This is a genomic window from Phycisphaerales bacterium (assembly GCA_040217175.1).
In the GTDB taxonomy this organism is placed as follows: Bacteria; Planctomycetota; Phycisphaerae; order Phycisphaerales; family UBA1924; genus JAHCJI01.
Window position 1 is genome coordinate 287,139 of record JAVJNT010000001.1, and the last position, 57,020, is coordinate 344,158.

At 68.6% G+C, this 57,020-nt stretch carries 50 protein-coding genes and 1 tRNA gene (2 of these 51 cut by a window edge); 23 read left to right on the top strand and 28 right to left on the bottom strand.

Annotation, left to right across the window (positions count from 1 at the left end):
- The 6 genes from RIA68_01225 to RIA68_01250 form a co-directional block, all read right to left on the bottom strand.
- Window positions 1–118: the beginning of a phosphoglycerate kinase gene (locus tag RIA68_01225; protein ID MEQ8316052.1), read on the bottom strand. 1,088 nt of this gene lie to the left of the window's left edge; 118 of the gene's 1,206 nt are visible here — the first part of the coding sequence; the start codon lies at window positions 116–118; its stop codon lies off the left edge, out of view.
- A gap of 19 nt (window positions 119–137) precedes the next feature.
- A complete protein-coding gene (atpH, locus tag RIA68_01230) occupies window positions 138–785 on the bottom strand; it encodes an ATP synthase F1 subunit delta (GenBank protein ID MEQ8316053.1) in 648 nt (215 codons plus the stop codon).
- Window positions 786–828: 43 nt separating this feature from the next.
- Window positions 829–1,449, bottom strand: a complete 621-nt coding sequence (gene atpF, locus RIA68_01235; protein MEQ8316054.1) for a F0F1 ATP synthase subunit B — start codon at window positions 1,447–1,449, stop codon at window positions 829–831.
- 52 nt (window positions 1,450–1,501) lie between these two features.
- Complete coding sequence (locus RIA68_01240; GenBank protein ID MEQ8316055.1) at window positions 1,502–1,831, bottom strand: hypothetical protein; 330 nt, start codon at window positions 1,829–1,831, stop codon at window positions 1,502–1,504.
- 81 nt (window positions 1,832–1,912) lie between these two features.
- A complete protein-coding gene (gene atpB, locus RIA68_01245) occupies window positions 1,913–2,953 on the bottom strand; it encodes a F0F1 ATP synthase subunit A (protein ID MEQ8316056.1) in 1,041 nt (346 codons plus the stop codon).
- The gene (locus RIA68_01250; protein MEQ8316057.1) at window positions 2,929–3,447 is read right to left on the bottom strand and encodes a hypothetical protein; all 519 of its coding nucleotides are present in this window, start codon (window positions 3,445–3,447) and stop codon (window positions 2,929–2,931) included. The genes atpB and RIA68_01250 overlap by 25 nt, the downstream gene beginning before the upstream one ends.
- Before the next feature lie 193 nt (window positions 3,448–3,640).
- On the opposite strand from RIA68_01250, the gene RIA68_01255 reads away from it, so the two are divergent.
- Both RIA68_01255 and RIA68_01260 read left to right on the top strand, forming a co-directional pair.
- A complete protein-coding gene (locus tag RIA68_01255; protein ID MEQ8316058.1) occupies window positions 3,641–4,594 on the top strand; it encodes a MoxR family ATPase in 954 nt (317 codons plus the stop codon).
- A 45-nt stretch (window positions 4,595–4,639) separates the two neighbouring features.
- On the top strand, window positions 4,640–6,004 hold the full coding sequence (locus tag RIA68_01260) for a GC-type dockerin domain-anchored protein (protein ID MEQ8316059.1): 1,365 nt from the start codon (window positions 4,640–4,642) through the stop codon (window positions 6,002–6,004).
- Between the two features lie 2 nt (window positions 6,005–6,006).
- Here RIA68_01260 and RIA68_01265 read toward each other — a convergent pair whose 3' ends face one another.
- The 5 genes from RIA68_01265 to ruvA all read right to left on the bottom strand — a co-directional run bounded on the left by RIA68_01265 (window position 6,007) and on the right by ruvA (window position 11,976).
- Window positions 6,007–8,583: a peptidase MA family metallohydrolase gene (locus tag RIA68_01265; protein MEQ8316060.1), complete on the bottom strand. Its 2,577-nt coding sequence runs from the start codon at window positions 8,581–8,583 to the stop codon at window positions 6,007–6,009.
- Between the two features lie 102 nt (window positions 8,584–8,685).
- Entirely contained in the window at window positions 8,686–9,669 is a 984-nt protein-coding gene (locus tag RIA68_01270) for a hypothetical protein (protein MEQ8316061.1), read from the bottom strand.
- Entirely contained in the window at window positions 9,638–10,174 is a 537-nt protein-coding gene (ruvX, locus tag RIA68_01275) for a Holliday junction resolvase RuvX (protein MEQ8316062.1), read from the bottom strand. Before ruvX ends, RIA68_01270 begins: the two co-directional genes overlap by 32 nt.
- Window positions 10,174–11,319 (bottom strand): mannose-1-phosphate guanylyltransferase, encoded by a 1,146-nt coding sequence (locus RIA68_01280; protein MEQ8316063.1) that lies wholly within the window; start codon window positions 11,317–11,319, stop codon window positions 10,174–10,176. Before RIA68_01280 ends, ruvX begins: the two co-directional genes overlap by 1 nt.
- Before the next feature lie 33 nt (window positions 11,320–11,352).
- Window positions 11,353–11,976: a Holliday junction branch migration protein RuvA gene (ruvA, locus tag RIA68_01285; GenBank protein MEQ8316064.1), complete on the bottom strand. Its 624-nt coding sequence runs from the start codon at window positions 11,974–11,976 to the stop codon at window positions 11,353–11,355.
- Here ruvA and RIA68_01290 point away from each other — a divergent pair.
- Both RIA68_01290 and RIA68_01295 read left to right on the top strand, forming a co-directional pair.
- A complete protein-coding gene (locus RIA68_01290; GenBank protein MEQ8316065.1) occupies window positions 11,975–12,352 on the top strand; it encodes a hypothetical protein in 378 nt (125 codons plus the stop codon). The two genes, ruvA and RIA68_01290, sit on opposite strands and share 2 nt — an antisense overlap.
- Window positions 12,353–12,445: 93 nt before the next feature.
- On the top strand, window positions 12,446–13,198 hold the full coding sequence (locus RIA68_01295) for a hypothetical protein (protein MEQ8316066.1): 753 nt from the start codon (window positions 12,446–12,448) through the stop codon (window positions 13,196–13,198).
- A gap of 23 nt (window positions 13,199–13,221) precedes the next feature.
- Here the strand turns inward: RIA68_01295 and hutU are convergent, their stop codons facing one another.
- Complete coding sequence (gene hutU / locus RIA68_01300; GenBank protein ID MEQ8316067.1) at window positions 13,222–14,943, bottom strand: urocanate hydratase; 1,722 nt, start codon at window positions 14,941–14,943, stop codon at window positions 13,222–13,224.
- A gap of 6 nt (window positions 14,944–14,949) precedes the next feature.
- A complete protein-coding gene (locus RIA68_01305; GenBank protein ID MEQ8316068.1) occupies window positions 14,950–16,473 on the bottom strand; it encodes a histidine ammonia-lyase in 1,524 nt (507 codons plus the stop codon).
- Between the two features lie 100 nt (window positions 16,474–16,573).
- Here RIA68_01305 and RIA68_01310 point away from each other — a divergent pair, with 100 nt between their 5' ends.
- On the top strand, window positions 16,574–19,387 hold the full coding sequence (locus RIA68_01310; GenBank protein MEQ8316069.1) for a DUF2339 domain-containing protein: 2,814 nt from the start codon (window positions 16,574–16,576) through the stop codon (window positions 19,385–19,387).
- A gap of 4 nt (window positions 19,388–19,391) precedes the next feature.
- Window positions 19,392–20,165: an alpha/beta hydrolase gene (locus tag RIA68_01315; GenBank protein MEQ8316070.1), complete on the top strand. Its 774-nt coding sequence runs from the start codon at window positions 19,392–19,394 to the stop codon at window positions 20,163–20,165.
- Between the two features lie 226 nt (window positions 20,166–20,391).
- Here RIA68_01315 and RIA68_01320 read toward each other — a convergent pair whose 3' ends face one another.
- Complete coding sequence (locus tag RIA68_01320; protein ID MEQ8316071.1) at window positions 20,392–22,608, bottom strand: LamG-like jellyroll fold domain-containing protein; 2,217 nt, start codon at window positions 22,606–22,608, stop codon at window positions 20,392–20,394.
- Between the two features lie 98 nt (window positions 22,609–22,706).
- A complete protein-coding gene (locus tag RIA68_01325) occupies window positions 22,707–23,315 on the bottom strand; it encodes a hypothetical protein (GenBank protein ID MEQ8316072.1) in 609 nt (202 codons plus the stop codon).
- 178 nt (window positions 23,316–23,493) lie between these two features.
- Here RIA68_01325 and RIA68_01330 point away from each other — a divergent pair, with 178 nt between their 5' ends.
- A complete protein-coding gene (locus RIA68_01330; protein ID MEQ8316073.1) occupies window positions 23,494–24,099 on the top strand; it encodes a DUF2238 domain-containing protein in 606 nt (201 codons plus the stop codon).
- Between the two features lie 19 nt (window positions 24,100–24,118).
- Here RIA68_01330 and RIA68_01335 read toward each other — a convergent pair whose 3' ends face one another.
- The 6 genes from RIA68_01335 to rdgB all read right to left on the bottom strand — a co-directional run bounded on the left by RIA68_01335 (window position 24,119) and on the right by rdgB (window position 27,977).
- Entirely contained in the window at window positions 24,119–24,529 is a 411-nt protein-coding gene (locus RIA68_01335) for a hypothetical protein (GenBank protein MEQ8316074.1), read from the bottom strand.
- 57 nt (window positions 24,530–24,586) lie between these two features.
- Complete coding sequence (locus RIA68_01340; GenBank protein MEQ8316075.1) at window positions 24,587–25,405, bottom strand: ankyrin repeat domain-containing protein; 819 nt, start codon at window positions 25,403–25,405, stop codon at window positions 24,587–24,589.
- 140 nt (window positions 25,406–25,545) lie between these two features.
- Window positions 25,546–25,631, bottom strand: a tRNA-Leu gene (locus tag RIA68_01345).
- Window positions 25,632–25,679: 48 nt separating this feature from the next.
- The gene (locus RIA68_01350; GenBank protein MEQ8316076.1) at window positions 25,680–26,384 is read right to left on the bottom strand and encodes a dienelactone hydrolase family protein; all 705 of its coding nucleotides are present in this window, start codon (window positions 26,382–26,384) and stop codon (window positions 25,680–25,682) included.
- A 3-nt stretch (window positions 26,385–26,387) separates the two neighbouring features.
- Window positions 26,388–27,329, bottom strand: coding sequence for a VOC family protein (locus RIA68_01355; GenBank protein MEQ8316077.1), 942 nt, complete (start codon window positions 27,327–27,329; stop codon window positions 26,388–26,390).
- A gap of 3 nt (window positions 27,330–27,332) precedes the next feature.
- Window positions 27,333–27,977, bottom strand: coding sequence for an RdgB/HAM1 family non-canonical purine NTP pyrophosphatase (gene rdgB, locus RIA68_01360; GenBank protein MEQ8316078.1), 645 nt, complete (start codon window positions 27,975–27,977; stop codon window positions 27,333–27,335).
- 122 nt (window positions 27,978–28,099) lie between these two features.
- Between rdgB and RIA68_01365 the strand changes: the two genes are divergently transcribed.
- The 7 genes from RIA68_01365 to RIA68_01395 all read left to right on the top strand — a co-directional run bounded on the left by RIA68_01365 (window position 28,100) and on the right by RIA68_01395 (window position 39,511).
- Window positions 28,100–28,651: an ECF-type sigma factor gene (locus tag RIA68_01365; protein ID MEQ8316079.1), complete on the top strand. Its 552-nt coding sequence runs from the start codon at window positions 28,100–28,102 to the stop codon at window positions 28,649–28,651.
- The gene (locus tag RIA68_01370; GenBank protein ID MEQ8316080.1) at window positions 28,648–31,242 is read left to right on the top strand and encodes a serine/threonine-protein kinase; all 2,595 of its coding nucleotides are present in this window, start codon (window positions 28,648–28,650) and stop codon (window positions 31,240–31,242) included. The genes RIA68_01365 and RIA68_01370 overlap by 4 nt, the downstream gene beginning before the upstream one ends.
- Window positions 31,243–31,383: 141 nt before the next feature.
- Window positions 31,384–32,979 carry a GC-type dockerin domain-anchored protein gene (locus RIA68_01375; protein MEQ8316081.1) on the top strand — a complete coding sequence of 532 codons (1,596 nt, stop codon included), beginning with the start codon at window positions 31,384–31,386 and terminating at the stop codon, window positions 32,977–32,979.
- A 239-nt stretch (window positions 32,980–33,218) separates the two neighbouring features.
- A complete protein-coding gene (locus tag RIA68_01380) occupies window positions 33,219–34,436 on the top strand; it encodes a hypothetical protein (GenBank protein MEQ8316082.1) in 1,218 nt (405 codons plus the stop codon).
- A 153-nt stretch (window positions 34,437–34,589) separates the two neighbouring features.
- On the top strand, window positions 34,590–36,962 hold the full coding sequence (locus tag RIA68_01385; protein ID MEQ8316083.1) for a VIT and VWA domain-containing protein: 2,373 nt from the start codon (window positions 34,590–34,592) through the stop codon (window positions 36,960–36,962).
- A complete protein-coding gene (locus RIA68_01390; protein MEQ8316084.1) occupies window positions 36,962–37,696 on the top strand; it encodes a response regulator transcription factor in 735 nt (244 codons plus the stop codon). The genes RIA68_01385 and RIA68_01390 overlap by 1 nt, the downstream gene beginning before the upstream one ends.
- Window positions 37,697–39,511: a HAMP domain-containing sensor histidine kinase gene (locus RIA68_01395; GenBank protein ID MEQ8316085.1), complete on the top strand. Its 1,815-nt coding sequence runs from the start codon at window positions 37,697–37,699 to the stop codon at window positions 39,509–39,511.
- Here RIA68_01395 and RIA68_01400 read toward each other — a convergent pair.
- Window positions 39,508–41,136, bottom strand: coding sequence for a hypothetical protein (locus RIA68_01400; GenBank protein ID MEQ8316086.1), 1,629 nt, complete (start codon window positions 41,134–41,136; stop codon window positions 39,508–39,510). The genes RIA68_01395 and RIA68_01400 overlap by 4 nt on opposite strands.
- 187 nt (window positions 41,137–41,323) lie before the next feature.
- Between RIA68_01400 and RIA68_01405 the strand changes: the two genes are divergently transcribed.
- Window positions 41,324–42,238, top strand: a complete 915-nt coding sequence (locus RIA68_01405; protein ID MEQ8316087.1) for a GC-type dockerin domain-anchored protein — start codon at window positions 41,324–41,326, stop codon at window positions 42,236–42,238.
- 15 nt (window positions 42,239–42,253) lie between these two features.
- Here RIA68_01405 and RIA68_01410 read toward each other — a convergent pair whose 3' ends face one another.
- Window positions 42,254–42,976, bottom strand: a complete 723-nt coding sequence (locus RIA68_01410) for a hypothetical protein (protein MEQ8316088.1) — start codon at window positions 42,974–42,976, stop codon at window positions 42,254–42,256.
- Between the two features lie 34 nt (window positions 42,977–43,010).
- Between RIA68_01410 and RIA68_01415 the strand changes: the two genes are divergently transcribed.
- A complete protein-coding gene (locus RIA68_01415; protein ID MEQ8316089.1) occupies window positions 43,011–44,930 on the top strand; it encodes an ankyrin repeat domain-containing protein in 1,920 nt (639 codons plus the stop codon).
- 11 nt (window positions 44,931–44,941) lie between these two features.
- Here RIA68_01415 and RIA68_01420 read toward each other — a convergent pair whose 3' ends face one another.
- Genes RIA68_01420 through RIA68_01430 form a run of 3 tightly spaced genes read right to left on the bottom strand, consistent with a single transcriptional unit; the run spans window position 44,942 to window position 50,189 of the window.
- Window positions 44,942–46,903 carry a sulfotransferase gene (locus tag RIA68_01420; protein ID MEQ8316090.1) on the bottom strand — a complete coding sequence of 654 codons (1,962 nt, stop codon included), beginning with the start codon at window positions 46,901–46,903 and terminating at the stop codon, window positions 44,942–44,944.
- On the bottom strand, window positions 46,900–48,339 hold the full coding sequence (locus tag RIA68_01425) for an ABC transporter ATP-binding protein (protein ID MEQ8316091.1): 1,440 nt from the start codon (window positions 48,337–48,339) through the stop codon (window positions 46,900–46,902). Before RIA68_01425 ends, RIA68_01420 begins: the two co-directional genes overlap by 4 nt.
- Window positions 48,336–50,189: a glycosyltransferase family 4 protein gene (locus RIA68_01430; GenBank protein MEQ8316092.1), complete on the bottom strand. Its 1,854-nt coding sequence runs from the start codon at window positions 50,187–50,189 to the stop codon at window positions 48,336–48,338. Before RIA68_01430 ends, RIA68_01425 begins: the two co-directional genes overlap by 4 nt.
- A gap of 63 nt (window positions 50,190–50,252) precedes the next feature.
- Between RIA68_01430 and RIA68_01435 the strand changes: the two genes are divergently transcribed.
- The 3 genes from RIA68_01435 (at window position 50,253) to RIA68_01445 (ending at window position 51,842) form a co-directional block, all read left to right on the top strand.
- Entirely contained in the window at window positions 50,253–50,948 is a 696-nt protein-coding gene (locus RIA68_01435) for a hypothetical protein (protein MEQ8316093.1), read from the top strand.
- 61 nt (window positions 50,949–51,009) lie between these two features.
- Window positions 51,010–51,420: an alkyl hydroperoxide reductase gene (locus tag RIA68_01440; protein MEQ8316094.1), complete on the top strand. Its 411-nt coding sequence runs from the start codon at window positions 51,010–51,012 to the stop codon at window positions 51,418–51,420.
- Window positions 51,417–51,842, top strand: coding sequence for a hypothetical protein (locus RIA68_01445; protein ID MEQ8316095.1), 426 nt, complete (start codon window positions 51,417–51,419; stop codon window positions 51,840–51,842). The genes RIA68_01440 and RIA68_01445 overlap by 4 nt, the downstream gene beginning before the upstream one ends.
- 321 nt (window positions 51,843–52,163) lie before the next feature.
- On the opposite strand, the gene RIA68_01450 is transcribed toward RIA68_01445, so the two are convergent.
- Together RIA68_01450 and tilS are read right to left on the bottom strand one after the other, a co-directional pair.
- Window positions 52,164–53,408: a Xaa-Pro peptidase family protein gene (locus tag RIA68_01450; GenBank protein MEQ8316096.1), complete on the bottom strand. Its 1,245-nt coding sequence runs from the start codon at window positions 53,406–53,408 to the stop codon at window positions 52,164–52,166.
- 33 nt (window positions 53,409–53,441) lie between these two features.
- On the bottom strand, window positions 53,442–54,443 hold the full coding sequence (gene tilS, locus RIA68_01455; protein ID MEQ8316097.1) for a tRNA lysidine(34) synthetase TilS: 1,002 nt from the start codon (window positions 54,441–54,443) through the stop codon (window positions 53,442–53,444).
- Between the two features lie 64 nt (window positions 54,444–54,507).
- Between tilS and RIA68_01460 the strand changes: the two genes are divergently transcribed.
- From RIA68_01460 to RIA68_01475, 4 genes are all read left to right on the top strand, one after another.
- Window positions 54,508–55,143 carry a hypothetical protein gene (locus RIA68_01460; protein ID MEQ8316098.1) on the top strand — a complete coding sequence of 212 codons (636 nt, stop codon included), beginning with the start codon at window positions 54,508–54,510 and terminating at the stop codon, window positions 55,141–55,143.
- A gap of 103 nt (window positions 55,144–55,246) precedes the next feature.
- Window positions 55,247–55,837, top strand: a complete 591-nt coding sequence (locus tag RIA68_01465) for a PEP-CTERM sorting domain-containing protein (protein MEQ8316099.1) — start codon at window positions 55,247–55,249, stop codon at window positions 55,835–55,837.
- Between the two features lie 21 nt (window positions 55,838–55,858).
- Window positions 55,859–56,476: a hypothetical protein gene (locus RIA68_01470; GenBank protein ID MEQ8316100.1), complete on the top strand. Its 618-nt coding sequence runs from the start codon at window positions 55,859–55,861 to the stop codon at window positions 56,474–56,476.
- A 9-nt stretch (window positions 56,477–56,485) separates the two neighbouring features.
- Window positions 56,486–57,020, top strand: the 5' portion of a protein-coding gene (locus RIA68_01475) for a hypothetical protein (protein ID MEQ8316101.1). Its footprint extends 53 nt past the window's final position; 535 of the gene's 588 nt are visible here — the first part of the coding sequence; its start codon is at window positions 56,486–56,488; its stop codon lies off the right edge, out of view.

The window sequence follows — 57,020 nt, forward strand, 5'->3', positions numbered from 1 at the left end:
CCGAGCGGATGCGGCGGTCGTCAGCGATCGCCCCGCCATCCATCGGTACGTTGAAGTCCACGCGGACAAGGGCCCGCATGTTGTCGACGGGGGTCTGGGCGATGGTCCGCGTTGGCATGGAAGAAACTCTCGTCGGGTCAGGCGTCGGGGACGTCCGAATCGGGAGCTGCGGCGGCTTGGGCGTCGATCATCTCGCCCACGCGGGCGCGGATGCGAGCGGCGCCGTCGTGGCCGAGTTGGTCGCGGAGCCGGCGCATCCGGGCAGCGATGGAGCCGTCGATGAGCCGGTCGCCGTACCGCAGCTTGAGTCCACCGATCATGGCGGGGTCGCTGCGGTGGTGGGCGATGACGTCCTTGCCCAGGGCCGAGGCGAGCCGCTCTCGGATGGCGTCCAGGTCGGCCGAACTGATGGGCCCGGCGGTATGGACGTCGACCTCGAGCTGGCCGAAGGCATCTTGCGCCTTGTCGTGGAAGGCCTGGACCATGCCGGGCAGGTGCCCGAGGCGGTCCTTGTCATTGAGCACGAGCAGGAAGGTGAGCGTGCGGCTGGAGACCTTGCCCTCGAAGATCTTCTTGAGCGACTCGGCCCGCTCGTCGGTACCCAACACGCGCGAAGCGAGAAACTCATTGAAGGACGGGTTCGTGCGCGCCATGTCGAGGATGGCCTCGAGCTCGTCGAGGGTCTCCTTCAACGCGGCGTCTCTGCCCGCCTGCTGGCACACCTCGAAGAGGCTGGTCGCGTAGATATCCGACAGGGCGTCGGGCGGGCTTTCGAGCAGGGGCATGCCGTGATTCTCCCGGAAGGGACTCCGCTGACGGAGATCGTGGTTAGTTGTCCGAAGCCTGGCGGCTGGACTCGAACTCGCTGAGCGCTTGCTCGACGAGTCGCGCCTGGTCCTGCTCGCTCACCTCTCGCTCGAGGATCTTGGTGGCCATGAGCGTGGCGAGGCGGGCGGCCTCGGCATAGAGCTCGTTGACCGCCACCCGGCGGGCCGCGTCGATGTCCTTCTGCGCCTTCTCGCGCATGCGGGACAGCTCGGCATCGGCCTTCGAGCGCAGCTCGGCGGTGAATTCCGCCTGGCGAGCCTTGGTCTCGGCGAGGATGCGCTGGGCCTCGCCGCGGGCCTCGGTGAGCTGGCTCTCGTAGCGCTCCTTCATCGCATCGGCCTCGGCCAACGCGCGCTTGGAGGCTTCGAGACCCTCGAGGATCTTGCGATCCCGCTCTTCGAGGCCCTTGACGATGGGCGGCCAGGCGAACTTCCAGAGCAGGAAGAACACGATGCCGAAGACCAGGAAGGTCGACACCATCATCGGGACGCCCTGCTTGATGCCGGGGATGACTGTGCCCTTCTTGCCGGCCTCGTCCGCGGCCATCGCGATGGCCGGCAGCAAGAGGACGGCCGCCGACGCGAGCATGGCCGAGTGGTTTTGAATCAGCGAACGTCGCATCGCGACCTCCTCTGCGCGCACCGATGGTGCCGGTGCGAAGGCGAGCGCCAGGTTACTTGATGAGGACGACCAGCAGGCCCACGAGCGCGCCCACCAGGGTGGCACCCTCGATCAGGCCGGCCGCGATGATCATGTTCTGGCCGATGGCGCCGCCGGCCTCGGGCTGGCGGGCGATCGCCTCGACGGCGCCCTTGCCGACCAGGCCGATGCCGATGCCACCGCCGATGAGGGCGATGCCGGCGCCGATGGCGGCCAGGCCGTAGGCCATGGCGGTGGGGGCGGCGGCGGCGGCCGCGGCGCCGTCGGCGCCCTGCGGGGCGGCCATGGCCAGCGGGGCGAACACGAGCAGGGCCAGAAGGGCCAGGGCGTAGGTCTTGATCATCGTTTCTGCGATCCTTTCTGGAACGGTGCCGGCGTCGCCGGTGCTATCGGTTCGGATACTCGTGAAATGCGGGGACCGGCTTCAGACGGCCGGAACCGCGGTTGGAACGTCTTGGTCGTAATGCTCGTCCACGTGCTCGTGGTGGTCGCCGTGATGGTCGAGCAGGCCGATGAACACGGCCGTCAGGAACATGAAGATCAGCGCCTGCAGGAAGCTGACGAAGACCTCCAGCACGAAGATGAACACGGCCATCAGGATGACCGGAATCCACAGGATGACGGCCACGACCATGCCCGCGCCCGTACCGAGGGCGGCGGTGTCGCGGGCGATCATCTCGAAGAACACGAACATGACCGCGAGCAGGATGTGGCCGGCCGTCATGACGGCGAACAGACGAAGGGCCAGCGCGATCGGCTTGATCAGGGTGCCCATGACCTCGACCGGAACCATGATGGGCCACAGGAAGACCGGCGTGCCAGCGGTCAGGTGCTTGGCGTATTCGCCCACGCCCAGGCGCATCACGCCGGCGATGTTGATCACCAACCCGGCGATCAGCGCGAGCGATCCGGTGACCCAGATGCTCTGGGTCGCGGTGCCGCCGAACGGTGCGACGTGCGCGTCCTTCCACTTCGTCGCGTCGTCGCCGAAGACGCCGGCCTCGACGAGGTAGAAGTTGATGAACATGTTGACGTCGATGAGCGGAATCATCCCCAGCAGGTTGTTGATGAGGATGAAGAAGAAGACGCAGAGCAGATACGGCAGGAACTTGTCGCTGCGGTCGCCCAGCACGGGCTTGATCATCATGTCGCGCAGACCGACGATGAGGACCTCGACGAGCTGGGCGAACTTGCCCCGGGTGAGGTAGCGGGCCTCGCCCTGAGCGTCCGGTCCCGTCCGCACGCGCTTGGCGACGAAGAAGCCGATCAGCAGCATCAGTGCGCCGGAGATGACCAGGTTGGCCGTCGCCGACGACCACCACCACCAGCCGCCCTCGGTGACCTTGAAGGGGTGCGCCACGATGTGATCGACGGGGCTGGGCAGCGCGTTGGGGTCGGCCGCCGCGAGCAGGGGAGTCAGGGATTCCAGGCCAAAGGGCATCAACGCGAGCCTCCGCTGTTGCACGACTCAGGGTCGGCGTCGTTCGATCCGGGCGACACGGGGAGATGCTGGCGGAAGCTCCGCAGGGCCATCGCGCAATCGACGCCCACCGCGGTCAGCCCGCCCACCAGCAAGGCGAGCCACAAGCCGAGCCCCATCGTTGGCGCGGCGAGCGCCAAGGCAATGCCCGCCACGATCAAAACCAGCAATCTCGCAGTCGACAAGGCAAGCCAGGCCATGCCGGCGACGGCCGGGCGGTAGGGCCCGGTCATCGCGGCGCCGCCCCAGGCCAGCACCCACGAGCCGGCCAGCAGCATCGCGGCTACGACGCCGCCCATGACCGAGTCGCCCTCGGCCCGTGCCGCGAAGGCCAGCACCGCGCCGAACATGGCGCCCGCGGCCGACGCAACGGTACCGACGGCCACTGCGGCCGGGCCGTAGAGCGAGATCGACGCCGCTTCCGGGGCGTCGTTCTTGCCGGCTTCAGAGGCCTGATGTGGGGCAGTCGCTTGGGTCATGTTCGGGCAGGGTCGCGCGGTCTGGGTTTTGTCTTCCGTCGAAGGGGCGTAAGGGTAGCGGGCATGGTCCCCGTAGGCGAGCCCGCGAAGCCCCGACGACGCCTCGAATCTGGCGTATGCTCGGTCTCGCGGCGGGATGACGCACCGGCCCGATCGACTTCCGGCCCCCTGACTCGGCCGCATGGAGCGCAGCATGTCCGACGCGACCGCCGGCCCGACCTCGACGCCCATCGCGAAGCTGCGCGACAACATCGCCTCGGTGTTCATGGGCAACCCCAAGGCCATCGACCGCGTGCTGCGGACGATGCTGGCCGGCGGGCACCTCTTGATCGAGGACGTGCCGGGCGTGGGCAAGACGGTGCTGGCCGGGGCGATCTCGCGCAGCGTGCGGGGCAAGCTGGCCCGCGTGCAGATGACGCCCGACCTCTTGCCCAGCGACATCCTGGGCGTGAGCGTGTACGACCGCGACCGCGGCGAGTTTACGTTCAAGCCCGGGCCGATCTTCGCCAACTTCGTGCTGGCCGACGAGATCAACCGCACCACGCCGCGCACGCAGACGGCGCTGCTGGAGGCGATGAGCGAGGCGACGGTGTCGATCGACGGCACGAGCCACCCGCTGCCCCAGCCGTTCATGGTGATCGCCACGCAGAACCCTTATGACTTCGAGGGCACGTACCTGCTGCCCGAGAACCAGCTCGACCGGTTCCTGATGCGGACGCGGCTGGGCTATCCGGACCCGGGCACGGAAGTCCGCGTGCTCGAGAGCAGGCCGGCGAGCACGGCCCTGCCCCAGCTCGAGGCGGTCATGCCGCTGGAGACGCTGAGCGAGTTGCAGTCGAAGGTCAACGCCGTGCGCGTGGACGCGAAGATCCTCGAGTACGTGGTCGCGATCGCCGGGGCGACGCGGCGCTCGCCCGATCTTCGGCTCGGATTATCTCCCCGCGGCGCGCTGGCGCTCACACAGGTCGCTCGCGCCACGGCGCTCATCGACGACCGCGACTACGTCGTGCCCGAGGACGTGCTGGACAACATCATGCCCGTCGTCGCCCACCGCCTGATCGTCCGCGGCGGCCTCGAGCAGGGCGACGCCCGCGAGGCCGAGAGCATCCTGGAGGGGATCATCCAGGGGGTCGAAGCGCCGACGTGAGCATTTGGGATTGCATCGTGCGCGGTTTTCGGCGACAATGCTGGCATGCGAACAGCCATCTGCCTCGCCGCTCTGGTCGTCGGCCCTAGTCCTGCCCTCGCCCAGTCTCCTTGCCCGATCCAGCGCCTTGAGCCAGAGGCGGGGTACGGCAGCGCTTTCGGCGTTCGCATGGTGATCGACTCGGGCCGGCTGCTCATCAGAGACTCGGGCGCTCTCGGGCCGTGTCCGGGCGGCGGCACGACACCCGGCTGTGTCAACGGGGCCATCTATTCGTTCGCCCTAGAGGACGGTCGGTGGACCAGTCGCCAATTGATCTACCCGCTGGACGTCGGTGTATACCGGGGCTTTGGAAACTTCGCGGTCGAGGGCGACCTCATGATCGCGACGACCGCAACACGAAACGGCGACTCTCGGCAAGGGCTCGGTCACGTCTACCGGTTCGACCGTGCTCTCGGGCAGTGGATAGAGACTGATCGCTTCCAGGCCCCCGACGCACCCACGCATCCCACCGGCGGCTTCGGCAACGACGTTGCGCTGCGTGGTGACTCGGTGCTCATCTCGCGCGACGGGACCGTGTTCTTGTACCAGGAGGTCGGCGAGGGGTGGGAATTGATGCAGACGATCGAGCAGCGGAGCCTCTTCGATGGGTTCGGGTTGCCGATGGTCATCAGCGACGACTGGGCGTTCATCGGGGCCATGAACGGTCATGCCCCGTCCATCTACGTGTATCGTCGCGACGCGAGCGGCCAGCTCGTGTTCCACGAGCGAATGCAACCACCGGTACCCGGTGGCGCATTCGGCAGGTCCATGGCGCTCGACGGCTCGACCCTTGCCGTCTGGGGCGGAGGTACGCATGTGGCCGGCTCGGTCTTCGTGTATGACGTGACGCCGGATGGGCCGGTGTTCCACCAGGACGTGACGCTGGAGGGCGTGGTCGATGAGTCCATCGGCCTGGGGGTCGGCCTGTCGCTCAGCGGCGACACCATGGTCTGCGGCTCGTACACCGGGCGGAGCTGGAAGCCATTCGAGACCGTCGGCTACGTCTTCAGGCGCGGCAGCAACGGGATGTGGCGTCTTGCGACGATGGTCGACCCCGAGCCCGCGGCACCCTACGGGCTCTACCGCACCACCGGCCACGCGACGGCGACCGATGGGCGGACCGTTGTCATCAGCCACGCGGGCGAGTGGCCCCCCGCGTCGGAGCCAACTGGTGCCGCCTATAGCTTCGTCCTTGATTGCGAGATCTGCGAAGCCGACCTCGACCTCGACGGCGTCCTCACCATCTTCGACTTCCTCGCCTACCTCAACCTCTTCCAAGACGGAGACGCGCTCGCCGACTTCGACGGCGACGGTGAGTTGACGATCTTCGACTTCCTGGCGTTCCAGACGGCGTTCGACGCGGGCTGCTGACCCTAGCGGTTCAGCCGCTGGTTCATCGCGTCCAGACGCTGGCGGTGGATGTCGCGGTCGGGCTCGATGATGGTGAGGGCCTCGACGTGGTCGCGGGCCCTCGTGAACTCGCCGGCGCGCCAGGCGATGGTGGCAGCCAGCTCGCGGAGCGGCGCGTCGAAGGGCTCGATCTGCACCGCCCGGCTGGCCTTGGCGAGGGCCTTGTCGGTTTCGTCACGCTGCATGTAGAGGCGGGCGAGCTCGGCCGCGTACGCGCCCGTGTACTGCGCGCGGGCGTCGAGGTGCTCGAGGTAGCCAATTGTCGTGTCGTCGGCGGGGTCGATGCCGTCTTCGCGGGCGAGCAGGACCAGCATGCGCCGGGGCTCGTCGGCCACGGGCACGGCCTGGGCCCACCGCGTCAGGATGTCGTGCATCTCGGGCGTGGGTCGGCCGTTGTTGCCCTCGAGGCGGTTGCGCGCGAGTTCTTCGATGAGCTGCGGGTGGTCGGGGTAGGCCTCGAGCAGCGCCGTCATCGTCGGGGCCTCGTCGCCCGTGTCGTCCTGGTATTGCTGGGCGAGCTGGTCGAGCGTGGGGTATCGCTCGGGCGGCAGCAGGCCCCAGCCTCGGGCCTGCCGGGCGGCCCAGGCGAGGAACGCTGATTCGAGCTCGTCCTGGTCGATCTCGAGTACGCTCTCGAACGCCTCGCGCTGGGTCTGGCCCCGGGCGTAGGCGTCCATGAGGTCGAGCGGCGCCTGCGAGCCGTAGCGCTCGACGAGGTACTGGTAGAGCCAGGCCGACTGCGCATACGCGAGGCTGCGGTCGCCGGGTCGCTTGGGCCGGATGAAGCCCAGGCTCAGGTCATCGAGCGCGAACAACGCGTCCTTTTCGAGGGCCGCCGTCAGCATGCGGGCGCGGTTCTCGTCCCACGGCCCGTCCTCGAGGAACACGGCCTGCGCCTCGGTGAACCAGTGGGGCACGCGGTTCTTCGTGCGGCTGAGGCCGACCGTGTGCACGTACTCGTGCTGCAAGACGCGGGGCCAGTCATAGCCCTGCGTCGTGCTGCCCGGGTTGGGGCGCGGCGTCTCCATGGCGATCGCCGGCCCGGTGCTCGCGGCGATGGTGAAGATGTCTGGCATGCCCGTGATGCGCACGGCGAACCAGTCGTGGCTGGGCATGAGGTCGATGACGGTCTTGCGGTCGGGCTCGTGGTCGAGGCCGTTGTTGACGGCGCCCGTGATGCGGGCGTGGATGTGCTCCATGACGGGCGCCATCTCTTCGGCCAGCACGGCGTCGGGACCGCTGCGATAGCGGATGGTAAAGTGCTCGGTCTCGATGCGCTCGTAGTTGGCCAGCTCGGTCGCGAGCCGCAGCGTGTTCTTGGCGCGGACGTTGAAGGGGTCGAGGGTCGTCGCTCGCTCCAGGGCGGCGATGGCGGTCTGGTCCTCGGCGGCCTGCATGGCGAGCAGGCCCAGCTCGATCCAGGGCTCGGGCCAGGCGGGCTGGCGCGCGGTCGCTTCCTGCAGGTAGGCCATGGCGGGGGCGTACTGGCGCCAGTCGGCCAATTGGCGGCCGGCCTCGTAGTGGGGCATGGCGCTGCCGGGGGAGAGTTCCTCGAGGGCTGCCAGGAGCTCTTGCTCGGTCTCGGTGTCGCGATAGACGGCGGCGATGGCCAGGCGGAGCGCCAGCGCGTCGCGCATGGTGGAGTAGTCTGCGAGGAGCTCGTCGACGGCCTCGGCGGCCAGGCGCGGCTCCTTCTGACGGAGCAGCGAGCGCGCGCGGATGAGCGCTGCGTCGGGCGAGGTTGCGCCCGGGCGCACGGAGGCGGCGATGCGGTCGAGCTCGTTGGCCACGGCCTCGGCGGCGTCGAAGTTGAACGCGCGGACGTGGCTCTCGCCCAGAGCGCGCCAGGCCGCGGCGCTGGCTGGATTGAGCGAGAGCGTCTCGAGCAACGCCTCGCGCGCCTGGGGGCGGTTGTCGCGGGCGTCGAGCAGCTCCGCTTCGGCCAGGCGCGCGGGCCAGTAGAGGCGGTCGAGCTCGTCGCGCACGGTGGCCAGCAGGTTGGCCATCAGGCCATAGTCGTCGGCGCCCTGCTCGACGCCGACGGTGCGGGCGCGGATGATCAGGACGCGTACGCCTTCGGTGAGTTCTTCGGCACCCTCGGCCCGTTCGCGGGCGAGGCGGGTCATGGCGATGTCGGTGGTGCGGCGGACCGATTCGAGATCGCCGAGGAGCTCGGACGCCTGTGCGCGCACGCGGAGCGCGCGCATGGTTTGGTCGTCCTCGATCAGTTCGAGACCCGCCCGCACGTCGCCGCGGAGGATCATCGCCTCAGCCCGGTCGAGCGGGCTTGCGTCGTCGCTGTCGAGTGCCTGGTGGTTGAGGTCGCCGGCCAGCAACGCGGCGCGGGCCGCGATGGCGGGGTTGGCCAGGTCCTCGGCGGTCCACTGGCCGTGGAAGAGGCGTAGGTCGCGGCGCTCGTCGTCGGTCAGGTACGTGGCGTCGAGGGCTCGCTCGACGGCGGGCGACAGGCTGATGCCGTCGTCCTGCACCCGGTTCTGGGCGATGGCGAGCCCCGCGGCCGCCAGAAGGGCGACCAGCATGGTTCTCGGGCTCTTCCGGTGGGCTCGCATCATGGGATCAACGCCTCCCGACCCCATGTTCTTCGCCCATCCGGGCCGTGCGGCTTGCGGGAAAGCGGCTTCCTAGGGGCGTTCCCTGCCGGTTGTCGGGGTGCTGAGGCGGGTCTCGTTGACGGTCCAGCCTTCGGGCGGCTCGATGGTCAGCAGGTCCTCGCGGGGGGCGTCGTTGATCTTCAAGGGGTGCATGAGCTGGACGATCGAGACGTCGCGCGAGTTGGCGTCGACGGTCCGGCTCATGCGTGGCAGCAGGCGGCCCGAGTCGTCGGCCTTGTACCACAGGCGGATCTCGCTGAACTTCGTGTCAGCACTTGCGCGCCTGGGGACGAGCAGGAGCTGGACCGAGCCCTCGGCGAAACGCATGAGCCCCTCGGCGACGCGGATCTCGGGCAGGTCGAAGGGGTCGTCGGGGTCGAGGTCGTCGCTGGGCTCGAGGCTCTCGGTCGCGGGAACCAGCCGCACGTCGTAGCGGCGGAGGATGTCGTCCTTCTGCTGGCCGATGGGCAGCGGGGGGAAGGGGCCGTCGCCGAGCTCGAAGGGGTCGACGTCCTGGCCTTGCGCAACGATTTCGCGCTTGTTGATCTGCTGCTCGCTGTGGAGCATCTCGGTGAGGAAGCGGCCGTCGAAGGCGATGGTCTGCAGGGCGCGCTCGTCCTCGAAGTAGCGTTCGCCGACCAGGTAGGTGTCGAAGCTGACGGCGAAGCGGCGGTTGGTCGGGCCACCGTCCGATGGCTCTTGCGCAAAGGCGATCTGGCCCGTGCGGCGCTTCAGCGCGCCGCCCAGGTCGGTAATGGTCGTGTAGATGATGCCGCTGGTGAAGGTGCGCAGGCCCTCGTCGGCGTCCTCGAGCGCGGCCAGCACGTCCTCGGCCGCCTCGTACTCGGGCTGGGCCGTGGCGGCCTGGCTCCGCGGCACCGCGACGGAAGATCCAGCCTCTGACTGGTGGGCACAGGCGAGGGGCCCGCCCACGAGCATCGAGGCGGTCAGAACAACGCTCAGCACGTCCGTGCGCATGGTCTTACGTCCCTTCTTCCCCCACGCGGTCATCATTGGGATGCGCTCCTGGGTTCTTGCCTTCATCGGCATCGTTGGCCTCCGGGGCCCTCAGGCGATCGAGGAACCCCTGGAGGAGTGCGGCAGCCGCGATCGAGTCGCGCCGTCGTTTCTTCTGGAGGTGGGTCAGTCCCGAGCCGCCCATGGCCCAGTCGGCCTGCTTGCTGGTCAGGCGTTCGTCGGCGAGGTGTACGGTGCGGCCGAGCGTGGTCCCAAGCCTCTCGGCGAAGACTCTGGCTTTCTTGCTGCGGTCGCTCTCTCGGCCGTCGAGGTGCAGGGGCAGGCCCACGACCAGCTCGAGGCGAGGGCTCTTGCCGTACTCACGGGCGACTTCCTTCTCGATCGCGTTGATGAGCTTCTCGCCGCCCTCGTGTTCGATGGGGATCTCGAGGGTCTTCCACGGCGAGGCGACGTTGGTGTGGTCGTCGCCCACGGCCAGGCCGGTGCGGCGGTCGCCCAGGTCGATGGCGATGTAGCGCGTGATGGCGGGGCCGAAGCCCATTACATCAGCGTCTCGGGCAGCGTCGCGTGCAGGTCCTTCAGCGCTTCGGCCCGGGCGCTGGGCATGATCAGCGTGGCGCCCCTCGTGTGCACGACGACCATGTCCTCGCAGCCCAGCAGGGCGATGGTGTGGCCCGGCTCGTTGTTCACGACGAGGTTGCCGCTGCTCTGGTGTGCGATGGCGCTGGCGTCCTCGGCGATCGGGGCGACGCGGTTCTCGCTCGGGTCGGCCGAGAGCGTCGCGGCGTAGCTGGCCCACGAGCCGACGTCGAGCCACGAGACGTCCATGCGCAGCGTGGCGACGGAGATGGCGCCGCCGACGGCGTTCTTCGCGGCGTGCGTGGTCGCCGGCTCCATCACGGCGTAGTCGACGCTCTTCTTGGGAAGCTCGGGATACACGCGGTGCAGCACGGCGTCGCGGTCCTCGGTGTCCCAGGCGCGGGCGATCTCCATCAGGCCGTTGTGGGAGGCGGGCAGGAAGCTCTTCAGGCAATCGAGGAACGTCTGGGCCTTCCACACGAACATGCCGCTGTTCCAGCCGTAGACGCCTTCCTTGATGTACTGCTTGGCGGTCGCCTCGTCGGGCTTTTCGACGAACTTCTCGACGTGGTAGCCCAGGTCGCTGGTGCCCTCGATTGCGCCGGCACGCTTGACGTAGCCGTAGCCGGTGGCGGGATGGGTTGGTTCGATGGAGAACGTGACGAGCGTGCGGGGCTCGCGCTCGACCAGTTCGAAGCCCTGCCGGACGACCTCCTGGAACGTCGCGACCGGCTCGATGACGTGGTCGGCCGTCATGACGCAGAACGACGCCTGCGGGTCCTTGCTCGCGAGCACGGCGGCCGTCAGCCCCACGGCATTCACGGTGTCACGCCCGACGGGCTCGCCCAGGATCTGGTCCTTCGAGAGCGAGGACAGCACGGCCGCGACGTCGTCGCGGTAGCGTTCGAGCGTGCAGACGAGGAGGTTCTTCTCGGGCACCAGGCCGTCGAGCCGCCCGGCCGACACTTCGATCAGGCTCCGCGGCGTCGAGCGGCCGGGTTCGGCCAGGAAGCGCAGGAGCTGCTTCGGTTGCGCCTTGCGGCTCATGGGCCACAGGCGCGTGCCCGAGCCCCCGGCCATAACCATCGCGTAGCGGTGTGCGTCCATCGAGGCACCGTATGCCGCGCTGCCGGGAGCGTCTCAGAGCGAGAGTGCGAGCGATACGAGCTCGGACGCCTCGACGTCCTTTGCATTCCGCTTCTGCCGCGCGAGCGTGACCTTGCGCGACGCTTCGGCGGGCTGCTCGCCCAGCGCGATGAGGGCGCGCACGGCATCCTCGGCCTGCGGGTCGCTCGGCGCGGCCTTCACTTCGACGGACGATTCCATCTCTTCGATCGCGAGCTTGTCGCGGAAGGCCTGGCCGAGTTCCTCGACCAGCGTCTTGGCGAGCTTGGCGCCGATCTCGGGCAGGCGCTTCAGGCCGACCTCGTCGCCCCGCGCGATCATGGCGGCGACCTGCGTGGGGGGCTCGGCGAGCGCGCGCAGGGCCTTGCGGTGGCCGAGGCCCCTGATCTGCGTCATCGCCTCGTAGACCTCGCGGTCGGCGGCGGTCGCGAAGCCGAAGAGGCGGGGGAGGAAGGTGGCGCCCTGGTTGGGGCTCTCCAGGACGTGCACGGTAGAGAGTTGCACGGTGGCGCCAACCCTGCCGATCTGGCCATCGAGGTAGGGCGGCAGCAGCACGTCATACGACACACCAGAGGCGGTGGCGATCGTTGCCTTGCCCTTCTGGATGTCCGCGATGGTGCCATGGAGGTGCGCGATCATGGATGGGGTCCCCTCTGTGGCATCCGTGCCGGATCAGGATATCCGCGGCGAGGCGCGGATGATGCGGTTTTCGGACGCGACGGTGGCGTCCATGGCGTGCGTTGTTTCTGTCACGGCTTCCGTGATGGAAGCGTTGGTGGTCGTGAAGGAAACCATGGGAGCCATGAAGGGAAGCACAACAACCATGATGGGAACAACAGCCGTCATGTCGGGATGCGCAGGAGCCATGATGGGAACCACGGTCACGATGATGCAAAGCGCAGCTCCCATGCTGGACGCCACGGGGCCCATCACGAATATCACAGGTCCGAGCGCGCGCAACGCACGGGCTGCGCTGCGCGATCCTGGGGCCGCGATGGACTCCGCGAGCCCGTGAGGCGCACGCATGAGCTCCGATGCCTCGCCGATTCCTGCGTGCGACGAGCCTTCGGCGGCCTCCACCGGGTGTTGGGAGCCCTAGAAACCCGCCATGCAAGGCGGAGCCCCATCCCCGCAAGCCAGCCTCACGCGCCAGGTCCTGGTGGTGGTTCTCGTCCTGGGCATGGTCCTTGCCCTGGTTGCCGGGGCCTTCGCGCCGGCCCTGCCGGGCAGCGCCGTCGTCACGCGGGTGGGGACGCTGGTCGTCGGTGCCCTCTGCGCCCTCGGGCTCATCGTCCTCTTGCGTCCGCGCGGCTCTGCCGACATGCCTGGGGCCAGACCCCACTGCCCCCAGTGCGGACAGGACCTGACCGAAGTCCGAGCCGGGGTCAGCGGACGCACGACCTGCCCTGCGTGCGAGATGACCTGGGCCCTGCCGCGCGACCGCGCGGTATGGGAGAAGGACGCGTCGGCCCCGGCGATCGAGGGTTCGGGCGCGGCGGTGCCCGGTCCGGGCCCTGTCGCCGGACGCGTCGGCGGGGCGCGGTCGAGCCGCAGGGCCCGGCGTCGCGTCGCGGCCCGGTGGACGGTGATCTTCTTTGTCTACTTCTTCGTGGCCGCCCTCGTGGTCCCATTTGGCTGGTACTTCGTGCCCTCGATGAGCGTGCAGCACGCCATCAACGCCGCCCTGGTGATCGGCTTCCTTCTTCCGGGCATCATCGTGGTCGCGGGCGTCTTTGCCTGGCTCCGCGCGGGTCGCGCCTCGATCGCCCAGCCCTGCCCATCGTGCGGCTACGACCTGACCGGCCTGGACCGCACCAGACCCGGGGGCGCAGCGTGTCCCGGGTGCGGGGCGGGGGTGTGACCTATGGGCCGGTCGACGGATGGCTACGCCATCGGGATGTCAACCCTCAGGTCCGAAGCGCACTTCTTCGCATCCGCGTAGCCCGCATCCGCATGCCGGAAGACGCCCATCATGGGGTCGTTGGTTAGCACGCGCTCCAGGCGTCGCGCCGCCTGAGGCGTTCCGTCCGCCACGATGACCTGGCCGGCGTGCTGGGAGAATCCGATGCCCACGCCGCCGCCGTGGTGGAAGCTGGTCCAGCTTGCGCCGCTCGCGATGTTCACGGCGAAGTTCAGCAGCGACCAGTCGCTCACGGCATCGGTGCCGTCCTTCATGGCCTCGGTCTCGCGGTTGGGGCTGGTCACGCTGCCGCAGTCCAGATGATCGCGGCCGATGACGATGGGTGCGCTCACCTTGCCCGACTTGACGAGGTCGTTGAAGATCAGGCCGGCCTTGTCGCGCTCGCCCAGGCCCAGCCAGCAGATGCGGGCGGGCAGGCCCTGCCAGCCGAAGCGCGGGGCGCAGTTTTCGAAGTCGCCGGCTTGCAGCGCGTCGGGGTTGGCGTGGCAGCCGAGGATCCAGTCGTGCAGGCGGGCGTTGTAGTCGTTGGCGTCGCGCGGGAAGGCGTCGAGGATGGCCTTGTCGGTGACGTAGATGTCCTCCGGATCTCCCGAGAGGGCGACCCACCGGAAGGGCCCGCGGCCCAGGCAGAACTGGGGGCGGATGAAGGCGGGGACGAAGCCGGGAAAGTCGAAGGCGTTCTCGACGCCCGTGTCCTTGGCGCGCTGGCGGATGTTGTTGCCGTAGTCGAAGGTGATGGCGCCGCGCTGCTGGAGCTCGAGCATGGCGCGCACGTGGCGGGCCATGCTGGAAAGGGAGAGCTTCTGGTAGGCGTCGGGGTCGTCCTGGCGCGCCTGCCTGGCCTGCTCGAACGCGTACTCGATGGGCGTGTAGCCCTCGAGCGGGTCGTGGGCGCTCGTCTGGTCGGTGAGTGCGTCGACCGTTTCGTTGCGCTCGATCAGGCGCTCGAGCAGCTCGATGGCATTGCACTCGACGCCGATGCTCCTGGCGTCGCCGAGCTTCTTACACTCGAGGGCCCGATCGATCGCGGCGTCGATGCCATCCACGATTTCGTCGAGGTACTTGTCGTGCTGGCGTTTCTTCAGGCGGGAGAGGTCGACGTCGGCGATGAGGCACACGCCGCCGCACAGCGTGACGGCCAGCGGCTGGGCGCCGCCCATGCCGCCGCAGCCAGCGGTGACGCAGAGCCTGCCCTTCAGGGTTCCGCCGAAGTGGTCGCGGGCGCACTGGGCGAAGGTCTCGTACGTCCCCTGCAGGATGCCCTGCGTGCCGATGTAGATCCAGCTTCCCGCGGTCATCTGACCGAACATCATGAGCCCGGCCTTCTCGAGTTCGTCAAAGTGCTCCTGGGTTGCCCAGTGGGGCACGAGGTTGCTGTTGGCGATGAGCACGCGGGGGGCGTCTTCGTGCGTGCGGACGACGCCGACGGGCTTGCCGCTCTGCACGAGCAGGGTCTCGTCTGTCTCAAGCCGCTTGAGCGTGGCGATGATGGCCTCGTAGCTGGGCCAATTGCGGGCCGCCCGGCCGCGGCCGCCGTAGACCACCAGGTCCTCGGGCCGCTCGGCGACCTCTGGGTCGAGGTTGTTCATGAGCATGCGCATGGCGGCCTCGGCCTGCCAGGTCTTGCAGGTCTTGGTCGAGCCACGCGGGGCGCGGATGGCGGTGGGCGTCGTCGTGGTCGTCATAGCGGATTATTCGCCCGCGAACTCGAAGATGTCGGCGAACGCGCCGCCCCGGATGAGTGCCGAGACCGCCTCGATGGCCGGGGCCGGGCTGCGGTCGGCCGAGAAGGAGGGCACGACGGATCGGATTCGTTTCAGCGCCTCTTCCACCGCTGGGCCGGACTTGAGCGGGCGGTGGAACTCGATGCCTTCGGCGGCGCAGATCATCTCGATGGCAACGACGCTCTCGGCGAGTTCGAGCGCTCGAGCGGCCTTGGCAGCGCTGCGAGGCCCGAAGCTGTTGTAGTCCTCGATGCCGGCGCTGGTGGGCAGGTTGATCACGCTGGCGGGGCTGGCGAGGCCCGCGATCTCGTTGACCAGCGCGGCCGCGGTGTATTGGGCGATCATGAGCCCGCTGTGCAGGCCCGGGCCGTGCGAGAGGTAGGGCAGCAGGTGGGTCTCGGGGTCGCTGGCGGCCAGGATGGCAAAGACGCGGCGCTCGCTGATGCCCGCGACGTGGGCGATGGCGATCGCCAGCGTGTCGAGCGGGATGGCGATGGGCATGCCGTGGAAGTTGCCGGCGCTCACGACGTCGAGCGTGTCATCGTTGTCGAAGAGCAGCGGGTTGTCGGTGACGGCGCCCAGCTCACGCAGGGTTGCCTCATGAACGTAGTTGGCCGCGTCGTTCGCGGCTCCGAGTACATAGGGAGCGCAACGGAACGAGTACGGATCCTGCACTCGTGGATCATCGGTGCGGTGGCTTGGCAGGATCTCGCTGCCTGCAAGAAGTCTCTGCAGGTTCGCAGCGACCGTGCCCGTCTTGGTGTTGTTGCGAGCCATGTGGACCCGTGGCTGGAGATAGGAATCGGTCGCGCGGAAGGCATCGATCGACATGGCGTTGGCAACGAGCGCCGCATTCGTCAGGCGGCTGTAGTCTTCGAGCAGGAGCGCCGCCCGCGCCGCCATCAGGTGCGTGCCGTTGATGAGCGCGAGCCCTTCCTTCGCCTCGAGCGTCAGCGGCTCGATGCCGGCGTCCCGCGGCGTGCGGCCGTCCATCGTCGGCGCCTCGCCCATCATCGAGAGCACGGCGTGCGCGAGAGGTGCAAGATCTCCCGACGCGCCGACCGAACCGAGCGAGGGGACAACAGGCGTGAGCCCTGCATTGAGCCAGGCGAGGATCGTCTCGACCACGACGGGCCGAACGCCCGAGTACCCACGCGAGAGCGACGCGGCGAGCAGGAGCATCATGCCGCGGACGACGTCCTGGCCGAGTGGCTCTCCCACGCCGGCGGCATGGCTGCGGATGAGGTTGGCTTGGAGCTCGCGGAGCTTCTCGGAGTTGATTCGGGTGCGGGCGAGCGAGCCGAAGCCGGTATTGATGCCGTAGTAGGCGTTGCCGTCGGTGGTGAGGGCTTCGAGCTTCGCACGGGTGGCACCGAGCCGCTCCATGACGGCCGGCGACACGGCGACGGGCCTGCCCCGCCGTGCGACTGCCACGAAGTCGTCGATCGAGAGTGCGGATGCGTCGAGCAAAAGGGGGGATTCGTTTGGCATCGGGGCGATTCTTGGCGTGTCGTCTGGGCCGGCATGGCGAGGTGATGCCGATTCCGCCATCGGTGGACTCCCGAGCAAGTAAAGTGTATACTAACTATCGATGGCGGACATGCCACACGACGACGCAAGGCGAGAGCTGTCAGAGGTTCGCGCGCAGCTGCGGGCCCTGCAGCACCGGCTCGACGCGATCGAGACCCGGCTGGCGTCCGAGGAGCTCACGACGGAGGAGCCTGCGGCCGCCGAGCCGCCGGTCGACGAACCCGCGGCCGAGGAGCCTCGGGCGAAGAGCCTGTTCGAGGAACTCCGCGAGAAGAAGATGGCCGCGGCGAGTGCGCGAGATGATGCGCCGCCGGTGGCTCCCGCGCCGCCGCTGCCGGTCGACGAACACGAGGACGGTGATCCGGAAGAGCAGGCACGGCGCGCGTGGAACCTGTCGGAGCTCGAGTGGCTGGTGGGGGCCAAGGGCATCGTGCTGGCCGGCGTGCTGGTGCTGGTCATCGCCGCGGGATTCTTCCTGAAAGAAGCCTGGGATCGTGGCTGGGTCGATCAGGTGCCCGGCTGGGTCCGGTGCGCGCTCGGTGCCGCGTTCGGCATCGGCCTCGTCGCCGTCGGCGAGGTGTTCCGTCGGCGGATCAACGACCTCGCCTCGAGCGGCGTGAGTGCGGCGGGCCTGGCGGTCGTCTTCGGCTCGATCCTCGCGGCTGCGCGGATCTACGAGCTCATGCCGATCCCGGTGGCGTTCGTACTGCTTGCGCTCACGTCGCTCTCGGGCGTGCTGCTTGGGGCGCTCTCGAACCGCGTGCTGCTGTCGGGGCTGTCGCTCATCGGCGCATTCGTCGTGCCGCTGGTCGTGCGGACTGACTCGCCGTCGTACGTCGCGCTGCCGGCGTACCTGCTGGCGCTACTGGCGATGGGGCTCGTGCTGGCGGGCTGGAAGGGCCACGGTTTCGCCATCATCCGCCGGCTCGCGTGGTGGGGCACGGCCGTCATGGGCACGCTCTGGGGCCTTAGCGTGCTGGAGGACCGGCTGGCGCCCGTGGTCGTGTTCGCGTCGCTCGTGTGGGCGATGACGATCGCCGAGCTCTATGCGTCGGCGCGCTTCTTCGCCCGACTGCGTCCGAGCGTCGATTGGCCCGACGAATCGAGCGCCGGTTTCGTGCGCACGGAGCCGGGCGAGGCGATCCGGTTCGATCTGCTGGCTCTCTGGACGCCCGAGGCGCGGTGGATCAACTCGGTCTTTGGCGTGACGGTGTGGGCGGTGGTGCTCATGGCGGTCGCGGTCCACGAGCACGCGGCGGGGCTTGTGTGGGTCGTGCCCGGGGCGTTGATGCTCGCGTCGATTGCCGTCGCGCTGGCCAGTGCGCCGGGCCGGTCGTTGTGGACGAACCACCCGTCGGCACGGTCTGCCCTCGCGACGGCGCTGGTCATCGACGCGGCTGCGTTGCTGGCGATCACGATCGCGACGGGGCTCGGCGGCGCGGCGGAGGTCATTACCTGGGCCCTGGTGGGCCTGGCCGCGGTCGCGTTCGGCGTGCGCGTGCGATTCGCCGCGGCGAGCGTGCTGGGCCTGCTCTTCATGGGGTTCGGGCTGGCGCGGGTCGTGACGTTCGACCTTGGGCTTGCAATCGTCGACCTGCAAGACGAGGCGCTCGCGTCGACAGCATTGCTGGGCCTACGAGTCACGTCGTGGTCGGCCCAGGTGTTCGTCGTGTCGGCCGCCATCGCTGTTGCGGCGTTCCTGTTGCGTCGGTCGCGCTACCGGCAGGCCACGGCGATCACCGCGCTGGCGGCCGCGGCGTTTGCGCTCATCGGGCCCGGCAGTGAGGCGCTCTCGCTCGGCGCGGCGTGGGCCATCGTGGGCGTGCTCGCCGCCCATGGAGCGGTTGCCGTGCGGCGGCTCGATCTGCGAAACGCGGCCGCGGCGATCCTCGTGCTCGGCACGGGCGTTTCGTCGTTTGCAGCAACGGCGGCGCTCAAGAGCGCCCGGCTGCTGCCGGCCGACGTGGTGGTCTCGTGGACCGATGCGTCGTGGTCGCTGCTGTTCGTCGGGCTCGCGTGGATCGCGGCGAGCGGCGTCCGCCGGGTGCCCCCGGTCGTTCGCATGGTCTCGGTCGGCGTGGCGCTGGCGGCTTTCGCCGAGATGCTCCTGGGAGACGGAACACCGTTTGGCAACCTGGTCGTCGGCTGGTCGCTTCTGGTCGCGGGCGTTTCGGCACTGGCGGTCGTCGATTTGCGGGTGTTGCGGTCCTGGTTGCTTGCAAAGCTCTCGTGCGGCGCGGCGCTGCTGATGGCGGCGATCTGGGTGGGGCACCGCGTGGCGACGGACTGGGGCGACATCGACGCGGTCCCGCTGCTGCACCGTGCGATCGCGTCCGGCTTTATCGTCATGGCGTCGCTGCTGGCCGTCGGCTGGAGGCTGGGACGCTCGAGAGATGTTGACGGCGTGCCATGGGACCAAGCTGCGGTGCGTCGCGCGCTTCGGAGGTCGGCATTCGTCGGTGTGGGCGTGCTGGGCTTCGTGCTCAGTTCGTCGGAGGTCTACCGCTCCGTCGACTGGATGGGCGTTGCGGGTGAGGCGGCGCCGAATGCGGCGCTCTCGGTCTGGTGGGCGCTGTACGCCGTGGCGACGATCGCGCTGGGCGTGCGGCTGGCCGGGGGCATCGCGGCCGTGCGGTGGGCGGGCCTCGCGCTGCTTGGCGTCACGGCGATCAAGGCCGTGCTGCTCGACATGGCAGCCCTCGACGGCCTGACACGGATCATCGGCTCGGCGGTGGTGGGGCTGATCCTGCTCGGGGCGGGCGTGGGATACGCGGCCATGATGGGGCGTGTGAAGACGCCGAGGACGGTTGGCTCGCAGCAGGGAGGAACAACTCCGGACGACGACACGTTCAACCGGCCGAACTCCCGGAGATGAACGCATGCCCACCACCAGCCACACCATCGAATGCCCCAGCGGCTATGCGCTAGCCGCCAAGCTCGACGAGCCGGAGGGCGAGGTGGTGGGCTTCGCAGTGTTTGCGCACTGCTTCACGTGCTCGAAGGACTCGATCGCAACGTCGCGCGTGTCCCGTGCGCTCGCGGCGCGGGGCATCGGCGTGCTACGGGTCGACTTCACCGGGCTCGGCCGGAGCGAGGGCGAGTTCGGTGACTCGACCTTTACGGGCAACGTGCAGGACCTGCGCGCCTCGTGCGCGTGGCTCAGCGAGAACCGGATGCCCCCGGGCCTGCTCATCGGTCACAGCCTGGGCGGCGCCGCGGTGCTGGCGCTCGCTGGCGGAGGCGGCGACGAGATCTCGAGCGTTCGGGGCGTGGTGACCATCGGCGCTCCGGCGGACCCCGAGCACGTCACGCACCTGTTCGATGCCGGGCTCGAAGAGATTCGCAGGGCGGGCTCGGCCGAGGTCAGCATCGGCGGTCGGCCGTTCCGCGTCGGGGCCGGGCTCGTCGAGGACCTGCAGCAGCAGGACCCGCAGCGGATGATCGCGAACCTGCGCCGGGCACTCATGATCTTCCACTCGCCGGTTGACGCGATCGTGGGCATTGAAAATGCCGCGAAGATCTACGGTTGGGCCAAGCACCCCAGGAGCTTCGTGAGCCTGGACAAGGCCGATCACCTGCTGACGAACAAGGACGACGCCGAGCTCGTGGCGGGCATGCTGGCGGCGTGGGCGAGGCACTTGCTCGGCGGGTAGGCGTGCTCCACGCGAGTAGGGTGACGCGAGCGCACGCCCGACCTGCGATCGGTTTTCGCGCTCGTGGAACGAATGGGTCTTTATCCACTCGCGAGTCGATGCTCGATTTGCTTGATCCGACCTCCGGGGGACACCGCGTGAAGGGCATCGGCGTCCCAAACGAAGAACGCCCGCCACGGTCCAGGCTGGATCGCGGCGGGCGTTGTGCTTCGAGGTGCAGGATGACTTATCCGCAGGCCGTGGCGAAGTCGTTCTGGAAGGCCAGGAAATCGAAGATGTTGAGTTGGCCGTCGCCGTCGAAGTCGGCGGCGGGGCTGCCCGCGTCGAACAGATTCTGATACTCAAGGAAGTCGAAGAGGGTCAATTCACCATCGCCGTCGAGGTCAGCCCGGCAACGATTGAGCAGGTCGGCCGCCATCGCCGCCACTTGGCCGGACGTAGCGGTGCCCTCGTAGATGCGAACTTCGTAGATCACGCCGTCGAAGGGTCGCTCGCCTTGGCTCTCGTTGCCGAGCATGATCTTGTAGTCTTCCCAGCCTGCGAAGCCGCCCTCGAAGCCTGAAAGGCTGCCGGCGATCCGGCCATCGACGTATGCCAGGAGCGTCCCGGTGTCGATGTCGTAGGTGAGCGCGAGGTGGATGGTCTGGCCCGCATCGATCAGTCGATCTTCCAGGTGCAGGCGGCGGACGCCCGAATCCGTCGTGCGAAGGCGAATCTCGAGCTCAAAACGGTCACCCACGGGGTCGGCCAGCACGCTCAGGTTGCGGTCCTGGACGTCCGTCCCATCGGACCACGAGAAGATGCGGCCGCCGCTGGCATGGGCGTCATCGATGCGGAACAGGGTTTCGAACGTCATCTCGTCGTCGACGTTCAGGATGTCCTTCAGCCCGCGGGCCGTGGACCTGGATTCCGTAATCGCCATTGTCTGGCCATCCGCGACGTCCTGCATGAACTCGAGGCCGGTACCGAAGCGATGATCGTCGATCCAACGGACGCTTCCGCGGTCCTCATCGATCTGAAGGTCGATGTTGCCCATCAGGTCGTACACGTCCTGGCCTGCCTGCTCATTGAATGCCCACTCGGTCAGGCACTCCAGCGTTGCGACCGGATCGCGCTCGATGCAGCCAAGGAACTGGGCGGGCAAGTTTTCTCGGTCGGCCCAGCTCCGCTTGAGTCGGTTCCAGCTCGTCAGGCAGTTGTCCCGGTCGTAGGTCGTTTCGACCACGGTCGGATGCGTCCAGTAGCCAATCAGATCGGCAAAGCCAACGCCGAAGAAGTCGGCACCCGCCGTCGGGAAGCGGGGGTCGTGGTCGATGATGTCCGTGGCGTCGATGGTAAACCCAAGCGTCCGGCTGCCGTCGGGATTGTCCACGTCCATCAGGTCGATGACGAACGAAGGATCGATGAGGCTGCACGCGATGAGGTCGCCGCCATCCGCGGCGCCGTCTCCGTCCCCGTCCTCGAAAGAGCGAATCCGGGTCGCGTCGTCGGCACCACCGTTGTAGGTGTAGACCGAGAGGCGCGTGTCGCCTTCGCGCGTCGCATCGAGGTAGAAGATCGCATACTCCCCCGTCGAGCCCTCGCGCGGCATCGGTCCGTCGTTGACGATCGTCGTGAAGCCATTGGCCAGCATGCCGTCGACCGGGTCGAGCGTCACGTTGTACGTAAACCGCTTCGTCGACGCGTTGAAGACCGAGACGATCTCGCGAACGTCGCCTGCCTCCGTTTGGCCGGGCGGGTCGATCGAGACGTGCGAGTACTCGTCGATCGACTCGCATGTCGTATCTTCTCCGCGAAAATCACCGCCTCGGCGCGCGCACTCGAGGTCGCTGAGCTCTTCGCAGCCCGAATCCGGCAGGCAGCAGGCACCCAGCAAGCCCGAAGCATTGATGACCTGTCCCTTGGCGCCACCGGTGAAGTCGCGATCGAAGCCCATGAAGTCGCCATCCTCAGCTTGCACGGGCACGCTCACTCGATCGGTGTCGAACCGGTCGGCAAGCAGTCCGCCGAGGACGTCTCCGCTGAGCACGTAGGTGAAGTTCGTTTCGCCCGGCTCTGCCGAGAACCTCACGCGATCGATCGCTACGTCGAGCAGCAGTCCGTCGAATTCGATGCCGTCGAGCACGACACGTCCTGTGACCGAGAGCGTGTTGGCCCCGGTGGGGTCGAGTTCGCCGGCTGCATCGATGGCAAAAAGCGCCACCGTTTCACGGCCTTCGCTCCCTGGGAAGACAAACGACGGCGGCGTGCCGGGCCCGGGCGTCACGAACAACGTCGAGGCGGTCATCGTGACCTCGCCCGTGGCTGCCTCGTACGCCGTCATGCCCTGGCTGTCGAAGTCAATGAACGGAAAGCCCTGGGCCAGGGCACGGCTGCTAGCCAGCAGCAGCAAGATAGCAGTTGCGGCCAGCGCGACCGAACGGCACGGATTTTTCGTCTGCATCGTTGCCTACCCCCGGTGCCATCGCACCTACACGTGAAAGCACCACGCCCGTAGACGTGGACAAGATTTGATTTCTCCGACTGAAGTTGTTGCCCTGGTCAGCGCCTACGGCGGCGGGCTGCCAGCAAACCAGCACCCAGAACCGCCAAGCTAGCCGGTGCTGGCACCGGACGACCGATGTCTGCGAGACCCGCCGTGGTGCGGAAGTTCCGGTCGAACGATCCGCCAAAGGTACCGTCGGTGCCGGCGATGATGCCAATCTGATCGCCGTAGAGCCCAGAGAGCGTGCCGCCGGTGGTGCCGATGATGAGTTCCAACACGCCCGTGCGACCGCTGCTTCCAAAGTCGATGACGCCCTCGCCCGTGAGCAGGGTTTCAATCCTTCCGCCATCGATGAAGCTGCCACTGATCGAGAGTCGGGCGCCCGAGGCGATGCCCGAATCATCGACCGACACGTCGATGTTGATCTCGGGGTCGAAGATGGGATTGAAGCCGACAACCGGGCTCGTACCCGACGTGTCGAAGAGCGTCACGCCGGAGACGTCGGTCGTGGCGATGCTCAGCAGGTCAAGGTCGGCGTCGTACTCGACGAGCGTCGAAAACACGGTCATGTCCGGGCTGGGTTCCAGCACCAGACCAATAGGATCGGCCGCCGCCATTGCCGAGAATCCGGCAACGGCACCAGCACACAGGGCCAGGTAACGCATATCTCTTGTCCTCTCTGCCGCACACATCGTGGCTCGTTTCCTAGGCGAACCACCGCGGTAATGGGGTTATACCGGATCGCGGCATCGCTGTCAAGCCCATATGACGTTACCAAACACCAAATTCGTCGATTGTTACCCAACCTCAAACAATGGACTCCAGAGGCGTCGATAGTGTGGCATGGGCAACAGTGAGTCACCGTTCCTCAGGGACCGCACGCGTCTGATTGCCGCCATCAGCTTCGGGGTGGCATTGACTTGCTTCTCCGTCTACGCCATCTTGCGGGGCAACGCCGAGTTCATCTTCTACGGCGTGGTGCTGGTCATCCTTGCCGTTGCCGTCTTCATGCTCGATCGCCGGGTGGGACTTTCTCACGCGGCAATCTGGGGCCTGCTCGTGTGGGCCGTGCTGCACCTGGCGGGCGGCAACGTGCCCGCCGGCGAGGCAGGGGTGCTCTACAACTTCCGGCCCGCGGAGTGGCTGCCGAAGTATGACCAGGCCTTGCACGCGTTTGGCTTCGCGGTGGCGACGCTGGTGTGCTGGGAGTGCCTCCGCCGTGCTCTGGTGCGCGACGATGGTGCTCCGCCGAGGGCGACGACGGGGCTGGCGATCGCGTGCGTGCTCATGGGCATCGGGCTCGGCGCACTCAACGAGGTGGTTGAGTTTATCGCCGTGCTGACGATGCCCGAGACGAACGTCGGTGGCTACATGAACACCGGATGGGACCTGGTGAGCAACCTCACCGGCGCGGCGGCCATGGGGGTGTGGATCCGGCTGCGGGGTTGAATTCGAGTTGATCCGGAAGTCAGCCGGTCGTGTCGATCGACGTGCCGAGGCGGGCGACGCTGGTGCTCGTCGCGGCACTGTTGGCCAGCGCGGGATTCGTATAGAAAGGCAGCGAGCCGCCGCGGCCCCGGACCTCCCCCGAGACGTAGTCCATCGGGGCATCGACGCGTGCGGCGACGAGCTTGCCCATCTCTCGCTGGGCGGCAGAGGGCGTGGTTGCTTGCAAGCCCGGAACGCCGTACGTCGCCGGTGAGGCCTGGATGCCGGGGCTCTTGCTGAGCCGCTCCGCGGCCTTGGTGAAACTGATGACGTCGGTCGGCTGGTTCGTGCGGACGGCGTTCGGTGCCGTCGGCGTAACTCGCAGCGACCTCGTCGCACCCTGCAGGGCGGCAAGCGGGTTCTGTCCGGATACGCCTGAGACGTCGGTCATCGGTCGCCCCATATCGACCGGTCGGCGGGCCGGCCTCCAGCTATGGATCGTCGATCCTCAGCCGCCCGCTGCCTCGCGGAGCATGTCGGCGATGGGGCCGCTCGAACCCGCCCGGTCCATCGCCCCGCGGCCGCTGGCGTCGACGGCCTCCACGTTGGCGCCGCCGCCGAGAAGGACGAGGACGACCTCGAGGTGCTGCGCGCCCGCGGCGTGCATGAGGGCGGTCGTGCCCTCGGCGTCGGTGTGGTCCACGTCGGCTCCGGCTTCGAGCAGCAGGGCCGCCGGCTGGTGTGCTCCGCTGCGGGCGGCGTGGATCAAGGCCGTGCGACCACGATCGTCTTCGATCGATGGATCGGCACCGGCCCCGAGGAGCGTCACGACGACATCCGGAGAACTCCGCTGGGCCGCATGCATCAGTGGGGTGTTGCCGGAACTCGACTGCAGGTTCACGTCCGCCCCTGCCTCCAGCAACGCAAAGACGGCCGCATCATGGCCATCGCGGGCCGCGAGCATCAGGGCCGTGGAGCCAACCTCGAACTGGGGGGAGGCGTCAGCATCGACGTCGGCTTGGCTTGCGGCGGCGTCGGCGCGGACGCCCATGCTGGTCAGATTCTCGATGGTTGCGACGTCGCCAGCGGCTGCGGCGCGGAGGAGCCGGACGTGGGCTGGTTCATCGGCTGGCTCGATCTGGGGCGCGGTCGTGGCTTCGTCGTCAGAGCCGGCGGCAGTGGTCTCGCTCGCTTCGCCCTGCGCTGCCTCCTGCGCGTCCTCGGGAAGGGGCACCTCGCCGGGCGGCATGAGGATGGCAACCAGGATGAGCGCGACGCCGACGATCGCGACGCCGATGAGCACGAAGTGGCCCTTGAGATTGTTCATGCCGAAAGCCCCCTGCAGATGGGCCGCCCGGAACGGCCTCGGATGGGTGATCGCAGCACGGTAGCCCGCCGGCGGATGGGGTTCCGGCGGTGAACGCGCGTGCCTGTCGTTTGTCGGTTGTTGGTCGAAGTGCGGATGAATGGGCCCGGTGGGACTCGAACCCACACTGGAGTTTCCTCCAAGCGGATTTTAAGTCCGCCGCGTCTGCCGATTTCGCCACGGGCCCGTGGCTCGTGCGATGGTACGGCCGCCGGGCTCTCTTCCTTTGGACGTCTCATCCGGCGACGCTGTCGATCAACTCTTGCAGCCGCTCGCGGGTCTTCTCGACCTGCTCGCGACAGATCGTGTGTGGCAGGTCGGGGTAGCTCTCGAGCGCCACCTCGGCGTTCATGGCACGCAAGACGCGAGCCGTCTGCTCGACGCGGGCCCACGTGACGCGCGGGTCCCGCTCGCCGCTGGAGAGGTCGACCGGCGTTCCCTCGAGGTCGCCGTGGGGTTGAAAGACGTGCTTGTGGTTGCCGATCAACCCACCGCTATACCCGACGATCATGCCGTAGCGACGCGGGTAGCGGTAGGCGAAGTGCGTGACGAGGCACGCGCCCTGCGAGAAGCCGCCCAGCACGCATCGCTCGGGCGGCAGCCCGAGCTTGGCCAGCTGGCTGAGAAGCGACTCGATTACGCTGAACGCGCTCTCGATGAACGGCTCGTTCTTGTCGAAGTCCATCGTGAACGGCTGGGGATACCACGAGTGCTTCTCGCTGGGCAGATCGCTGGCAGTGGGGGCCAGGTAGCACACGCCGTCGAGTCGATACGCATCGGCCAGCGCCAGCACGTCTTCTGGTCCCGCGCCGCGGCCGTGCAGCAAGATCATGGCGATGGCCGCGTCCTCTGGCCCTGCTCCGGCGTGCAGCACGGCGCCGCCGGCGTGCGGTGGCGTTTCCAGAGAAGTGTCAAACCGGTCGTTCGTTGTCGCGTCCATGCGTCAGTTCTCACCGTCAAGCGGTAGCAGGTGTGCCTCGATCTCGGCACGTCGTGGCTCGTGCTGTGGTGGCAGGACGAGCTTCGAGCCCAATTCAACCATCGGCTCGTCGGCATCGAAGCCCGGGCCCTCGGTGGCGATCTCGAAGATCACGCGGCCGGGCACGCGGAAGTAGATCGAGTGGAAGTACACGCGGTCGATGACCGGTGTCGCCGCCACGTTGTGCTCGGCCAGCCGATCGACAACCGCCAGCAGCGCTTCGTCGTCGGCGACACGCCAGGCGACGTGGTGCACCGTGCCCGCGCCCATCGGTTTCTGGTCGCCGGCGTCCTCGACCAGATCAAGCCGCCGGCCGGGCGCGCCATCGAGCAGCGTGAGGCGCTGCGTGCCGCCCTGTGCATCGGCGGAAGCAAAGCCGAGGGCCGACCGTAGGAAGTCGCCGGTCTCGCCCGCATCGCGCACGTACAGCGTAACGGCGTCCACCGTCCGGATCGCGTGTTGGGCGTCGACGCCGCCCTCGGTCCACGGCTCGCCAACGCCGGCAACATTGGCCTCGCAGATGCCCAACTCCATGCCGTCGGGGTCCTCGAAGTCGAGGCGAGCCACGCCGAAGTGCGTTGTCTCCCTCACCTCGACCTCGTGCGTTACCAGTCGCTCGCGCCAGAAGCCGAGCGTGCCGTTGGGTACGGCCAAAGTCGTCCGCCGGATCTCGCCGGAGCCGTGGTTGGCCCGCGTCGCCCGTGGGTGGGGGAAGTGCGTCAGCACGCTGCCGGGCGAACCGACCGCGTCGGCGTAGTAGAGGTGATAGGTCATCGGGTCGTCGTGATTGACGGTGCGCTTGACGAAGCGCATGCCCAGTACGCGGGAGTAGAAGTCCAGGTTGCTGCGCGGGCTCTTGGCGAGCGCGGTGACGTGGTGCACGCCCGTGATGATCGGGTCGGTCATGGTTTACCGTAGCGCTGCGATGGCGTCGGCCATGCGGTGCGCGGCCTGGGCCCGGTGGCTGATGGCGTTCTTCTCGTGTGGCGGCATCTGGGCGCTCGATCGTTCGAATGCGGGCGCGACCGGATCGTCACGAATCAGGAACAGCGGGTCGTAGCCGAAGCCCTTGTCACCACGCGGCTCATGCCCGATGCGACCCTCGAACGCGCCCTTGCTGGTTGCCAGGACCGTGCCGTGCTCATCGGCCAGCACCATGACGCACACGAACCGCGCCGTGCGTCGCTCGTCGCGCACGCCCTCCAGCTCGCGCAGCAGCCGGGCGTTGTTGGCCACATCGCGCTCGCTACGCGGCCTTGAGTCTTCCTTGCCATCGCTCGCGTAGTGGCTCGAGATGACGCCGGGCGCGCCCCCGAGCGCGTCGACGACCAGCCCGGAGTCGTCCGCAAGGCAACGCGTGCCCGTTTGCTTCGCATAGGCAAGGGCCTTGATGGTCGCGTTGGCCTCGAACGTGCTGCCCGTCTCGGCGGGCTCGGTCGTCGGGGCGTCGAGATCTTTGAGACCAACCACCTCGATCCCGAGCTCCGCGAAGATCGGCCGCAACTCGGCGACCTTGCCCGGGTTGGCGGTGGCGATAGTAATTGGGGGCCTCACGGATGATCGTCTCCGAAGCGATGGTGGTTATCCGGGCCACGAACGCTGCCAATCGTCACACGCTGGCGGTTGAACTTCGGCGAAGGTCCGTGTTCGTCGTGCCTTGCACTATACTGGCGTGCATGGGGGGCGACGAGCGCCATGACAGCGACCACGCGACCGCGGGGGCGGCAGACGCGATGTTCCCTGTGGTCTACGACCAGCTCCGGGCGCTCGCAGGCTCGTATTTCCGAGGCCAGCGGGCCGGGCACACCCTGACGCCGACGGTGCTGGTGCACGAGGCCTACCTGCGCCTGTCCAAGACGTCCGACAACGGCTGGGAGAGCCAGGGTCATTTCTGCGCCGTCGCCGCAACGGCGATGCGGTGCGTGCTCAAGGATTATGCACGGCACGTCCTGGCGGCCAAGCGCGGCGGCGACTGGTCGCGCGTCACGCTGAATGGCTTGTCTTCGGGGAGTGCCTCGCTCGTCGTCGATCCGGTTGACCTGAGCGATGCGCTCGAGAAGCTGGCCGAGATCGACGAGCGACAGTCTCGGATCGTCGAGCTGCGCTTCCTGGCGGGGCTGACCAACGAGGAGGTGGCCGAGCTGCTGGGCGTCAGCGTGCGCACGGTCACGCTCGATTGGCGCATGGCTCGGGCTTGGCTCAGGCGTGCGCTGGAGGTCAAGGCATGAGCACGCCCTCGCACGACGAAGTCCGGAGGGTGTTCTCCGAGTGCTGCGAGCTCCAGGGACCCGAGAGGGACGCAGCGATCGACCGACTCTGCGCTGGCAACGAGGCACTCAAGGAAGAAGTACGCTCGTTGCTCGGCTACGACGACGTCGAAGATGCCTTGTCCGACCACGCCATCGTGAGCGGTCGGACCCCTGGCCAGCGCGGCGGAGCCATGCCCGAAGCCATCGGGTCGTACGCGATCATCGGCGTGCTGGGCGAGGGTGGCTCGGGCGTGGTGTACGAGGCCGAGCAGAAGTCGCCGCGCCGGCACGTGGCGCTCAAGGTCCTGCGTACGCCCCTGCTCAGCGACGCCATGCGCCGGAGGTTCCGGCGCGAGGCCCAGGTCCTGGGCCGGCTGCAGCATCCGGGCATCGCGCAGATCCATGCCGCCGAGACCGAGCTAAAGTCTGCGGACGGCCTTCCCTACTTCGTCATGGAATTGGTCCGCGGCAGCACGCTGACCGAGGCGTGCAGGGCAATATCAGTTGCCCAAAAACTCGCGCTGTTCCGCGACGTCTGCGACGCAGTTCAGTACGCGCACGAGATGGGCGTGGTGCACCGCGACCTGAAGCCCAGCAACATCCTCGTCGACGAGCACGGCCGCGCGAAGGTGCTCGACTTCGGAATGGCGCGGCTCTTGGACACCGGCGGGCCACCCGTGACCGAGCGGACGCATGCCGGGCAGATCATCGGCACGGTGCCCTACATGAGCCCCGAGCAGATCAAGGGCGACGCCGCGTCCATCGGCGTGCACACGGACATCTACGGCCTGGGCGTCGTGCTCTTCGAATTGCTCACCGGCAAGCTGCCGCACGACGTTCGCAACGCCTCATTGCCCGAGGCGGCGCGGCGCATCACCGACGGCGAGCCGGCGCACATTCGCGCGTTTGATCGCTCGCTCAGCGGCGACCTCGACGTGATCGTGGCGACCGCGATCGATCGGGAGATCGAAGGTCGATATCCGTCGGTGAAGGCGTTGAGCGAGGACGTCGGTCGCTTCCTCGAGGGCGAGCCCATCCGAGCCCGGCCGCACTCGGCGATCTACCACGCCCGCAAGTTTGCGCAGCGGCATCGGGCGCCGGTGGTGCTGGGTGCCTCGCTCGTGGTCGTGCTCGTCGCAGCGACCGTCGTGTCGTTCATCTTCGGTCTGGGGCAGAAGTCGGCCAAGGAGGCAGCGCAGGAAGCCGAGGCGCGGGCCGTGGTCGAGGCCTCGGTCCGCGAGCGGATCAATGAGTTTCTGGTTGAAGACCTGCTGGGCGCTATCCATCCCTTGCGCGCCCGAGGCGAAGAGATCAGCGTGCGCGCGGTCGTTGACCAAGCGTCCCAAGAAATTCGGAGCGGCGCCCTCGACGACCAGCCCGAGGTCGCCGTCTCGGTCAACCAGACCATCGGCAACGTCTACCGCGCGCTCGGGCAGTACGACGACGCACTGTGGCACCTGGACGCCTCACTGCGGACCGCCCTCGACGCGTTCGAGCCGACCGATGCACGAATCGCGAACGCGTGGTCTGATCTGGGCGGCTTCCACCTTGAGCGGGCGGAGTTCGAACCTGCCCGCGACGCGTACGCCTCGGCCATGGAGATCTATCGGGCCGACGAGAAACCAGACGGCATTCCCGAGTCGGCCATCCTCGCCAGTGGCGCCATCGTCTTACAGCGACTCGGCCAGTACGACGAGGCCGAGGCCTGGATGATTGAGGGGCTAGCCCTGCGAGAGGCGGCTCGAGCCGAAGCGGATGGCGATGCCGACGCCATCGACGGGCTCATCGCCAACAGCCACCACAACCTCGGCGGACTGTTCCGGGCCCAACGACGCGCGGCCGAGGCCGCCGACCACTTCGAGCGGGCGCTGGAGATCCGCCGACGCATCCTTGCCGACGACAGCCCGGAACTTGCCATGACGTCGAGCATGCTCGCAACGGCGTACGCCAGGCTCGACCGTCTGGATGACGCGTCGGCCCTGCTCGACGAGGCCGTGCCGGTATTCGTCCGCGCGTACGGCGAGGGCCACCAGTACGTCGCCACGACGCTGACGATGCAGGCCGGCGTCGAGGTTCGCCGCGGCGAGCACGAACGAGCGCTCGAACTTTATCGAGAGGCCCAGCAGATCTACGTCGACTCGCTCGGCGAGGGCCATTTGTACGTCGCGCGTGTCCGCAGCGCGATGGCCAGCACTCTGAACGACCTCGATCGATTCGACGAGGCGCTCGAGAGCGTCCAGAGCGCGATGGCGATCGAGCGGGCTTCGCTGCCGGAAGATCATCCGAATCGTGCTGCGTCGCGCTTGATCGAAGGCCAGTGCCTGCTCGGGCTCGGCCGCACCGTCGAGGCCCTGACATCGCTTGAGGCCGCGATGCGGGTGCTGGAGGTCGCGGGGGCCGAGTCGCCCCGGGCTGTCTTGTGCCGGATCGAGCTGGCCAGGGCCCTCCGCGAGCTTGGCCGCGAGGACGAGGCGCTGGCCGCGATCGAGGCTGCCAGGCGGGCCATTCAGGCCTCGCCCGACACGCTGGGGAACGAGGCCGAGCGGCTGGCCGAGCTCACCGGCGGCTGACTCTCGGACTTTTTTCATTTTCTTTGCGCGTTTTGATCACCGTCTGCGAGGACGGGGTAGCGGGCTGGCCCGCTCATCCCCAGACTGCCGGCGGCGCCGCCGCATGGGGATGACGGGCCGGCCCCACCCTGGAGGTTTCCCATGCGTATCGACTCATTCATTGCAACGTGTGCCTCGCTCGTCCTGGCCGGTGCGGCGACGGCGGACTTCTCGGGCCCGTATGAGGCCCAGCTCTGGCAAGACACCGGCATCTTCGAAGGCGTGACCACGATCTCGCCCGACACGGGGCTGACCGACACGCTCACGTTCGGCTACGACGTTGACCTGGGCAACCCCGGCCCGGGCGTGCCATTCCGCACTACGACGTTCTCGATCGAGGCCGACAAGAGCGGCACGATCTCGTTCGACTACGACTACTCGGGCTTCCACGGGTTCGCGTCCACCGAGGTCTACCTGGAGGTCTTCGCCGAAACCAGCGACGGCGTGACCAGCATCGTGATCGTCGACCAGCCCGACGGTGGCGGCTTCCAGTACACCGGCTCGGTCGAGATCGACGTTGAGGCCGGCATGGACTTCGGCATCATCGTCGGCGGCGGCAACTTCGACAGCAACAGCGTCATCAACGGCGAGGTCGAACTGACCAACTTCTCGCGGCCGCTGAGCCTCGACGGCGCCTACGCCATGGACAACTGGTCGACGATGGGCATCGACGAGGGCACGACCGAGATCCTGCCCGAGACCGGCGATGCGCTGGTTGGCTCGTTTCTCTACGACGTCGACCTGGGCAACCCCGGCCCGGGCGTGACGTTCCGCACGGCCGAGTTCGGCGCGGTTGCCGGCGGCACCGGCCCGGTGAGCTTTGACTATCTGTACGAGGGCTTCCACGCGTTCTTCGACGCCCGCGTGTACCTCGAGGTCTTCGCCGACACGTCGGCCGGCCGCACGAGCATCGTGCTGGTCGACGAGATGGACGGCGGCGGCCACAGCTACGAGGGCTCGGCGCTCATTGATGTCGAGAAGGGCATGCCATTCGGCATCATCGTGGGCGGCGGCAACTTCGACCGCAACAGCGTCATCAATGGCCGCGTGGACATCTCCCGCTTCAGCGGCCCGCGTGCCTTCGACGGCGCGCTCCGGCTGGAGAACTGGACCAACACCGGCATCGACGAAGGCACGACCGCGACCAGCCCGACGAGTGGCCCCGCCGACCGCCCCGAGTTCTCCTACGACGTCGACCTGGGCAACCCGGGTCCGGGCGTCACGTTCCGCACCACGGAGTGGTCCGTCGAGAGCGACCACACCGGAGTCGCCAGCTTCGACTGGTCGCACACCGGCGATCACAAGTTCTTCCTCACCAACATCTACCTCGAGGCCTTTGCCGAGACGTCGGGCGGCCGCGAGAGCATCGTGCTCGTCGACGAGGCGGCCGGCCCGGGCTTCCTGTTCGAGGGCAGCGTCGAGCTGGCGGTCGAGGCGGGCATGCCCTTCGGCATCATCGCGGGCGGCGGCAACGGCGATTCCAATAGTGTCATCTCGGGCACGGTCACGCTCTCGGAGGTCTGCTTCGGGCCCTGCCCGGCCGACTTCGACGGCGACGGCGCCCTGACGATCTTCGACTTCCTCGCCTTCCAGAACGCGTTCGCCATGAGCGATCCGTCGGCCGACTTCGACGGCGACGGCGAGTTCACGCTGTTCGACTTCCTGGCCTTCCAGAACGCCTTCGCGTCTGGCTGCTGAGCCGACCTTCGGGAGAGTCGTGAGAGAGCGCGAAGCAGGCCCGGGCATCCTCCCGCCCGGGCCGCTCGCTGCGCGCCGGGGGCGTGTCACACTCGGTACGCTCCTCACGCAAGTCGTCACTCACGCGCAAGTTTCCAGCCACGCTCCGACTGCTCCGATCGGCGTGAGCATACCGCTGCCCTCGGCTCGTCTTATCGCCGGCCGGTTGACCGGCCCGGCCCCCCGCGCTTCACTGGTGCGTGCGATCCGACCGTCCCCAGACCGCGCCGGCCAAGCGGCCCATCCTCTTCACGGCCTTCGAGCCCAGCGGCGACGACCACGCCGCTCCGGTCATCGCCGAGATCATCGAGCGGCAGCCAGAGAGGCCGGTCTATGCCTGGGGCGGGCCCAAGATGGAGGCCGCCGGGGCTGTTGTCATCGAGCGGACGGGCGAGAACGCCGTCATGGGCATGCCGGGCCTGGCCAAGATCCGCGAGCACAAGCGCATCAATGCCCGTATCCGCAAGTGGATGGCCAGCCACAAGCCCGTGCTGCACGTGCCCGTCGATTCGCCCGCGGCCAACTTCCCGATCGCGGCCATGGCCAAGGCGGGGGGGACGGGCGTGGTGCACCTCGTCGCGCCACAGGTGTGGGCGTGGGGCTCGTGGCGCGTCGCCAAGCTGCGTCGACTGACCGATCTCGTTTTATGCTTGCTGCCCTTCGAGGAAGGCTGGTTCACGACGCGCGGCGTGCCAGCACGGTTCATCGGCCACCCGCTCTTCGACCACGAGCTCGATCCCCAGCGTGTGCTTGACCGCGCCAAACAGCTGCCCGAGTTCGGCCAGGGTGAAGCAACAGGCCCGTGGCGGATCGGCCTGTTCCCCGGCAGCCGGCCGAGCGAGCTCGAAAAGAACCTGCCGCTGCTCCTGGGCGCATACCGAGAGCTCGCCGCGTGCGAGAAGTGCCGGCGTGATGGGCGGGCGCCCGTCGCGATGATCGTGGCCGTCAACGACGCCGTCGAGCAGCGACTGCGAGAACTGGCCGACCGCCACGGCGGCGTGCCCGAGGGGGTGGGCTTCATCGCGGGCGACACCGACTCGGCCGTGCGCTGGGCCGAGCTGGCGCTGGTCGTCAGCGGCACGGTCACGCTGCAGATCGCCCGGCAGGCGCGGCCGATGGTCGTTTTCTACAAGTCCAACGAGTTCCTGTACAACCTGATCGGCCGGTGGATCGTCTCGACGCGGTACTTCACACTGCCAAACCTGATCGCGGGCACGAACGTCGTGCCCGAATTGGTACCGCACTTTGGCGGCGCAGATCCCATTGCCATGGCCGCCCGCGCCCTGATCACCGATGCGGAGGCGATGGCCGAGCAGGTACAGGCCCTGACGGATATCGCCGGCCGCTTCGACGGGCTCGAGGCCTCGATGGCCGCGACCGACGCCATCCTGGAGCAGGCCGCCCGCCGCGAGGGCTGAGCCGGCGTCCATCTGCACCGCCCCTCACGGGCCCGCAGGGCGGTTCCGGCCCGCTCGTTACGGCGTTGTGACGCACCTTCGGCCGATCAAGAAGTATCACTTATGGTGCGGGCCGGTCTTCTTTCTCCCCTCGGCCCGCCCAGGAGGTGACCCATGATCAGGCGGCATGCTCTCAAGGCACGGAACTCTCATACGGCTCGCGGCGGCTTGCTCGCCCTGGCGCTCGCGGCGACAGCAGCCTTGCCCGGCAACGCCACGGCCCAACTCTCGGAAGAGATCGACCGGCCCGCCGTCAACATCGTCGTACCCCAGCGACGCGTCTGGATCCAAGGCGAGCCACGCTCGCAGATCGAGATCAAGTCCGTCCAGGTCTCGGCCAAGGCGACCGGCCAGGCTGCGAGCACAACCATCCGCATGACGCTGCACAACCACGGCGGAAGCCAGGCCGAGGCCCAGGTGCTGCTGCCCGTGCCCGACGGCGCGGCCATCGGGCAGTTCGTGCTCGAGGGCCTGGGCGAGCAGGGCATCGCCAAGATCATGCCCGCCGACGAGGCCCGCGCGATCTACAACCGCATCGTCGCCTCGATGCGCGACCCGGCGCTGCTCGAGTTCGTCGGCACGAGCCTGGTGCGGTCGAGCGTCTTCCCCGTGCCCGCTAACGGCGAGCAGACCGTCAGCATGACCTACGACCACACGCTCGAGGCCGACGGCGACCGCATCGAGTACGTGCTGCCCCGCTCGGCCGAGTTGATGCTCCAGGGGGCGCCCTGGTCCTTTGTGATGGACGTGAACGGCGCCCGGCCGATCGCGACCGTGTACTCGCCGACGCATGACATCGCCACCGAGACGCCGAGCGCCACGAGCGTCAAGGTCTCGGTCTCGCCCGAGGCGTTCAGCGGCACGCCGGGCCCGCTCCGCGTGGGCTGGCTGCGCGAGCCGCTGGAGTCCGGCATGCTCGCCAGCTCTTTCGTGGCGTATCCCGACGGCGACGGTGGCGGCTACTTCATGCTCGTCGCCGGCCCGCCCGCATTACCCGACGATGGCGACCGAGAGCCGGTGAAGCGCGAGGTCACCCTCGTGATCGACAAGAGCGGCTCGATGCGCGGCGAGAAGATCGTGCAGGCCCGGGAGGCGGCCATCCAGGTCATCAGCGGCCTGAATGAAGGCGAGTACTTCAACGTCATCGCCTATTCGGACACCATCAACAAGCTCAGCGCCGAAGCCGTCGAGAAGACCACCCAGAGCGAGGCCGAGGCCATCGCGTTCATCGAGGCCATCACCGCGGTCGGCGGGACGAACATCCACGATGCTCTCATGTCGGCGGTGCGCACCGAGCCGGCCGAAGGCGTCCTGCCGATGGTCATCTTCCTGACCGACGGGTTGCCGACGGTGGGGGTGACCCAGGAGAGCGCGATCCGCGAGGCGGTGGCGAAGTCGAACAAGCACGAGCGCCGTGTCTTCGGCTTCGGCGTGGGCTACGACGTCAACGCGCCGCTGCTCACCGCCGTCAGCCGCGAGACCCGGGGGGCGCCGACGTTCGTGCTTCCCCAGGAGAGCGTCGAAGCCAAGGTAGGTCAGGTCTTCCGCCGGCTGACCGGTCCGGTGCTGGCTTCGCCGACGCTCACCCCGAGCGAGGCGGCCAGCGTCAAGGACATGCTTCCCGGCGAGCTGCCCGACATCTTCGAGGGCGACCAGCTCGTCGTGCTGGGCCGATACACCGATGAAGACGAGAACCTGACCTTCACGCTTGCCGGCGAGGGCGCCGAGGGAGAGCGCAGCTTCCAGATGACCTTCGACCCCAGCCGCGCGAGCGTCGAGCACGCGTTCGTGCCGCGACTGTGGGCCCAGCGCCGCATTGCGCAGCTCGTTGATGCCGTGCGGCAGGCAGGCGCCGATGGCAAGGCCGAGCTGGGCGACGAGCTGATCTCCGAGATCGTGGCGCTCAGCACGCGGTGGGGCATCCTGACCGAGTACACGTCGTTCCTGGCGATCGAGGCCGGCATCGAGGTCGGCGACCAGGTGGCAACGTTCGAGCCCGCCGCCGACCGGGAGGGCGTGACGCGCCTGGGGGTGCAGATGCAGCGAGCCGCGGCACGGCCGAGCCAGCCCGCGGAGGAGGCCATGCTGTACAGCCTGTCCTCGGTCATCGACGAGCGCACGGGCGTCGGCGCCGTGCAGCAGGACGCCGTCAACCAGCGGGCGATGGCCGCGAAGAACGTCGTCGCCAACCGAATGCGGACCGCCGGTGGCGCGGAGGTCATCCTGACGGGCATGCGTCAGGTTGGCGATCAGACGCTCTTCGCCCGCGGCGGCCAGTGGGTTGACTCTTCGCTGCTCGAAGCGGTCGAAGCCAACAATGCCGATGTGGACGAGACCGTCGAGTTCGCGAGCGAGAGGTACTTTGAGCTGGCCAACGAGCTGGCCTCGGAGCGTCGCCAGGGCGTACTGGCCCTCGGGCGCGACGTCTTGCTGAACCGCGGCGGCAAGGTGATCCTCGTTCAGGCGCCCCGGGCCGAGACGCCCTGATGGCACGGGCGAGGATCTTGATCGTCGAGGACGACGCCGGCGTTCGCAAGGCCGTCGCCGACGCCCTCGACGCATTCGGCTACGGCTCCGAGTCGGCCAATGACGGGCAGGAAGGCCTCTCCCGCGCGCTCGGAGAGGCCTTCGACCTCGTCCTGCTCGACGTCCGCATGCCGAAGATGGACGGCCACGCCGTGCTGGCGGAGCTGCGGCGAGCCAGGCCGGGGCTACCGGTCATCTTCCTGACCGCGCGCGGCGAGAGCGACGAGCGAGTGAAGGGTCTCCGCGGCGGGGCCGACGACTACGTCGTCAAGCCGTTCGGCACCGAAGAATTGGTCGCGCGCATCGAGGCGGTGCTGCGTCGCAGCCCCGAGCGCCCGGCCTCGGTCGAATCGATCTCGTTCGACGGCCTCACGGTCAATCTCGCCCGGCGGGAAGTCACCCGCGACGGCCGCCCGCCCGCCCAGATCACGGAGAAGGAAGCCGCGTTGCTGGGCTACCTTGCCGGCAGTCCGGGGCGGGCGATCTCGCGAGACGAACTCCTCAGCCGCGTATGGGGGATCGATCCCCGTGGCATGCGGACGCGCACCGTTGACATGGCGGTGGCGCGCCTGCGAGAGCAACTGGGCGACGACCCCAGCGATCCAAAGTTCATCGTGACCGTGCGCGGGAAGGGCTACATGCTCGCCGGAGCTATCGCGGCTACGGACAGCATCAAGGAAGAGGCCGCCGGCTAGTTGCGCACGAAGCGAGTCATCCCGTGGATCATCTACGTCGTGTGCGCCTTGGCGGTGCTCGAGGGGCTGGGCTACGCCGGGTACAAGGCCCTCGACCTGCAACGGCAGCGGCGAGAGGACGAGGCGGCGCGGCTCGCGCTCTGGCGAATGGACAGCGCCCTGACCGCCGTGCTGGCCGCCGAGAGCGCACGGCCGTACTTTCACTACCGGTCGTTCCATCCGGCCGAACGTGCGTACAGCGCCATGCTCGGGCCCGTCGAGCCGGGCGAAGTGCTGGTACCCAGCCCGCTGCTGACGCGCGTGCCCCCCTTCGTGCGACTGCACTTCGAGATCGATCCCGAAGGAAACGTGACCAGCCCGCAGGCGCCGGATGGCAATCTTCGTGACCTCGCCGAGTCGGAATACGTCGCTGCCGACGACGTCATTGCTGCCGAAGCTTTACGGCTGATGCTTGCCGAGATCCTGCCCGGGGAGGCCCGCGAACCGGTGACGCTCGGAGCGCCGGCTCAAGAGGAGCGCGTCGACGAGGATCGTCTTGCGCGGCAGGAAACGGCGGCGGCTGCGCAGCTCGCAGAAGTGCCCGTGCGCTTTGGAGCGTCGGAGTCTGATCCGCAACGGCAGCTCCAGAGCGACGCGGCGGATGAGCGACCCAGCGAGGAGCCGTCCGCCGGCCTCGAGATGCAGCGTGAGTCGAACGTTCCAGCCGCTCGGGCGAGGCGCACGCCCAAGACACAGACGCTCGTCGCGACCCCCGACGTCACGCTCGGGCCGCTGGCCGCGACGTGGCTGGTGGGCGAGGAACTCGTGCTCGTCCGCGACGTCGTGGTCGGCGACACGCGGCTCCGCCAGGGCGTGTGGCTCGACTGGCCGTCGCTGCGCGCCTGGCTGCTGGCGCAGGTCGAGTCCGTCACGCCCGGAGCCGACCTCCGCCCGGGCTCGAGTGCGTCGCGTTCGCTGGCGGTGATCCCCGCCGTCATTGAGGTTCCTACCAGCGGCAGCGTGTTGGGCGAGCTTGCGTCGCCGCTGGGCGTGGTACTCGTGCTGACATGGGGGGCAGCACTGCTCGCGGTCGTCGCGTTTGGCGTGGTACTGCGATTGGCAACGGGCCTCGCCGAGCGGCGCGGTCGATTCGTCTCGGCGGTCACGCACGAGCTCCGCACGCCCATGACCAGCGTGCGTCTCTATGCGGATCTCCTGGCGAGCGACGCGGCGTCTGACGACGTTCGCCGAGAGAGATTCGTGTCGACGCTCCGAGACGAATCCGCTCGGCTGGCCCGGATCATCGAAAACGTGCTCGCCTACGCCCGGCTCGGGCGACCCAACGCGGATGCCTCGTCCGATCAAGCGACGGACGTCATGACCGTGGGCGAGGTCATCGAGCGAGTCTCTGCGGAGCAGGCCGCTGCCTTGGAGCGAGCGGGCCTCGGGCTGGTTCTCCAGGTGGAAGAGAACCTGGACGCCAGCCGGCTCGACGCCGATGGCGACGCGGTGGTGCGCATCCTGGGCAACCTCGTCGAGAACGCGTGCAAGTATGCTCAACCGTACGAGCGGGCTGAGATCCACATCGCGGCGGTCCAGCGGGGTGACATGGTATGGATCACCGTGCGCGATTGGGGGCCGGGCGTTCCCGATCGTGAACAGCGGCGGATTTTCGACGCATTTCATCGGGCCCAACGAGACGAGCTTCGCCAGGACGGATTGGGCCTCGGCCTCGCGCTCGCCCGAGGCCTGGCCAAGCAACTGGGCGGTTCGCTCGATCTCGATGTGGTGGACGTCGGCGCGAGCTTTACGCTCCGGTTGCCGATAGCTCGCTAGGGAGCCCCGGCATCGCCGACCTGTTGGCGAACGCTCGAACGCAAGTTCCACGCCGAGGGATCGACGCGAACCCGGCCGAGCGTTTCCTGCCCGGGCAACACCGGCCGCGGCCATGTCGCGCGAGGGCCGTCGTGCGGGATGAACTGCGCGCCGACGAGGAGCGTGCCGTCGGGTTCGAACCAGGTCCGATCTATCGGCAGCGTGAATGCCCATCGGTCGGTCCGCTTCGTGAGGATGGCGCTCGCGCCCGGCGTGCCACGGTCGAACGTCGTGAGGCCCGAACAGCGCACCACAACTTCGGCGTGTGGGCGGCTGGTCGGGCCGAAAGCGACACGGACCGCGTCGAGCGGCGGCGGCGCGCCACCAGCCGACGGCATCTCGCACGGCGGCCGGCGGACTTCCATGTAGAGGACCCAGCCGCTCTCAGACGAGCCCGGCGCATCGAGCCTCGGATCACGCTGGAGCAATCCGCCAACCCAGCCGGATTGCCCGCGTGAGACCGCCTGGCCCGTGCCATCGATCAGCCCTTCGAGCGTCCAGTCGAGCCAGAAGGGACCAACAGGTAACCCCGGTGGCTCGAGCTGGATGGCGTCGGCGGAGACCTCAAGCGTCTTGGTACGACCGCCCAGGCGGACCTGCCAAGCCGACGTCACCGTGCCCGCTTCCCGCCTGCGCGGTGCCGGCGCCAACGCAACCGCGCCCGGCTCGAGCATTCCGTAGGCTCCCCATCGCCCTGCGGGCGGGCGGGTCGAGAGCAAGGCCGGCGAGGAAGACAGATTGGCCACTGCGATGGCCCCGCCGACCTCGCCGCCCGCGTCGTTGGCCACCCACGCGAGCCACTGCGGCTGTCGATCAAGGAACGAGAGCACCGTCCGCCTGATGCCCTCGTCGCTGACACCGGGACGCACGATGGCGAGGATCAGGTCGCCGATCGCGTCGCCATCGGTCTCCCACACGGGCAGGGTGATCGTGGGCGTCACGAGCCATCGCGTGAGACTATCGAGCAGACGCGAGGCGAGTTCATCGTCGATCGCGCTCAGCCGGCGAAGGGCAAACTCCCAACGCCTGGCGGATTGCTCGGCCCAGGCGTGGAGCATGGGGTCGTCCCAGCGTGGCGGCGGCGGTTGGTGTCCGAGGCGCTCAAGCGCGAGCTCGGCGCGCCACCGAATCTCAGGGTCAGAGAGTTCTCGCGCGACGAGTTCGATGGCCCTCGACTCCGACACGACGCCCGCGATCGGCGAGGGGCGGACCGCGGCCCCTCCGCTCACGTCTGGCAGCAGCCAGAACGCCGGAACCCGCCGACCCTCCATCCACACCGATTGGCCGAGCCCCTCCGCCGGAACCTCGGCGTGAAGCAGGGTCAATGCGTCATCAGCGGCAGGGTTGGTCGGCTGCCAGGCATTGGTCGGGCCCAGCCAGCCACGAGCGTCGGCGGCGGGCCCCGAGCGTGCGTAGCTCCTGGCCTGGACAACGATGCGTTGGCCGTCGCCGAGCCGTAACGGCGGCGGCGGCTTGGCTCCGTCGGCGGTCCAGTCCGCGGCTCCCGGCGCGACGGGCGTCACGAGCGCCGCGCCCGCGATGAGCGGCACCGGCGTCTCGAGGAACACGGGCCTCGCCGGTGGCATAGAGCAGCCGACCAGCAGCACTACAGCGCATGCGACCGTCGCTCGACCAATCCAAACCATGCAGGTCCACGCCATCCTTGACATCGTACGGCCGGAGGCCCCGTGAGTTGCCCGTAACGCTGGTTCGGCCCGTGGCGTACGCCGCCCGAGAGATCAAGCGAAGGACCCGAACGAGGAGAGAACGACCATGAACACCGCGCATCGATCGTTGATCACGCTGGCCATTACCGGGCTCGCCGTCGCGTCGCCGGCCGTGGCCCAAGAGCAGCTCTTCGCCCTCAGCAACCCGACCTCGCCCGTGCTCCGCGAGCTCGACCCGGCGACGGGAGGCGAGCTGAGCTTCGGATTCGTGAGCGGGGCCGAAGCGATCTTCAGCGGCATGGACTTCGACGCCGCCGGCGAGCTCTTCATGATCGATGGGTTCAATGACGGCCTCAGCGATCGCCTGTTTACGCTGGACGTCTCGACCGCCGCAGGAACGGTCGTGGGCGATACCGGCGAGAACTGGAACTTCCGTTCGGTCGCCTACGACGCCACCACCGACACGCTCTACACGGCTCGCGACAACGCGCTCTACACGACTGATCGCTCAACCGGCGCCGTCACGCTCGTGGCCAACATCACCGGGCCCAGCCTCGACCAGCTCACCGGCTTTGCGATCGACGCCGACGGGCAGGCGTGGGGGAGCGACATCGGCGACGCATCGATCTTCATGATCGATCTCGATACCGGCACCGCGACGTTCGTGGGCAACGCCTTCCCTGGTACGCGTAATTGGTTCAATGACCTGTCGTTCAACACCGCGGGCGAGCTATATGGCGCCCGTGAGCAGGGCGGTGGCGTCTTTACGATCGATCAAGGGACCGGCGCCGCAACCCTGGCATTCTCCGGCCCGACCTATCGCAGCATCGCGTTTCTCGGCGGAGACGCTCCGTGCTTTGCCGACTTCGACGGCAGCGGCGGCCTGGACATCTTCGATTTCCTCGCCTTCCAGAACGCGTTCGATGCAGGCGACCTGGCGGCCGACTGCGACGGCGACGGCTCGCTCACCATCTTCGACTTCCTGTGCTTCCAGAACGCCTTCGACGCCGGGTGCGGGTAAGAGTCGCCCGAGTCATCAATCTGGCTGAGGCCCGTCTGGGTCGGTTTCATCGTTCCAGCCGGGCCTTGGCCGGCGCGTGATGCCAAGCATCGCTGCGCGGGCCAACCATTCCGAGAGCCCGTATACCGCCACGGCCGTGGCGATGAGCGACACCGCCCAGATCAGGTCGCGGTCGGTGTTGTATTGATCGACGCGTGATGGCGTGATCAGCCAGTACTTGGTCAGCCCGAGCGTCACGAACCGACCAACGCCCAGCAGCGCGATGACGATGCCACTAATCCGCAGGGCCGTGGCGATGATGCTGCGCGCGAAGAGCATGCGGTCCATCGAGCCCATCGGTCCGTCCCGCGCGGGCGTCAACTCGTAGGCGCATTCGCTACACCGTCCATCATCGAGCGTTGTCAACTGGTAGCCACATGCGGGACAAGCTGGCACGGGCACGCGAGCGGGTACGAGCCGGCGAACAAGAAACCCGGTGCAGAAGAAGGCGACCAGCCCCGCACCCAGCTTCAGCGTCGGCGAGCCAAAGTAGGCCAGGACTTCCAGCGTTCCGGGCCGGCCCCAGCCCGGCTGCCAGATAAATCCGTTGATCGTGATCAGTTCCGACGCGGCGAGGATGCAGAGCACCGCGCCCAGCACGCGGAGCGCGACGCCCAGGACGACGCGGAAGAGAACCAGATCTTCGCTGCGAAGCTCGAGCGAACGAAGGCGTCGACGCGTGTCGCGATCGGGGGCCATAAAAGATCCTACGCGAGCAGAACCTACCATCGGCGTGCGCCGTGCCCTTACCATCCTCGTGCTGCTCGCGGCCATCGGGCTGGTCTCGAGCGTCGGCGTCGCTTGGGCTGGGGCGACGATGATGCGGCTGGGCTCGCCGAACAATCTGCTGACCAATACCTGGTTCAACGAGCCGAGCGTCGAGTACGGCGAGTTCAACCAGTGGCGGGTCGTGCAGTGGACCGACGCGACACTGACGAGGCGCTGGGGCCAGGGCGCTCGACCCGAGTGGTTCGAGGATCCGTGGATCGCCCATCTCAGGCAGGCATGGCACTCGTGGAGCGAGGACGGGGGCGGCCTGACGATCGCGGGCGTGCCGCCGTTCAGCCGCGTGCATGGATCTCCGCCCGTGGAACCGCCGCTCTTTGCAGTATTCTCCGATGGGCTGCCAAAGTTCGAGGAGCGCGAGGCCGGCTGGCCCACGCGTTGCCTGCGGTGCTCTTGGGAGACCGGCGACGAGCGATTGGATACGCCCGGCGAGCGCATCCGCGGCGGGCTCTTCGCGTCGCATTGGACGCTACCGTGGGGCGGCTGGCACGGGAGCTACTCGTCGGCAGGGTTCTCGGTGGAGTACGAGGTCGCGCTCCCGTTGACGCCGATGTGGGCCGGGCTGGCGATCAATGCAACGTTTTGGGCGGCGATCTGGTTCGTCGCCTTCCAGGTGGTGCCGCTGCCCATCTGGCTCTGGCGACGCAAGCGTTGGAAGAAGCGGGAGCGACGCGGCTTGTGCGCCCGCTGCGGCTACGAGCTCGACATCGCGGACGACCCCGTCACCACCTGTCCGGAGTGCGCGCTCATCATGGGGCGCGGTCCGCGCGGGGCCTGGGTCGGCCTAAGACGACAGGCGATCGTGACACTGATGGCACTGGTTGCCGTCTTGGGCGGCTTCGCGATGACGCGGGCCGTGACCGCGGACCGCCTGCCCCCGCTGCACCAGGCGGCCGCTGATGGCAACACCGAACTCGCCCGCGCCCTCGTTGCCGAGGGCATACCGGTCAATGCGCAAGCGCCCGATTTATGGTCGCTCAACACGAGTCCGCTCCAGAACGCGCGTCCGATCGCTTGGGCGTCGGTGCGGGGCCATGCCGACGCCGTGGAAGAATTGCTCCGCGCCGGCGCCGATCCGGACCCGGTGGGCGACGAGCAATCGCCCCTCGCACTGGCGATCGCCACGGGCCAGGCGGCTGTCGTCGATCGGTTGCTGGCGGCCGACGCCTCGGCCGCCGCCGCGGGTCGATACACCATCGCCCCCATCGCCGTGGCGGTGTGGTCGCAAGACGTCGAGCTGGTCGAACGCCTCTTCGCGCACTCCAGCGATCGCAGCGAGGCTCCCGTTTCGCTCGAGCTCTTCCAGATCGTCCTGGTCGGCCGTCCCGCGGAGCTGAAGCAGCTCGTGCTCGATCGGACCGTCGCCACACGGAAAGACCTGGAGAACCAGGCCGTGTTCGCGTTCCGATTCATGGACTGGGACTTCGTCGACACGCTCATCGCTCGCGGATTCGATCTGAAGCCGGCATCGTCCCGTTTCCTCGCGTACTTGGAAGACGCGGAGGATCCGCTGCGAGCGCTCGAAGCGCTCGTGGGTTGGGGCGTCGATCCGACGGCGGTCGATAGGTTGTCCCAGACGCCGTTGCACATCGCGTCGCGCCGCCCCGGCTCGGACGCAGTCCTGCGGCGACTCGCTGAGCTGGGCAATCCACTCGACGCTGCGAATCGGAACGGTCGTACGGCGCTGCACCTGGCCGCACTCGATGGCAACGACGGCAACGTCCGCACCTTGCTCGATCTGGGCGCCGACGCCACGCTCCGCGACCATAAGGGCGATACCGCCCGTGAGCTCTGGTGGCACGCACGCCGGGGTACGGATGGCTACGGAGAGATCCGCGAGTTGCTCGAAGCCGCCGAGTCTCGGTAGATCACACGCGTTTAGTCCCGCCGCATGACGGCCGCGCCCGTCACGTACGTATGGTGCTCGGCCGTCGACTTGTGCCACTCGAAGTATGGGCCGATGTCCTTCGTGTTCCAGGCGATGTCGCCCGCCGGCCGGCTCGACGCGAACGATGGGTGCCGCCAGAGGTCCCGCTCGAACTCGGCCATCGTCAGCGCGCGGCCGTTCCACTCTGGGAACCGCATGCCCATGCCTTCTTCGCAGATATCGAAGCTCATGGCCAGTACGCCGCCGGGGCACAGCACGCGGGCGATCTCGTCCATCGCCTTCCTCTTCTCGGGCTGATGCTCGATGACGCTGAGGCTCGTCAGCAGGTGCGCGCGGCCGTCTGGCGCGGGGATCGTCTCGTCGTCTGTGAATGCCCAGTCGACCCGGACGTTGAGCGTGTCACGCAGCTTCGCCCACCGACCCTCCATCCCGCGTGTGGTCTCGACGAGCGTGACCCGAGCGCCCATCGTCGCCAGCCACCAGGGCATCGGGCTCAGCTCGCTCCCCATGTCGATGACGCGCAGTCCCGCCAGTGGCAGCGGCTCGATCGCATGAAGCCAGAGCCACGGATACTCCCAGATCTTGGACCACGAGTCGAACTCTCGCAGGCCGTGCAACTTCGCGAACGCGTTCAGCCGACCCATGAACGACGTGAAAGGCTCGCTCCGAAGCTCCTCCATGCTCGCGAGCACGGCCCGGGTCGCCGGAGCCGGGACGCGGATGCCGGCCGGGTCACCCGTGCCGAGCGTGGGCTCGGGCGGATACGCGTTGGAAGCCGAGGGATCGCGGCACGCCAGGACGCCGCCGGCATCCCAGCGCTCAGCGTCGGCCTGGATCTTCGCACGGTGTTCATCGTTCGCGGGCGTGAGCTCGACCGGGATGCCCGCATAGGCCAGCGCCAACGCCGCCGGCGTGAGCGGCGCGGGCATGGGCTCGGGACGTGCTCGGGCCCCTTCGGCGGCGACACGCACGATGGCTTCTCCGAGACGCGCGTACTCCTTTCCGCTCCGGGGCGAGGCCGCCGAGAGCAACTGCGCTGCCTGCTCTCCGATGAGTTCGGCCGTCATGCCATGCGGCGCCATCGTCATCCGAGTGTCAGCCGGACCGGGCCGGCCGGGCGGGCTCCAGAGCGACGCGACGGCCGCAAGCCCATCACGAACCGGTTCGTCAAGGTGTTCCATCCCGGCGCCGATGCGACCGGTGACGACCTTGCCGTGCTGGCTTACGTCGGTGCTGCCCCATTCCCACGATGGCAAGTCATGACGAGCCGTGTCGTAGGCCAGCATGCTCCGATCGAACGGCTCACCCAGGAACTCGCACAGGCTGCGTAACTCGGCCTCTGGCGTGCACACCAGCCGCTCGTACGTCAGGTGATGGAAGGGCCTGTCCCCGAGGAACGCCTCGATGCGTCGATTCCAGTTCACCCATCGGAGCGTGGCCGCCAATGGCGTGTTAGCCGTGCTCACCCTTCGCGTCAGCTTCAGCGTTCGTTCGTAGACCGGTGCGATGCCCTTGCGGTGATCGGCAACGATTGAAGTGCTGTGCGCCACGTCCAGCGCGTCCCTGGTGATCCAGACCCACCGTGCGTCGGGCAGCAACTCATACAGCGCGTCGAGATGCAACGCGTTGTTGGGCGTCTTCTCGGCCCAGCGCGTCTTGCCCCGACCACGCGCGTACGTCAGCATGACCTCGTCGAGAAACCCCCGGGCCGCCCGGTATACCACCTCGGCCGGCTGGCCGTAGCTCCGGCAGTAGCCGTACTCGGGCTCGCACATCGCGCGGACCAGGCCAAGGAGCGTGGCGGGCTGGTGCTCGGCCAGCCAAGGCGTTTCAGGACCGCACGCAATGTTCGGATGTGCGTCGAGCATCGTGCGCAGCAGCGTCGTGCCGCTTCGCGGAACGCCCAGGACGATGATCGGGGCGGTGGTCTCGGCAGGGGTGGGGTTGGTCATGGAGCCTGGGTCGTCTGCTCGGGGGTACGGGCGGCGCGGCCAGCCGGTGCGGCCTCGATGCTCAACGGCAGTCGCGCCACGCCAAAGAAGGGCAGTGGTTCGAGCGGAGGATGATTGACGCGGATCGGCCCGAGTCCCTCGATCTGGTCGTGGAACACGGCGCCATTCGGATTGCCATCGTCGGACGCCTCGCTCGCACCCAGTCCCAGGGTGTATTCGCCGGGCGTCAGGTCGAGCGTGACGCGGAAGGTCACCACCGTTCGTTCGCCCGGCTCCATGGCCGGCAGGGAAACGCGCTGCTGGGCCGTGCCCTGGCTGAAGACCTGGACGCCAAACTTGTTGGTGAAGAACACGCCCGCACGCGGCGTCTCGATGAACTCGCTCGCCTCGACCAGCACGCGGACCAGAAGCGTCTGTCCGATGCCGTAGGCCGCCACGGGCCGATCGTCCTCGTCGGTCAGGCTGGCCGCCAGGATCACCAGCCCCCCGTGGCCGTGCCGGCGATCCGAAACGCCACCCTCGCCGATCACGTCATGTTCGAGTACGCGGCGGGCCAGGGCTGCCCCGTGGGTCGTATCGGGCGCGTGCTCGCGCTTCGGGAATCGCTCGTCGTCGCCCGCGTCGTCTCGACTCCACTTGTCAGCTAGCTTCTTGCCACCCGCCTTGCGGAGTGTCGCGTGGTACCGGGCGATCGCGTCTCCCGGCTCTCCCTGGAAGGCCACGCGTCCGTTCTCCAGCAGGATGGCTCGATCGCATAGGTTCGTGATGGCGCCGGCGTCGTGGCTGACCAGAAGCATCGTCGTGCCGTCGTCCAGCAACTGGTGGATCCGCTTCGTGCACTTCTGAACAAAAAAGATGTCGCCAACGCTGAGGGCCTCGTCGACGATCAGCACCTCGGGTTCGAAGGCCGCGAACATGCTGAAGGTCACCCGCACCGTCATGCCGCTGCTGTAGCTGCGGACCGGACGATCGAAGAAGGCCCCGATGTCGGCAAAAGACTCGATCTCGTCCATCTTTTCGCGGGCGAACCCCGGCGGGAAGTTCAGCAGCTGCGCCATGTTGTGGACGTTCTGGCGGCCGGTCAGGTCCTTGTTGAGGCCCGCGCCGAGCTCGATCAGGCTCAGCACCCGGCCCCGGAGCGCCGCGGTTCCCTCGGTTGGGATGGATACGCCCGTCACGAGCTTGAGCAGCGTGCTCTTGCCGCTTCCGTTGCGGCCCACGACGCCCAGGCACTCGCCCTTGCGGAGCTCGAACGACACGCCGCGAACGGCCCAGAAATCGCGATGCAGCATTGCTCGGTTGAGCGTGCACCACTCGGCTACGCGATGCCAAGGATTGCCGTAGATCTTGAAGCGCTTGCCCAGATCGGCGCACCGCACCACCCAGTCGTCCGCTGGGGTGCTGGCGTCTTGCTGGGCGCGTTCGGAGCTGTTCACGAGTCGATTCTACGGGTGGTGATGCTCAAGCGCCGGCGAAGACGCGAGAGCATGGCCGCCAATCGGTACGCACGGCTTGCACGGATCTCGGCGAGTTCGGCGTTTGCTGCATCGCGCTGCTCTTCGGCGGCCTGCGCTTGCCGCTCGGCGTGCAGTCGTTCGATGCTGTCGCGAGAAGCCGCGCGCTCGGCGTCGCTCAACTGGCTGGGCGGCTGGTACCCTGGGGCATCGAGTGGTACCGGCAACTTCGGTGGGGCGACGACTTCCGGCATCGCGGCGACTCGGGCCCCCCGCTCGACGAGCGCCAGCAGGATCGCCGCGGCGCCACCCTGCACGCCCGCTTCTTCGAGCCGCCGCCACCACGCGGCGTCCAATGCCAACGGCCCCGAGTGCTCCACCAGAAGCCCGATCTGTTCGGCCGATGGCGTCGAGAACGGCACGATCTCCACGCCATCCGGACCCGTCCGCGAGAACCAGGGCGCGACGGCGTCGATGTCCGCATTCGCCCGCAAAGCGTCGGTCAGAATTGCCCGCAACGCATCGCCGACCGGTTCGAACGCAACGATCGCGACCTCTCGGTCCGGCTGCGCGGCCGACCTCCGTGCCGTCAACGAGGCCGCGTGCTCCAAGCGGGCCGGGATCACGTGCCCATCGCCGCACAGCTCCGAGATCCGTCGCCGAGCCGCATGGCCCATCACCGCCCGCTCTCGGACCGACATGTCCGCAGCTCGCTCAAGCTGCCCGGATAGGCCCGACGCGTCGCCTGCATCGAACAGCAGCCCGCTCACGCCATCCTCGATCATCTCCGCCATGCCGCCGGCGTTGGCCGCGACCACGACCTGCCCGGCCGCCATCGCCTCCATGCAGGTATTGGGAAAGTTGTCGTTCGGGCTGGGCACGACGGCGATGCCGCTCGCGCTTCGCTGCTCGGCGAGTTCGTCCGGCGGCAATTCGCCCAGCACACGCACGTCCAGCCCCTGGCAATGCCGCTGGATCGCCGTCTCGCCGAACATCTCGTCGGCGACCCAGTCGAACGTATCGCGGCCGGCGATCCGCAGCGGCGGGGCGTCGGCCCCAAGACGACCCAGCGCCTCGGCCAGCGTGTCGAAGCCCTTGCGCCGCTCCATCCGCCCGACGAAGAGTGCGTCGCCGCCGGCGGGCAGGGGGCCATCGATGTCGACCGGCTCCCCGAGCGGATACGGCGTGACCTCGATCGTGCCGACGCCCGGCTCCCACGCCCGCGTCCAATCCGCGAGCATCCGGCTCGGGCACGCCACGCCGTCGGCCCACCGCAGCACGTCGCGCTCCATCGACCGCAGTTCGGCCATGGCGCGCCCGCTCTGTTGGCCGCCCTGCAACTCTTCGATCCACGCCGTCGGTGAGTGCAGGTGCACGATGATGGGCGGCCCGTTCGTTCGATTCGCCAGTGGCCCGCGACCGAGCCGCCGCTCGTTCAGGATGAACCACAGCAGCGCCCCGGTGTCGGGCGCCTCGATGGCCGGCGGATCGAAGGTCTCGAGCAGCCACGGCAGGTAGTGGCGAAGCTGCATCGCCAGAACGCTCTCGCGGTGAAAGGCCCAGAACGCCGCGTGGCACGCCGGGCCCATGGGCGACTCGAGGATGCTCCGTCGCGGGCCCGCCCAATCCGGTTGATCCTCGACATAATCGAGGAACGACAGCCTCGCGACGCGAACGCCGGCGTCGTCCTCGACCGTGGGCTCGTCGCAATCGCCCACCGTCACGACGACCGGCTCGCGCCCCTGCCCGGCCAGGGCCCGGGCCATCCGCACCGTGTACGTACCGATGCCGCCGCCGACGAAGGGGGGATATTCACGGGAGATCAGCAGCACGCGGCGGGCTCCGGCACGCGGCCACGGTAGCCTCCGCGCCCGAGGGAAGCCCTAGCATCGGCCGTGACCACCAGCACGACCAAGAGACGCACCGCCGGCCGGGTCGCCTTCTTCGCTAGCGTCCTCCTCGCGGTCGTCGCCGCCACCGCCCTCACGGTGCTGGCGCTCGCCCTGCCCGAGGCCCGGACCCAGACGCTCTTCGAAGAGACCGGCCCGTTCGAGGAGGCCTCGCCCTGGCTCTGGCTGGCCTTCGCCCTGTGGATTCCGCTGGTCTTCCGCACGCCCACGCGGACCGTCGCCGCCGGCATGATCGTCGCCATCGCCGCCGCCGCCCGCGAGTGGGACTGGCACAAGGCCTTCACCGACTACAGCGTGCTCAAGCCGCCGTTCTACTACCGCGAGGGCTCGCCCCTGGAAGTCGTCATCGCCGGGGCGGTCATGGTGCTCATCATCGCGAGCGTGGTCGTCCTGGTCGCACGGCTCATCAAGCTCAAGCCCTGGACGCGTCCGATTCCCTGGTGGGCCTACGCCCTCGTCTTTGCCTTCGGCATGCTCGCCTTCACCAAGGCCATCGACCGCGCCCCGGCCATCCTGCAGGACGACTTCGGCATCACCGTGGGCGATCGCCTCCGCTTGGTCGCCTACGCCATCGAAGAGGGCCTGGAAATGGTCTTGCCCGTCTTCTTCGCCGCTTACACGCTGGCCCTCGCGAGGTGGCACGCGGCCCGCACGCCCGCGGGTGAGTCGCAGCGGACCTAGGAACTTCCCACGCCCGCCGGGCGAGCACGGACGCGCGCCTCCATCGGGCCGAACATCGCACATGGACCGAACCACTTCATCGCGCGGCTGGGCATTCTGGTGGCTGTGTGCCGCGGGCGTCTACAACATCCTCTGGGGCGCCGCCGTCGTCCTGTTCCCGGGCGCCCTCTTCGAGTTCGCCGGCATGGAGCAGCCGCGCTACCCCCAACTCTGGCAGTGCATCGGCATGATCGTGGGCGTCTACGGCGTGGGCTACCTGGTCGCCGCCCGCGACCACCGCCGGCACTGGCCCATCGTGCTCGTCGGCCTGCTCGGCAAGATCTTCGGGCCGATCGGATTCGCCCAGGCCCTCTTGAGCGGCGACCTGCCCCCGGCCTTCGGCGTCACCATCCTGACCAACGACCTCTTCTGGTGGATCCCCTTCGCCCTGATGCTCCGCGACGCGCTCAAGCACCACAGCGAGCGGCCATGACCGAAACTGCCCTCTTGGTCCACGCCGCCGCCACGTGGTTCATGGTCGGCCTGATCTGGTTCGTCCAGGTCGTGCACTACCCGCTGTTCGCCGGCGTGGGCGAAGCGGGCTGGGCCGAGTACAGCCGCCGGCACCAATCGCTGACCACGCTCGTCGTCGGCCCGACGATGCTCGTTGAGGTCGTCTCCGCCGCCGCGCTGCTCGCGTTCCTGCCCGGCACGCTCACGATCGCCGGCGCCGTGCTGCTCGCGCTCGTGTGGGCGAGCACGTTCTTCGTCCAGGTGCCCCTCCACGGCCGCCTCGGCAAGGGCCACGACGCCGCCGTCATGCGGACGCTCGTCGCCACGAACTGGGTCCGCACGGTCCTATGGACCGCCCGCGGCGTGATCGCCATGGCGTTGCTCGGGGTGGGGGTGGTCTGACGCCGAGCGTTCCCCCTTGCCGTCGCCACGACCGACGGGGGTCTTCGGACGCGGAAGTGGCCGCGCGGCACGAGGAAGGGGCATGGCGCCGCGCGGAAGGTCGGGCCCCGGGCACGCAAGCTCGAGCGCCGCACGAGGAAGGCCACGCGCCGCGCGAGGAAGCCCGATCGTGGCACGCGGAAGGGGAGACTCGCCGCGAGGGAAGGGAGATTTGCCGCGCGGAAGCTTCCGCGCGGCAAATCTCCCTTTGTTATCCGGGCCTTGGCGGCGTCGCAGGGTGCTTTGCAAGCACTGTGTTTGGGTTCGCGCTGCGCCCGGGCCTCAGCCCTTCATGAGCCCCTCGACCCCCTTGCGATCCACCGGCAGCTTCGAGCTCATGTTCTTCGGCCCGTTGGCCGTGACGTGAATGTCGTCCTCGATCCTGATGCCGATGTTCTCCTCGGGCAGGTAGAGCCCTGGCTCGATGGTCACGATGGCGTCCTTGGCCAGGGGGGTCTTGGGGTCGACGTCGTGCACCGAGATGCCCAGGTGGTGGCCGATGCCGTGGTAGAACGCGTGGCCGTAGCCGGCCTTGTCGATGATCTCGCGGGCGGCGGCGTCGACGTCGTGCATCCACGTGCCGGGCGTGCACGCCTTGATGCTCGCCTTCATGGCCTTCAAGACCAACTCGTACGCGTCGGCCTGCGTGCTGTTGAATTTTCCATTGACCGGGAACGTCCGCGTGATGTCGGCGCAGTAGCCGCCCATCTTGGTGCCCGAATCGAGCACGAGCATGTCGCCGTCTTCCATGATGCGGTCGTTGGCGCCGTAGTGCAGCACGGTCGCGTTGACGCCCGAGCCGGCGATGGGGTTGAACGCGTTGCCCTCGCCGCCGTGCTCGGCGAACGTCGCCTGCAGCGTGCGGATGACCGCGCCCTCGCTCGCGCCCGGCTTCATTTCCCTGGCCGCCGCGCGCACGCCCGCCATCGTCGCATCGACGGCGCCCTGGATGAGCTTCCGCTCGGCCGGGCTCTTGGCGGCGATGAGCTGGTAGAACTCGCGCCAGGCCGACTCGATCGACACCCCCGGCACGCGCTCGGCCGCGAGGCGGTACGCGACCAGGTCCTGGTTCACGCCCGCCGGCGCGGGCCGGGGCTCGTGCAGCGTGGCGAGCTTGCCCGAGCGGCCGGCGGCCTCGGTCACCAGCCAGTTCAGGCGATTCGTGCGGAAGACGGTCCCGACGCCCAGCCGATCGCGCAGCTGCGGGCTCAGCCCCTCGCGGATGCCGTGCCACGCCTCGTCCTCGGGGTCGCGGCTGCGGAACATGAGGACCTCGCGCCGCCGCGGGTTGGGGTGGCTGGGGTCGAGCAGCAGCACCGCCCCGGGCTCGTCGGCGATGCCCGTCAGGTAGTAGAACTCGACCGATGGCTCCCAGTCGCCGCGCAGCGACGCGCTGTGCTCGCCGGCGAAGACCAGGCCCACGCGGTCCTTGAGCAGCTTGGCGACCTTCTGGCGGCGCTTCTTGTACTCGTCGGCGGTGATGGGGGCGTACGGAGGGGCGGCGGCAGCGGTCGGTTTCTTGGCCATGGCCCATGGTTGGCGCGCCAGGCGGTTGGCGCGCTACGCGCGGGTGGCCCGCAGCACGGCACCGGCGATCTCGAACCGCACGCCCGCGACGACGCGCGAGCCCTGCCCGGCGTCGATCCAGACCAGCAGCGACCGTGCCGTCGAAGCAGACAGCCGATCGTGGCCCGCGTCGCCGAAGTGCCGGATCACGCGTCGCAGCAGCCCTTCGCGCACGGCCGCGGGGCAGGCCCCGAACGCCTCGCGCTCGAGCTCGACCGCGTCCTCACGCTCCACGGCCATGCTCGCCCACGCGCCGCCGACGACGCCCTCGACCACGCGCACCGCCTCGCCCACGGCCTCGGCCCCGCGGGCCGCCCGAAGGGCCGCGCCCGGGCGCAGCGCTTCGAGCTCCGGCAAGACCCGCTCGCGAAGCGCCGCCCGCAGGGGCGCGTCGGCCCCGCCGGGGTCCACGTTCGTCTCGTCCTCGACCCATCGCCAGTGCGCCTTGCGGCAGATCGCCTCCGCCTGGGCCCGCGTCACGCGCAGCATGGGCCGCACCAGCGTCACGCCGGCCGAGATCGCCCGGCGATGCGCAGGCCCGCGAAGCCCGCGCGGCCCGGTTCCGCGTACGAGGTTCGCCAGCAGTGTCTCGAGCACGTCGTCGGCCTGGTGTGCGGTGGCGACGTATCGGCACCCCGCGTCGTCGGCCAGCCCCGCGAGTGCCTCGTACCGCAGCTGCCGCGCGCTCGCCTCGGCGTTGCCCTTGCCGAGCCGCACCCGCTCGATGCGCACGGGCAGGCCCAGGCGCTCGCCGAGTTCTTCGACGACCTCGCGGTCGGCCTCCGCGTCCTTCTTCGAGCGCATGTCGTGGACGACGTGCCCGATCGCCAGCACGCCCGGCCGGCGGCCGAGCGCCAGCGCCAGGGCCGACGAATCGGCGCCCCCCGAGACCGCCAGCAGCGTCGGTCGGTCCCCGTCGCGCACGTCGGGACCGCCGGTGAGCATCCGCCACGACCGGACGATGCGGCGCTCGGCGGCGGCAGGGTCGTCTCGCACGCGTCGATCGTATCGAATGGACCACGCGAATGGAACTGAGCCCCGGATGCCGACACTATTGCCAATGGCCACCGCCGCCCTCATGCTGGTCCAGAGCGAGCCGACCGACCCCGCCAGCGGCGGCGACGCAGCGGACGGCCCGAGCGGCCCGCAGCAGTTCGCCTCCTGGGTGCTGCTGGCCTTCGGCGTGGCGATCCTGATCTGGGTCCTGCTGCGGCTCCAGTGGCGCCGCCAGCGGCGCGCCCCCGAGGAGAGCCCGGTCGCCGAGATGCGCGAGACTGCTCGCCATCGCCAGGCCGAGGGCGAGCGCGCCGCCGAGGTGGCCGAGATCGTCCGCGACCTGGCGGCTCGCCTCGAGACCCGGGCCGCCCGGCTCGAGGCCCTGCTCGACCAGGCCGACGAGCGGATCGAGCGCCTCGAGGCCCGGCTGGCCGCCGGCAACGTGGCCGAGCAGATGGCGGCGCCGAAGCCCGCCGAGCCGAGCGCCCCGCCGGCCCCGGCCAACGGCAGCGTCGACCCGTGGGACGAGGCCGCCGGCGACCCATCGCCGCAGCGCTCGGCCACGCCGCCGGCCAGCGACCCCCTGCACGAGGAGGTCTACGAGCTGGCCGACGATGGGCGGTCGCCCCTGGACATCGCCCGCCGCCTCGACCAGCAGGTCGGCACCATCGAGCTGATCCTGGCCCTCCGCCGCCCCTAGGGACCGCCGCGGACCGGCGAGCACCAATCTCCACCAAAATCGCGGGTGTGAATCTGGGCGCTTGGGTTATGCTGGCACGATCAGCACCCACAGGAGACCGGCCATGACCCGTGCCATCGCCCTGACCGTCCTCGCCGCGGCCGCCAGCGCGCCCGCCCAGACGACCCGGATCGACGTTAACGTCGACTCGGGCGCGGTGTTCCCCGGCAGCACCGCCACCGTGATCCTCAGCGCCGCCTTCGATCCCGGCGACTACGCGGTCGCGGGCATCCAGACCGACCTGCTCGCCAGCGCGCCGGTCGATCTCGGCGACGCCTGGAGCGACCTGCAGCTCGTCTCCCCGATGGATGGACCCGGGACCACGGCGGGCATCGCGTCGGGGGCCACCGTCACGGGCGTCATCGCGGGGCAGCTCAACTTCCCGACCGCAGGGATCTACGCCGACCCAACGAATCCGATCACGTTCTGGCGGGCAACGTTCACGGCGCCGGCCAGCGTGCCCGGACCCTACTTCGTCGACCTTTCGACGAGCACCAGCCGCTTCGACGTCTACGTGGAGCGGGGCGCCGCTCGCAGCGAGTCGCGCCTCGACGTCCTCGCCGAGGGCGTCGGCGGCATCCCGGTCCTCCCGGCGCCCGGCAGCATGGCGGTGCTGGGCCTGGGCCTCGTCGCGGCCGCGCGCCGCCGCCGCTAGGTCCAGCGAAGAGGAACGACGATGCACGCGACCAGCGGCTTCGTAGCGCTTGCACTCGGGTCGGCGCTCATCGCGAGCGCCCCGGCCCACGCCCAGGCCGTGGGCGTCACCATCGAGATCGACGAGCCGATCCTGGCTCCCGGCGATTCGACGCGGCTGCGCCTCGTGGCCACCGTGCTCGATGCCGACTACGCCTTCGCCGCCACCGACCTCGACCTGCTGATCGACTTCGACGGCACGCCCGGCGCTCGCGGCTTCTCAGACCTCTCCATCCTGCCCCCGATGGACGCCGGCCCGACCGCCGGCGTGCCGACCGACCGCGGCATCGAGGGCATCCTGGTCGGCCAGCTCCACTTCCCGCCGGCGGGCATCTATGCCGACCCGACCAACCCGATCGCGTTCTGGGAGGCAACGTTCACCGCGCCCGTCGACGCGGGGGGCGGCTACCGCGTCGACCTCTTGACCGAGACCCTGCGCTTCGACGCGTGGCCCGACCGCGATTCGGCCATCGCCGCGTCGCGCCTCGACCTGGTCGACGAGGACGCGGCGAGCATCTTCGTAGTTGCTGCGCCGGCGGGCGCTGCCATCCTGATGTTCGGCCTCGCCGCTCTGCATCGACGTCGACGCACCATCGAATAGGAGCCACCCATGCACACGCACGCCATCGCTCTCGCCTGCCTCGCTGTCGCCAGCACCGCGCTCGCCCAGACCGCCCCGCGCATCATCATCGAGGCCGACGATCCCGACATCCCGACCGTGGGCGGATCGACGATCATCCGCATGTTCGCCCAGTTCGACGACGCGAGCGATTACGCCATCGCGGGCATCGCGACGAGCCTCGTCAGCAGCCGTGGAAGCGAGGGCTGGTCGGACATCACCCTCGTCGCCCCGATGGACGGGCCCGGCACCTCCGCCGGTCTTGTTTCGGGCACCGGGATCGACGGCATCATCGCCGGGCAGCTCAACTTCCCGATCGCCGGCGTCTTCGCCGACCCCTCCAACCCGATCGCCTTCTGGCAGGCACGGTACACGGTCCCCCTTGGCACCGGCCCCGGCGTGCTCGACCTCTCGACGCAGACCGATCGCTTCGACGTCTACGTCGACCGCGATTCGGCGACCAGCGAGAGCCGCCTTGGCGACCTGATCGAGGGCTCGGCACGCGTCACCATCACGCCCGCCCCGG

Bases quoted from the DNA above. Each gene is read 5' to 3' on its own strand.
- RIA68_01445 (MEQ8316095.1), top strand. From the start codon at position 51,417: ATGACCGAAACTGCCCTCTTGGTCCACGCCGCCGCCACGTGGTTCATG.
- RIA68_01440 (MEQ8316094.1), top strand. From the start codon at position 51,010: ATGGACCGAACCACTTCATCGCGCGGCTGGGCATTCTGGTGGCTGTGT.
- RIA68_01320 (MEQ8316071.1), bottom strand. From the start codon at position 22,608: ATGCAGACGAAAAATCCGTGCCGTTCGGTCGCGCTGGCCGCAACTGCT.
- RIA68_01390 (MEQ8316084.1), top strand. From the start codon at position 36,962: ATGGCACGGGCGAGGATCTTGATCGTCGAGGACGACGCCGGCGTTCGC.
- RIA68_01460 (MEQ8316098.1), top strand. From the start codon at position 54,508: ATGGCCACCGCCGCCCTCATGCTGGTCCAGAGCGAGCCGACCGACCCC.
- RIA68_01385 (MEQ8316083.1), top strand. From the start codon at position 34,590: ATGATCAGGCGGCATGCTCTCAAGGCACGGAACTCTCATACGGCTCGC.
- RIA68_01400 (MEQ8316086.1), bottom strand. From the start codon at position 41,136: ATGCCACCGGCGAGGCCCGTGTTCCTCGAGACGCCGGTGCCGCTCATC.
- RIA68_01295 (MEQ8316066.1), top strand. From the start codon at position 12,446: ATGCAAGGCGGAGCCCCATCCCCGCAAGCCAGCCTCACGCGCCAGGTC.
- RIA68_01250 (MEQ8316057.1), bottom strand. From the start codon at position 3,447: ATGACCCAAGCGACTGCCCCACATCAGGCCTCTGAAGCCGGCAAGAAC.
- RIA68_01240 (MEQ8316055.1), bottom strand. From the start codon at position 1,831: ATGATCAAGACCTACGCCCTGGCCCTTCTGGCCCTGCTCGTGTTCGCC.
- RIA68_01470 (MEQ8316100.1), top strand. From the start codon at position 55,859: ATGCACGCGACCAGCGGCTTCGTAGCGCTTGCACTCGGGTCGGCGCTC.
- RIA68_01420 (MEQ8316090.1), bottom strand. From the start codon at position 46,903: ATGACCAACCCCACCCCTGCCGAGACCACCGCCCCGATCATCGTCCTG.
- RIA68_01465 (MEQ8316099.1), top strand. From the start codon at position 55,247: ATGACCCGTGCCATCGCCCTGACCGTCCTCGCCGCGGCCGCCAGCGCG.
- RIA68_01370 (MEQ8316080.1), top strand. From the start codon at position 28,648: ATGAGCACGCCCTCGCACGACGAAGTCCGGAGGGTGTTCTCCGAGTGC.
- RIA68_01405 (MEQ8316087.1), top strand. From the start codon at position 41,324: ATGAACACCGCGCATCGATCGTTGATCACGCTGGCCATTACCGGGCTC.
- RIA68_01340 (MEQ8316075.1), bottom strand. From the start codon at position 25,405: ATGAACAATCTCAAGGGCCACTTCGTGCTCATCGGCGTCGCGATCGTC.
- RIA68_01255 (MEQ8316058.1), top strand. From the start codon at position 3,641: ATGTCCGACGCGACCGCCGGCCCGACCTCGACGCCCATCGCGAAGCTG.
- RIA68_01290 (MEQ8316065.1), top strand. From the start codon at position 11,975: ATGGATGGGGTCCCCTCTGTGGCATCCGTGCCGGATCAGGATATCCGC.
- hutU (MEQ8316067.1), bottom strand. From the start codon at position 14,943: ATGACGACCACGACGACGCCCACCGCCATCCGCGCCCCGCGTGGCTCG.
- ruvX (MEQ8316062.1), bottom strand. From the start codon at position 10,174: ATGGGCTTCGGCCCCGCCATCACGCGCTACATCGCCATCGACCTGGGC.
- RIA68_01325 (MEQ8316072.1), bottom strand. From the start codon at position 23,315: ATGCGTTACCTGGCCCTGTGTGCTGGTGCCGTTGCCGGATTCTCGGCA.
- RIA68_01260 (MEQ8316059.1), top strand. From the start codon at position 4,640: ATGCGAACAGCCATCTGCCTCGCCGCTCTGGTCGTCGGCCCTAGTCCT.
- RIA68_01305 (MEQ8316068.1), bottom strand. From the start codon at position 16,473: ATGCCAAACGAATCCCCCCTTTTGCTCGACGCATCCGCACTCTCGATC.
- RIA68_01265 (MEQ8316060.1), bottom strand. From the start codon at position 8,583: ATGCTGGTCGCCCTTCTGGCGGCCGCGGGGCTCGCCATCGCCCAGAAC.
- RIA68_01355 (MEQ8316077.1), bottom strand. From the start codon at position 27,329: ATGACCGACCCGATCATCACGGGCGTGCACCACGTCACCGCGCTCGCC.
- ruvA (MEQ8316064.1), bottom strand. From the start codon at position 11,976: ATGATCGCGCACCTCCATGGCACCATCGCGGACATCCAGAAGGGCAAG.
- RIA68_01330 (MEQ8316073.1), top strand. From the start codon at position 23,494: ATGGGCAACAGTGAGTCACCGTTCCTCAGGGACCGCACGCGTCTGATT.
- RIA68_01335 (MEQ8316074.1), bottom strand. From the start codon at position 24,529: ATGACCGACGTCTCAGGCGTATCCGGACAGAACCCGCTTGCCGCCCTG.
- atpF (MEQ8316054.1), bottom strand. From the start codon at position 1,449: ATGCGACGTTCGCTGATTCAAAACCACTCGGCCATGCTCGCGTCGGCG.
- atpH (MEQ8316053.1), bottom strand. From the start codon at position 785: ATGCCCCTGCTCGAAAGCCCGCCCGACGCCCTGTCGGATATCTACGCG.
- RIA68_01280 (MEQ8316063.1), bottom strand. From the start codon at position 11,319: ATGGACGCACACCGCTACGCGATGGTTATGGCCGGGGGCTCGGGCACG.
- RIA68_01315 (MEQ8316070.1), top strand. From the start codon at position 19,392: ATGCCCACCACCAGCCACACCATCGAATGCCCCAGCGGCTATGCGCTA.
- RIA68_01410 (MEQ8316088.1), bottom strand. From the start codon at position 42,976: ATGGCCCCCGATCGCGACACGCGTCGACGCCTTCGTTCGCTCGAGCTT.
- RIA68_01450 (MEQ8316096.1), bottom strand. From the start codon at position 53,408: ATGGCCAAGAAACCGACCGCTGCCGCCGCCCCTCCGTACGCCCCCATC.
- RIA68_01375 (MEQ8316081.1), top strand. From the start codon at position 31,384: ATGCGTATCGACTCATTCATTGCAACGTGTGCCTCGCTCGTCCTGGCC.
- RIA68_01270 (MEQ8316061.1), bottom strand. From the start codon at position 9,669: ATGATGACCGCGTGGGGGAAGAAGGGACGTAAGACCATGCGCACGGAC.
- RIA68_01350 (MEQ8316076.1), bottom strand. From the start codon at position 26,384: ATGGACGCGACAACGAACGACCGGTTTGACACTTCTCTGGAAACGCCA.
- RIA68_01365 (MEQ8316079.1), top strand. From the start codon at position 28,100: ATGGGGGGCGACGAGCGCCATGACAGCGACCACGCGACCGCGGGGGCG.
- RIA68_01310 (MEQ8316069.1), top strand. From the start codon at position 16,574: ATGGCGGACATGCCACACGACGACGCAAGGCGAGAGCTGTCAGAGGTT.